Genomic DNA, 57,671 nt, shown 5'->3' on the forward strand with positions numbered 1-57,671 from the left:
GGTGCTGAAAGACGACTGCCGTGCCTTCATGTCGATGTTTCCGGGCAAGACCGCCTATGCGGTGAAGACCAACGGCGAAAGAATGGTGCTGAAGGCGCTTTCGGAGGCGGGCGTAACCGCTTTCGACGTCGCGTCACCCGCCGAGATCGCCGATGTGCGGGCGATCGCACCGGATGCGGAGATGCTCTACATGCATCCGATCAAGGCACAGTCGCACATCAGGCTGGCGCTGGAGGAATACGGCATCCGGGTCATCTCGATCGACCACGAGGACGAAATCGTCAAGCTGACGCGCGTGGTCAAGGCGCTGGACATCGATCCCGCCAGCATTACCGTCTTCGTGCGCATCCAGACCAAGGGCAGCGCGGCGTACGAATTGTCCAAGAAGTTTGGCGCGGGCCCGGCGGCCGCTGTCGAATTGATCGATCGGCTGGCGCGCGGCGGCTACAAGGTTGGCATCTGTTTCCACGTTGGCAGCCAGATCGAGGACCCCGATACCTACGAGCGGGCGCTCGCGTCGGCTGACTGGGTGCGAAACCGCATTTCCGTGCCGATCGCGGCGCTGGACGTGGGCGGCGGCTTTCCGGCCGAGTATGGTCACGATCCCAACCGCAAGAAACCGGAAATGCCTTCGCTCGGCCAGATCATGTCGCGGCTGCGAAACGACATCGGCGAATGGGGATTCGCCGATACGCCGCTGGTCGCCGAGCCGGGGCGGGTCATCGTCGCCCGCGCATTCTCGCTGATCGTGCGCGTTCTTCTGCGCAAGGGCAGGCGGCTCTACATTAATGACGGCATCTGGGCGTCGCTGTCGGATTCCTGGACGGGCAAGATTACGTTGCCGGCGCGGTTCATCCCCGATCCGGCGATACGAAACCGCAACGGCAACAAGGGTAACATCGTGCCGTTCAAGGTCTGCGGCGCGACATGCGATTCCGTCGACATCCTGTCACGCCCGTTCTGGCTGCCAGAGACGGTCGACACCGGGGACTGGATCGAGATCGGCCATATCGGCGCCTATTCGCTGTCGCTGCGGACCCGCTTCAACGGCTTCTATCCGGACACCTATGTCGAGGTGACGACGCCGTTCGACGAAGGCGGCATGCCGGAAGGCTTCGCCAGTCTCGAGACGATGGCGGATTGAAACAGGGGCAGCCCATGCAGGTAAAGCGGATCGTCGCCAATCTCGCAACCCAGGACGTTGCCAAAGCGCGGGCTTTCTATGGTGACATACTCGGGCTCGACCTGCGCATGGACATGGGCTGGATCGCGACTTACGGCAGCGACGAGGAAATGACCGTCCAGCTCAGCGTGATGTCTCAGGGCGGTTCGGGCACGCCGGTGCCGGTCCTGTCGATCGAGGTCGACAACCTCGAAGAAGCGCTGGCCCGCTTCGAGGCAGCCGGTATTGCGATCGAATATGGCCCGACCGAGGAGCCGTGGGGCGTGCGCCGTTTCTTCGTACGCGACCCCTACGGCAACCTCGTCAACGTACTGACGCACGCATAGCGTGTCCTACAGGTTTGACAGAAGGGCAGGGGTCGGCCAACCGTCGACCGGCAAGCCCAGCCGGATCTGTTCCTGGCGCACTGCCTCGCGGGTCATCATGCCGAGAATGCCGTCGACGCCGCCGACGTCGTGCCCACGCGATTGCAGCTTCTCCTGCAGCAGTCTCATGGCGTCGCCGGTCAGTCCTTCCTCGGGCGTGCGGGAATCGAAACGAGGCGCGCCGGCGAGCCGCGTCGCGAGATTTGCGGCGGTGAGCGTGTAGGTGAAGGACTGGTTCCATTCGAGGTAGATGTCGAAGTTCGGGTAAAGCAGGAAAGCCGCACCCCTGTGCCCCATGGGCAAGGCGAGGCCCGCATCCGGCGCATTGGCATCGAGCGGACTGCCGTCGCGCTTCGTCACGCCCCAGGCCGTCCACTGAGAGATTGGCAGGCGGTTGCTTCGCCCCGTCTCCTCCCAGGGCATCTGTTCCGGGATGCGTACCTCCTGCATCCACGGTTCACCGGCGCGCCAGCCGCGCGACTGGATTTTCCGCGCCGTGGTCAGGATCACGTCGGGCACGCTGCGGCGCATGTCCACCACGCCGTCCCCGTCCCCGTCGACCCCGAGCTTGAGGATGTCGGACGGCAGCATCTGCGTCTGGCCGATTTCGCCCGCCCAAGCGCCTTGTGTATCCGCCGGCAGATCACCGTGGTCGATCAGCGTCAGCATCGGGACCAGTTGCGGGCGGAAGAGCTCCGGGCGGCGGCAGTCATGCGCCAGCGTCACCAGTGCATTGAGGGTGTTGAAGTCGCCCTGGACAGCGCCGAAGTCGGTCTCCAGCGCCCAGAATGCCGCGATCACTGGCCCCGGGACGCCATAGTCACGCTCGGCCCTGGCAAACAGGTCGGCGTGGCGTCGCAGAAGCGCCTGTCCCTGTTCCAGCCGATAGCTGCTGATCATGCGTCCGGCAAATTCGGTGAAAGTCTGCGAAAATACTCCCTGCGCACGATCGCGCTGCAGCACGCGCGGGTCGACCTGGGCGTTCTGAAGCGCCGACAGGCCACGCTGGCCTATACCCGCGGCCTGCGCTTCCTGCGCGACACCCTGTTTCCAGGTGGCGAAATCGCTTCCGCATTGCTGTGCCAGCGCGGGAGATGCTGCAAGGGTCAGGACGATTGTGGCGATCGTCTTTTTCATCGGGGGCTCTCCATCTGTTTTGGCGCTTGGTTGTCCTAGGACCCGGCAAAGCGGGCGAAAGTTCGGCGTCAGCTCGACTGTCCGTCCAGCCAGGCCCGCCATTGGGCAGCGGAGCCGTTGAAGACGTTGATGTCGGCGTCTCCACGAATGCCCGGGACTTCGCCCGTCCCGGTGTATTGCCAGAACAGGAAGCGCTCATTGTCGTAGATATTGTCGGGGTGGTTGGCGACGGAGCGCAGCCACCAGTCGTAGCCGTCGAATTCATGCAGCCGATTGTCGCGGTAGAAGTCGATCGATGTGTAGATGATCGGTCGCCGGCCATAGTGCCGCTCGATCATGGTCAGGAATATCCGCATTTCCCGTTGCACGGTCGCTGCGGGTGGACGCAGGCGGCAACTCGGCGACAGATGGTTCCACTCCATGTCGAGCACATGTGGGATGGAGCCGGCCTCCTTCGGCACGTTGCGGATGAACCATTCGGCCTGCTCGCGGGCGGGCCTGCAGAAATAGTAGAAGTGATAGGCCGAATGGGGAATGCCGGCCGCCCGCGCCCCGCGCCAGTGCTGATGAAACCGGTCATCCAGCCTGTCTCCGCCTTCGGTCGCCTTGATGAACACAAAGGAGATACCGGCATCGCGAGCCGTCGCCCAGTCGACGGCGCCCTGATATTTGGAAACATCGGTCCCGTGGATCGGGTAGCTCCAGGGCGTGCGCCCATCCCACGGATGCGGATCGCGGTCGCCGAAACGAGGATTTGTGACCGACACCTTGCCTTCGGCGACATGCGGCGCTGAAGGCGACAGGTCGCCGAAATCGTAGCCGACGCTCGTGCAGGCCGTCAGCAGCGCGCACGCAGCAAGCAGTAGCGTTCGAAGCATGTGGTCCTTCCCGCCTGGTGGCAATCGCGGTTGGCGAATCACTCACCGCACCCCAGCAATAATCGAACCGCCGCCAAACGTCATCGACCCTCAAGGCCCATGTCGCCGCCGCGTTTGCGGAAGTTCGTTGATTTTCAGGGGCCTTCCGCCCAAGAGTTCACAGCAAAGTCATCGGCTGCGATGGCCGAGGGATACCCACACGAAGGGGAAAGCGGGATGCGACTTGCCGGAACGATACTGAAATGGATGGCGGCGACACTGGTGGGGTTGATCCTGGGCGTATCCATCTGGCTCTACGCGACGCCGCCCGCGCTAATTCGGGTCGGAACCGGCTACTCGGCCAAGATCGTTTGCTCCAGCCATTTCGTTTCAGGCCGCGATGCCGGCGAGGCACTGGCCGTAGACGTACAGGCCCCGGGTCATCCACTGCTCGGCTATATTGACGTAGACGTCGACGCGGATACGGGAATGGTGTCCGCGAGCCTGCTCGGCCTGTTCGGCGAAAATCGCGCCGTCTATCGCGAAGGCGCGGGCTGCACGTCTCTGCCTGCTGGAGGCGAACCGTCGGTGCTACCCGCCGCAGCGTCCGTTGCGACCAGTAACGCCGACGAGTCCTGGCCCGCCGGTGAGCGCGTAGACCCATCGCGCGATGCCGCGCTCACGGCCATCCTGGACGATGCCGAGTTGACCGGGCCGGGTATGCGCGCGGTCGTGGTGGTGAAGGATGGCCGCATCATCGGCGAGCGCTATGGCGACGGCTTTTCGGCCGATACGCCGCTACTCGGCTGGTCGATGACCAAGACCGTGACGGCGGCGATCATCGGCACCCTTGTCCGGGATGGCCGCCTCTCCGTTGACCAGGACGAACTGTTCGAGGACTGGCTGGCCGACGGGCGCGCCGAAATCACCATCGCCGACCTGATGGCGATGTCGAGCGGGCTCGAATTCAACGAGGACTACGGCGACGTCACCGATGTAACCCGCATGCTCTATCTGGAGCCGGACATGGCCGGTTTCGCGGCCGACAAGCCGCTCGTCGGCGCCGTGGGCGAGCGTTTCAGTTATTCCAGCGGAACGACGCTGCTGCTGTCGCGCATCTGGCAGAACGCATTCTCCGCGCCTGCGGACGCATATTCCTACCCACGCGAAGCGATCTTTACGCCGCTTGGCATGACAAGCGCTGTCATGGAGACGGACGCGGCGGGGACGTTCACGGGATCGTCGTATCTCTATGCGACGGCCCGCGACTGGGCTCGCTTCGGCGAGTTCCTGCGCAATGATGGCGTGTGGGATGGCCGCCAGATCCTGCCGGACGGATATGTGGACTGGATGCGCGAAGCCGCGCCGGCTTCCGATGGCGCTTACGGCCGGGGCCAGCTCTGGTTGCAGCAGACAGGGACCGGGAACGACAGCCGCGTACCCGCCGACACGTTCTGGCTCAGGGGTCATGACGGGCAATCGGTCGCTGTCGTTCCGTCACAAGGGCTGGTCGTCGTCCGGATGGGGCTCACGCCTTCCAAACTTGCCTATTCATCGCAGCCGCTCATTGGGGCGCTCGCCGAAGCCCTTCGCTGAGGGCGTTCCTTTCGAAACGTTTGCTCTGCCGACATCGTGGACTGCACCTGTCGCAGCCAGCGGCGCGTGGCATGCCCACAATCGACCTCGCTCACCCGAGCCCGCTCCCTGATCCGGTGCAGGCGAGGCAGAATTAGACTTGACATAACACTTCGGTTATATAACAACCTTGTTATTGAAAGGAGCGCCTAATGCGCGATCTCGACGCAGCCTTTTCCGCTCTCGCTGATCCGACCCGCAGGGCGATCCTTGCCCGGTTGGCTCTCGGCGAAGCGACCGTGATGGAACTGGCGGAGCCGTTCGAGATGTCGCAGCCCGCCGTCTCTAGGCACCTAAAGGTGCTCGAAGGCGCTGGGCTCATTTCGAGGCGCGTCGAGGGCACGAAACGTCCATGTCGACTGGAGCCGAATGCGATCGAAGAGATCGACCGCTGGCTTGATCGACTGCGCGATGCACTGGAGAAAAACTTTAACCGGCTGGACGGTGTCCTGGCCGAACTTGAGGCCAAGGAAGGAAAAGAAGCCCAATGAGCAAGCTCTCCCTGAAGACGGAAGGCGATACCCATGTCGTCGTCACGCGCCATTTCGCCGCGCGCCCCGAACTCGTCTATCGCGCCCATACCGAGCCGGCGCTGATCCAGAAATGGCTGCTGGGACCGGACGGCTGGACCATGCCAGTGTGCATCAGCGAGCCGAGGCCGGGCGGCAAAATCCGCTACGAATGGTCCGACGGCGCCGGCAATGGTTTCCATCTCACTGGCGAATACCAGGAGCTCGAGCCGTTCAGCCGCCTTGTGCATGTGGAGCGGATGCACCTGCCAGACCCGACGCCCGACAACCATGTGGAAACGCGCTTCGAGCCGGATGGAGAGGGAACACTGATGACCATGCGCATGACGCTGCCCGACAGCGAGACGCGTGCCGCAATGCTTGCCACCGGGATGGACGAAGGCATGGAGGCGAGCTACGCCCGGATGGAGGAAATGTTCGCTTCCGGCAAGCTTGCAACGTAGGCCTCGAAGGAGTTCGGCGGGAGCGTTAACCTCCCGCCGTGCCGTATCGTAGCGAGCGCCTCAAGCGCGCCCGAAGCCGCCGGCCGTCGGGGTCGTGACGATCACGGCCTCGCCGGCATCGAGCACCGTCTGGTCGCATGCCTTGAGCGTCTCGACCGTGCCGTCGTTCCGGCGCACCTGGGTGGATCCCACCTGGCCGTCGCCGCCACCATCGACGCCGCGCGGCGGAGCGCCCCGGTGCGAAGACAGGATCGCGCATTCCATCCGTTCGAGGAATCGTATCGTGCGACGCGTTCCGTCGCCGGCGTTCCACTTGCCCTTTCCGCCCGAACCCTCGCGGATGTGGAAGTCTTCCAGCAATACCGGGAAGCGCAGTTCGAGGATTTCCGGATCGGTCAGGCGCGAGTTGGTCATGTGGGTGTGGACGCCAGACGTGCCGTCGAAGCCGCGTCTGTTGTTCATCTGCCCTGCCGGAGACCCCGAACAGATCGTCTCGTAATACTGGTACGTCTTGTTGCCGTAGGTAAGGTTGTTCATCGTGCCCTGCGCGTTTGCAAGGGCGCCCATGGCACCGAACATTGCATTGGTGACATGCTGCGACGTCTCCACGTTGCCGGCCACGACGGCAGCGGGGTAGGAGGGCCGCAGCATGCAGCCATCGGGGATGATGATGTTGATCGGCCGCAGGCAGCCGGCATTCATCGGGATGTTGTTTTCCACCATCACGCGGAAGGCGTAGAGCACAGCAGCGCGCGCGACCGGTTCCGGCGCATTGAAGTTGTTTTTCATCACCGGCGACGTCCCGGTGAAGTCGACCGTCGCCTCGCGTCTTTCGCGATCGACCGTGATCTTCACCTTGATGACCTGGCCGGTATCGGTCGGATATTCGTATTCCGAGCTGTCCGGCAAGCGCTCCAGCACGCGCCGCACACTTTCGGCGGCATTGTCCTGCACGTGGCCCATATAGGCTTCCACGACGTCGAGCCCGAAATGGGTGACCATCTTGCGCAGTTCCGCGACACCCTTCTCGTTGGCGGCGATCTGCGCCTTGAGGTCGGCGATGTTCTGGTGCGGATTTCGGGCCGGATAGGCGTGATCGGTCAGGAGATCGTGCAGTTCCTTCTCGCGGAACCGGCCGCGCTCGACGATGCGGAAATTGTCGAACAGCACGCCTTCCTCGTCGACTGTCGTCGCCAGTGGCGTCATCGAACCCGGCGCGGTGCCGCCGACGTCGGCATGGTGGCCGCGCGAAGCTGAATAGAACAGGATCTCCTTGCCATCGTCGTCGAAGACCGGCGTGACGACGGTGATGTCGGGCAGGTGCGTGCCGCCATTGTAGGGCGCGTTCAGCGCGAAGACGTCGCCCGGATGGATGTCGCCCTCGTTCAAGCGGATGATCGTCTCCACTGAACGATCCATGGACCCGAGATGCACCGGCATGTGCGGGGCATTGGCGACGAGAGCGCCGCTGCGGTCGAAGACGGCGCAGGAAAAGTCGAGGCGTTCCTTGATGTTGACCGAATAGGCGGTGTTCTGCAGCGTGACGCCCATCTGCTCGGCGATCGACATGAAGAGGTTGTTGAACACCTCCAGCATCACCGGATCGGCCTCGGTGCCCAGGGCCGCCTGGCGGCGCTTGCGCTCCACGCGGCGCAGGAGCACGTGGTTCTTGGCGGTGATCTGCGCCTGCCAGCCCGGTTCGAGGACGATCGTCTGGTGGCTTTCGATCAGGAGCGCCGGGCCATTGATCAGATGTCCCGGCGCGAGATCTTCGCGGCGGTGAACAGCGGTCTCATGCCATTCGCCTTCGAAGAACACGGATCGCGTCTCGTCAGCGGGTGCTGCCGCTTCGTTCATGTCGGCGTCGGTCTCGTCACGCCCGCTGGTGCGCGTATCAACACCTTCGAGGCTGATCGACTCGACCACGATTGGCTTGTTCTCGTAGACGAACCCGAACTGCGACTTGTGCGCGGCCTCGAAATCGCTGCGCGCGCCGCCGATGCCGCCATCGCCGAAATTGACCGGCAGTGCCGTGTCGGTGCCGTCGTAGCGGATCTGCAGGACGGGCTTCCATGCGATTGACTCGGCGGGCACGCCCTGCTGGGCGAGTTCCCGCGCAACCGCACCGCTAAGCTGTTCGATCGTCGCTTCGATGTCGCCAAGCGCGGAATCGGCAAGTGGCGCCAGTAACGCCTGCTGTCGCGAGGCGAAGATCGCCGAAAGGCCGATGCCGTAGGCCGAAAGCAGGCCTGAGAACGGATGGATGAGCACCGCTTCCATGCCCAGCGCGTCGGCGACGAGGCAGGCATGCTGGCCGCCCGCGCCACCGAAGCAATTCAGCAGATATTCTGTCACGTCGTAGCCGCGCTGCACGGATATCTTCTTGATGGCGTTCGCCATGTTTTCAACGGCGATGGTGATGAACCCTTCGGCGACCGCCTCGGGGGTGCGGCCATCTCCGATGCTCGCTGACATTTCGGCGAATTTTTCCTTCACCACAGCGGTGTCCAGCCGCACATTCTGGTCAGGGCCGAAAATCGCCGGGAAGAAATCGGGCTGGAGCTTGCCGAGCATCACATTGGCGTCGGTGACAGCCAGTGGTCCGCCACGCCGATAGCAGGCGGGGCCGGGGTTGGCGCCGGCCGAGTCCGGGCCAGCCTGGAAGCGCCCGGCTTCGTAGTGCAGGATCGATCCGCCGCCGGCTGCAACTGTGTGAATGCGCATCATCGGCGCGCGGACGCGAACGCCTGCGACTTCGGTATCGAATGCGCGTTCATAGTCGCCGTCATAGTGAGCGACATCGGTCGACGTGCCGCCCATGTCGAAGCCGATGACATGGTCGAAGCCCGCAAGGCGCGCGGTTTCCACCATTCCGACCACGCCGCCGGCCGGGCCGGACAGGAGGGCATCCTTGCCCTGGAACATGTCGGCGGCCGTCAGTCCTCCAGACGACATCATGAACATGAGGCGCGGATAGGTGTCGCCGGCGGAGGCCTCCGAGGCGCTGAGGCCAAGCTCTCCGGCGACCTGGCGCACGTAGCGCGACAGGATCGGAGACAGATAGGCGTCGACCACCGTGGTGTCGCCGCGTCCGACAAGCTTGACGAGCGGAGACACGCGATTGGAAACGGAGAGCTGCGAGAAACCGGATTCCTCGCAAAGCCTTGCGGCCATCTCTTCATGCGCCGGATGCTTCCAGGCATGCATGAAAACGATCGCCACCGCATCGATGCCGTCCGCTTTTGCCGCGGCAAGCTGGTCGCGGATGGTCTCAGAATCGAAAGCCGCTTCGACAGTGCCATCTGCGCGAACGCGCTCGTCCACTTCGACGACGCGCTCGTAAAGCTGCTCGGGAAGGATGATTTCCTTGGCGAAGATGTCGGGGCGGGCCTGATAGGCGATCTTCAGCGCATCGCGAAAACCCTTGGTGATCAAGAGTAGCACCCGGTCGCCCTTGCGTTCGAGCAGCGCGTTGGTGGCGACCGTCGTGCCCATCTTGATGTCGCCGATGCGCTCGGCTGGCACGTCCGCGCCCGACGCAACGCCGAGCAACTGGCGGATGCCCTCGATGGCGGCGTCGCGATAGGCTTCCGGATTTTCCGACAGCAGCTTCAGCGGATGAAGGTCACCGGCGGGGTCGCGGCCGATGATGTCCGTGAAAGTGCCGCCGCGATCGATCCAGAAATCCCACCTGCCGCTCATGATCGTCTCCATCGTGCCGAGATTGGACAGAAAACGCCATGCGGTGCATAGTGGTCTTCTGAATTTGTCGATATTTTATCGATAAAATGTCAGTGAAGGAAGATGCACTTGCCGAAAAAATCCGATGCTTCCATTGGTCCCGTCGTATCCGCCGCGCATCTCGCCGAAGGTGCCATGCCTGCGTTGTCGGAGCTGGAGTTTGCGCTGACTGTCCTAGGCAACGCGTTCCAGCGCTGGATCGTACGCTGCATGGCGAGTGCAGGCTACCCGGGCCTCGGACATGTCGACGTACTCGTGCTCCATGCGGTCAACCATCGCGGTCGCGACAAGACCCTTTCCGACCTCTGCATGATGTTCAATATCGAGGATACTCATGTGGTCGCCTACGCCCTCAAGAAGCTGGAAGGGCTGGGTCTCGTCGAGACCGGCCGACGCGGCAAGGAGAAGACGGTGCGCGTGACGGCCATCGGCGCCGACGCCTGCGAACGCTATCGCGAGGTGAGGGAGGCGTTGCTCGTGTCGAGCGTGGGCGCATTACACATTGATGCGGAAGCGGTCAGCCGCGTTGCATCGACGATGCATGCCCTTTCCGGGCAATACGACCAAGCGGCGCGGGCGGCGGCCTCACTGTAGCGTCTCCGACCCTTACACCGAGTCACACAACGTTATGAAACGGAGTCGATGGCACGCTCATTTATCTCTCGAACGCCCGCTGCGGTGGGTGGTCCACTAGAAGGAGACTGGAAATGAAAAAGCTGATCCTCGCTTCCGTATCCGGCATTGCTCTGATGGGTCTTGCCGCTTGCAGCGACACCGACGAGACAACCACGCAGTCCGTTCCGAGCGAACAGGAAGCGCCGATGGCGCAGCCGGAGCCTTCCGCTGAGCCGACCACGCCAGCGGCACCGGTGGACTGATACAGCGCTTTGGTCGATGAAATCGACCACCAGCGCTTACGGAACAGGCCGGGATTTCCCGGCCTTTTTCGTGTTGCTGTCACTGGCGGGAAATTTGTTCTCTCGCCACAACCGGCGATTCATCTTATTAAGCCCCGATGTCGATCTGGGCCCGAATAAGCGAATTTCTGACGACGGTTCCCGCCGGCGCTCTCTCGAACCTTATCGAAGCGATCCGAACGGTCTTTGAGGGTGATCCCGAGTTGCGCAGGCGTGTGGCCTTCTCGATCGCGATGATCGCGCTGTCCGCCAAGATGGCGAAGGCCGATGGCATCGTCACCCAGAATGAGATTCGCGCGTTCCAGCAAATCTTCATCGTTCCCAATGAGGAGCAGCGAAACGTCGCGCGCCTGTTTGATCTTGCAAAGCAGGATGTCGCGGGATTCGAAGTCTATGCCGAGCGTATGGCAAGCCTCTGCGGTTCCGGGCGGCCGAACTGCGTCATGCTCGAAGACATACTCGACGGGCTCTTCCATATCGCCAAGGCAGACGGGTTCGTGCACGAACGCGAACTGGCCTTTCTGCGCCGCGTGGCTGAGATATTCGAGATCGACGACACCCATTTCGAGACGATCCTGTCGCGGCACGCCATCCTTGGGGAAAATGACCCCTGGCGCGTGCTTGGTCTGGATCGCGGCACGCCGTTTGCAGATGTGCGCAGCCGCTATCGGCGCATGGTTGCCGACAACCATCCGGACAAGCTGATAGCCCGCGGCGTGCCGGAGGAATTCCTCGCCATCGCCAACAGCCGGCTGGCGGCGATCAACTCCGCCTACGAAACGATCGAACGGAGCCTGCGACCGGCATGAGCGGGTTCGCCGCCGAGCACAGGGGCGCGGAAGTACGGTTGTCGCCCAATTTCGGCCCGCGCCGCAACGCCATGACGCCTGACTGCCTGATCCTGCACTACACCGGCATGGAGACGGGGCTGGCGGCAGAGAATTGGCTGTGCGCGCCAGAGAGCGAAGTGTCGTCGCATTATCTCGTTCATGAAGATGGACGCATCGTGCAGATGGTGCGGGAATCCGACCGGGCATGGCATGCCGGCAAGGGTTCCTGGAAGGATGTTCCGGACGTGAATTCCTTCTCGATCGGTATCGAGATCGTCAATTGTGGCCCGATTGCCGGTTTTCCGCCTTTCCCTGACGTGCAAATTGAGGCGGTTGTGGCGCTTTCGCGGGACATCTGCGATCGGTGGTCCATCGCTCCCGAGCGCGTTCTGGCCCATTCCGATGTCGCACCCGGAAGAAAGATTGATCCGGGCGAGCGGTTCCCGTGGGCGGTCCTGGCCGCGAACGGGGTCGGCCATTTCGTCGAGCCGGCTGCGGTGCGCGGAGGCCGCTTTCTGGCAATGGGTGAGCGCGGCCAGCCGGTCGAGGCGCTGCAATCGATGCTATCGCTCTACGGCTACGGCTTGGAAATCAATGGGTTTTTCGACCAGACGACGCGGGATGTGGTCGAGGCCTTCCAGCGCCACTTCCGGCCTGCGCTGGTTGACGGGGTGGCGGATCAATCCACCATCGAGACGCTCCATCGCCTGCTGAGCGCACTGGTCAGCGCGGATTCCTGACGCAAGGTAAATTAGCATCGCCTGTTACAGCCTGTCATGCAAAGTGACTGGTTTGGCCTTTTTTGACGCCAACTCGGCAGTCTATTGCCCCTTCCTGCGCGTGGCCGGCACCGGAGTGCTCGGTCGCAGAAGCCAAACCGCCGCCAACACCGTCGCGGCATAAGAAGAACGGAAACGCATGAACAAGCCAACTCTTGTTGCGGCAGCGCTTGCTGCCGGCCTGACCTCTTTTGTCCCTCACGTCGTAGCCAATCCACTTACTGATGGCTCCTCCACGATGTCGGCGTATCTTCAGGAGAAGTTCCCGACACGCGACTTCGGGAAAGAGGAGGTCGACAAGACGACTACCTCGTCGATAACGAAAGCCAAGTCCGTCTCAGTCGGCTCGGCATACGACAAGATCATCGCCCGTCACGCGGCCGAAAATGGCATACCCGTCGCTCTGGCCCACGCTGTCGTGCGCGTCGAGAGCAACTACCGTGCGAATGCACGCGGGAGCGCTGGAGAGATCGGGTTGATGCAGATCAAGCCGGCAACGGCGCGCATGATGGGCTATTCCGGCAGCGCCAAGGGCCTGTACGACCCGGACACAAACATCCGCTTCGGCATGAAGTATCTCGCCAAGGCACACCAGCTTGGTGGCGGCGACACCTGTGGGACGATCCTGCGCTACAATGCCGGCCATGCCGCCAAGCGCATGAACCGCATCTCGGCCGCCTATTGCGCAAAGGTGAAGCGCCACTTGGGCGGAGCCTGATCGGGACCTTCGTCTCGCCGTCTGCCGTTTCCGGTTGCTTTTCACGGCTCGAACCCTTTTATACGCCCTGCCAGTTGGCCGGGCGACCGCACCAGCAGGGACCGAAAGGTCGCTGGTGAGGAAAGTCCGGGCTCCAGGAAACACGGTGCCGGCTAACGGCCGGCGGGGGCGACCCTAGGGAAAGTGCCACAGAGAGCAGACCGCCTCGCCATCTGGCGAGGCAAGGGTGAAAGGGTGGAGTAAGAGCCCACCGCGCGACTGGCAACAGGAGCGGCATGGTAAACCCCACCGGGAGCAAGACCGAATAGGGGCGGCGCGAAGGGCAACCTTCGGGGCAGTTTCCGGCCCAGTCGTCCGGGTAGGTTGCGTGAGGCGGGCGGCAACGTCCGCCCAAGAAGAATGGTCGCCGCGCCATGCCGCTCACAAGGGGGCATGGCCATACAGAACCCGGCTTACAGGCCAACTGGCAGTTCTATTTCAATGACTTGCTGAGATCAGGCAAGAAATTGATTCATCTATCCCGAAGCCTGCGTCAGCGCTTCGTCGAGCGCAGTCCACAGTTCGTCTGCCGGCTCGCATCCGATCGACAGGCGTATGAAACCCGGATCGACCGAGTCTCCCCAGCGCGCCCGCCGCTCGGCCGAGGTGTGCACACCGCCAAACGACGTTGCCGGCTGTATCAGCGCGCAGCCGTCGATGAACCGTTCCGCTGTCTCGGCCGAACCAAGCGTGAGTCCCATCAGGAACCCGAAGCGCTCCATCTGGGCGCGTGCGAGATTGTGCGAAGGGTCGTCGGGAAGCCCGGGGTAGCGGACGCGTGCGACGAGCTTGTGCTGGGCGAACTTGGCGGCGATCATCTCCGCGGTGTCGCACATGCGCTCGAAGCGCACATGCAGCGTTTCCAGTCCGCGATGCAGCAGCCAGGCCTCGAAGGGGCCGGGGATGCCGCCGGCCAGCTTGCGCCAGTCGGATATGGCCTGCATCACCCCTTTGTCGCGGCTTGCGACATGGCCGAACAGGATGTCGGAATGGCCGTTCGGCGCCTTGGTATCCGCAGCAACGACGATGTCCGCGCCGAGGTCGAGCGGACGTTGGCCGAACGGCGTCATCGTCGTGTTGTCGGCGACGACCATGGCGCCTGCCGCATGCGCCTGCCGGCAAACCTCCGCGATGTCGCAGATGTCCAGGCTCGGATTGGCAGGCGTTTCGAGAAACACGAGCCGATAGCCCTCAAACCCGCCGTCGAGAAAGCTGGCAGTCGGGCGGATGTCGTAGCTGATGCCGTAGGAGGTGAGAAAGCGGTCGGCCAGGACGCGCGTCGTGTAATAGCCGTCGGAAGGCAACAGCACGCGGTCCCCCGCTTTCAGCGTGCCGAAGAACACCGCGGCGATGGCCGCCATGCCTGAGGGAAAACCGAGGGCGGGTGCGCCTTCGAGGTGTCCGAGCATCTCTTCGACCGCTTCCCAGGTCGGATTTGAGAACCGTCCGTATTGCGCGTATCCGGCAGGGTCTCCCGGCAGGTGGAACATGCTGGACAGGGTCAGGGGCAGGGCGACGGGGTCTCCCTTGCGCAGTTTTTCTCCGCGCAGGTGCGCGAGGCGTGCGGCGCGTGCGGCGGAAGTCTCTGTCATGAAAGGGATCCTGTTGCAGATGTGAACGGGCTGGACGCTAGTCGCGGTGCCGCAGTTGCGCAAGCGCGCCGGTGCGACGCGGCGGGTTCCTAACCGTTCATTAAGGCTAACGGAGCATAAACTCGGATTCGCGCCTGCATGGCCGGTTCATGCTCCACAAGGCTGCTTGTGCAGGTGGTTCCCGTTGACGCCCATATAGGCCCATGTTATCCCTTGAACGCAATCACGACTTCGGTTCTGTACAGCGTGAAGAGTCCCCTGGAAGGGCTGCCAATGTGGCGCGCCAGGGCGGTTTCGCTATGTCGCACTCCTGCGGCCTCGCGCGGTCAGGGAAGGCAATCTTGCGCATGCACGAGGGGAGTCCGGCAGGCGCGGCGACAGAGGCGGCAAAATCGGGTCATGGACCGTTTTCTTTCCAGTGCCGTGAACAGGATAGACGCCAAGGGCCGGGTATCCGTGCCGGCGCATTTCCGCTCGGTGGTGCAGAAGCGGGGATACCAGGAACTCTATGCGCTCAAGGCCTTGGACAGGCCGGCTCTGGATGTGGGCGGCCTCGATCTTCTCGATCGCTACGAGCAGCGGATCGCGATGGAGGATCCTTTCCTGCAGACAGCGGACGACATGTCATATTTCGTGCATGGCGACAGCGACTTTCTCAAGCTAGACCAGGACGGGCGGATAACCGTTACCGATTTTGTCCGGTCCCATACGGGTATCTCCACCGAGGTCGCGTTCGTTGGACGTGGAACCTTCTTTCAGATGTGGGAGCCGTCGCGCCTGGCGGATTATGGCGCGCAGGTTCGCGAGCGACTGCTGAGATTGCGTCAGGCTGGTCCAGCCGACGCTGTGGGTGGGGGCCCGGAATGATGGCGGGTCACGGCGACGATATCGCCGGTGGCGGACCGGCCCGCCACATTCCGGTCATGCTGCAGGAAGTACTGGCGGCGCTCCAGCCGCAGGCGGGTACGTGCATCGTGGACGGTACGTTCGGCGCTGGCGGCTATAGCCGCGCGATCCTGGATGCCGGGGCGGACGTGCTCGCGATCGACCGCGATCCCGATGCCATTGCGGCCGGGAGGGCGCTGGAACAGGCGTCTGCCGGTCGCCTCAGGCTCGTGCAGGGGCGCTTCTCCGACCTCGATGGTCTCGCAGAGACGCAGGTGGACGGGGTCGTACTCGACATCGGCGTGTCCTCGATGCAACTCGACCAGGCGGAGCGTGGATTTTCTTTCCGCGCCGACGGTCCGCTCGACATGCGGATGGGCCGCGAAGGACCGAGCGCTGCCGACATCGTCAATCGCTTCAAGGCCGGCGACCTGGCCCGCATCTTCGGCATGCTGGGCGAGGAGCGACATGCCGGCCGTATCGCGCGAATGATCGAACGCCGACGTGCGACGCGCCCGTTCGAGCGCACCCGCGATCTGGCCGAGGCGATCGAAGGCGTGGTCGGCAACAATCCCAAGGACAAGATCCATCCCGCCACCCGCGCCTTCCAAGGGCTGCGCATCTTCGTCAACGACGAACTCGGACAACTCGCAGAGGCCCTGTTTGCAGCCGAGCGTGCCCTGAAACCCGGTGGGCGGCTGGTCGTGGTGACGTTTCATTCGCTGGAAGACCGGATCGTGAAGAAATTCATTGCCGATCGCTCGGGCAAGGCGTCGGGGTCACGCCATCTTCCGGCGGTGGAAGACAAACCGGCGACGTTCGAAAAGATCGGCGGCGTCGTCGCCGCGGCGGAAGACGAGGCGCGGGTGAACCCACGCGCTCGCTCCGCCAAGCTTCGTGCCGCGCGACGCACCGACGCTGCCCCGCGCGCGGCCGATATTTCCATTTTCGCGCTTCCGGCGCTGCCCGCCACGGGCGAAGTGAAGGAAAGGTGAGCCCAAGGTGTTCAGAACCACCGATATCGTCCTGATTGCCGCGATGGTTGCGGCCGCAGGCTTCACCTACATGACCAAGCACGGCGCGGAGGCGGAGTTGTCGAAGCTGCGCCGCCTGCAGTCGGACATCCGCCTGGAAGAAGAGGCGATCGATGTGCTGAAGGCCGACTGGAGCCTGCTGACCCAGCCGTCGCGCCTGCAGAGGCTCGCCGAAATCTATCATTCGGAGCTGCAGCTTGCCCCGGTCGAATCGCATCAGTTCGCCGATATCAGCGAATTGCCGGAGCGGCCGCTCGAGATCGAGGATTTCCTCAACGACGAGTTGGACGGCATCGTCGACAGCGGCATCGATGCAACCACCACCAGCGGAGTTTCGGAATGATCGGACGCTGGCGCAAGAAGCAGGCGGTAACAGAGGCGGCCGCCCAACCCATCGTCGTTGAGGGTTTCGCAAAGTCGACCGGCGCGCGCGGACGTACCCGCATCGTCATGACGATGATGGTGTTCCTTTCCATCTACGCCGTGATTGCGGGCAGGCTGGCCTGGTTCGGCATGCAGGAACTGGAGCAGGGCGGTCCTGGCCCGTCCCGCGTGACGGCCTCGCGTCCGGACATCGTCGACCGCAACGGCAAGGTGCTGGCCACCGACATCAATACGGCATCGCTGTTTGCCGAACCGCGCCGCATCGTCGATGCGGACGAGGCACTGGAGAAGCTGTTGACCGTCCTGCCCGATCTCAACATCGAGCAGACCTATAACCGCCTCCAGAGCAACGCCGGCTTCATCTGGCTGCGCCGCCAATTGTCCCCGCGCCAGCAGCAGGCGATCCTGCAACTCGGCATTCCCGGCATCGGCTTCAGGACTGAAAAGCTGCGCTTCTATCCGGGTGGGCCAACGGCCGCCCACATTCTCGGACTCGTCAATGTCGACAACAAGGGCATTGCCGGCATGGAGAAATATATCGACGACCAGGGCCTGAGCGACCTGCAGGAAACGGGATTGGCGATCGCGAAGGATCTGGAGCCCGTGCGGCTGTCGATCGACCTGCGCGTCCAGCACATCGTCCGCGACGAGCTTGAGCAAGCGATGGAGCGCTACAGGGCAATCGCCGCCGGTGCGGTGGTGCTCAACGTGCGCACCGGCGAGGTCCTCGCGATGGCATCCCTGCCGGACTACGATCCCAACAATCCCTTCAATGCCCACGAGAAGGACCGGCTCAATCGTATGTCGGCCGGCGTCTACGAGATGGGCTCGACTATCAAGAGCTTCACGACGGCCATGGCGCTGGATTCGGGGCTGATGGACATGAACAGCACGTTCGATGCCCGGCGCCCGATCACCATCGGCCACCAGACGATCCGTGACTTTCACGGAAAGGGCCGCGTTCTGGCGTTGCCGGAAGTCTTCATTTACTCGTCCAACATCGGTTCTGCACGGCAAGTCGACGTGGTCGGCATCGAAGGCCACCGCGAGTTTCTCAAGCGCGTCGGCCTGCTCGACCGGATGAATACGGAGCTTCCCGAGGTGGCGACGCCCAGCGAGCCCAAGGTCTGGAAGAAGATCAACTCCATCACGATCGCCTTCGGTCACGGCATGGCCACGACCCCCTTGCAGACAGCGGTTGGCGCGGCAGCCCTCGTCAATGGCGGCAAGCTTCTGGAGCCGACCTTCCTGACACGCGGCGAGGCCGAGGCGGACAGCCACGCCAAGCAGGTCGTCTCGCCGCAAACGAGCGCGAACATGCGCTACCTCTACAACATGAACGCAACGGTGCCCGGCGGTTCGGGCAGCCGGGCGACCGTTCCGGGATATCGGGTCGGCGGCAAGACCGGTACGGCGGAAAAGGTCGTCAACGGACGCTATGCCAATGACGTGCGCTTCAACGCCTTCGTGGCCGCGTTTCCGATGGACGATCCCGAATATGTGGTCCTGACCATCATCGACGAACCCAAGCCGGAAAAGCCGGGCATTGGCGCAACCGCCGGCCTCAACGCCGCGCCGATGGTCAGCAACATCATTCGCCGGTCTGCGGCTCTGCTTGGCGTGAAGCCCGATTTCGGCCATGAAAGTAAGGCCCTTCTCGTCTCTTCTCAGTGATTCTTGAGGGTGAGAGGCGTCCACACATGCGGACCAATGGATTTTGATGAAGCTCAGCCAATTTTCCGGTTTTCTTCCCAGTGCCGGGTCGGGCAGTGACACGGAGGTGACAGGCGTCACCTCGGACTCGCGCAAGGTTGCGCCGGGTCACCTCTTTGCCGCGCTCAAGGGGACGAAAGCGGACGGCGCCGGGTTCGTTGAAGACGCAGTGGCGCGCGGGGCCGTTGCGGTCATCGCGGCGAAGGGTAGCGTGCCTTCCGATCCCGGTGTGCCGCTGATCGAGGTGGACGACCCACGCCGGGCGCTCGCCTTGGCGGCGGCGGCCTTCTATGGCGCGCAGCCGGGAACGATGGTCGCGGTCACCGGCACAAGCGGCAAGACGTCGGTGGCATCCTTTGCCCGCCAGGTCTGGGAGCAGACCGGGCACGCAGCCGCGTCGATCGGCACCACGGGGGTCGTGGCCCCCGGCCGGGAGGACTATGGCTCGTTGACGACGCCCGATCCCGTTGCGCTGCACGCGCTGCTTGCCGAGCTTGCCCAATCGGGCGTGACCCACGCAGCGATGGAAGCGTCGAGCCACGGGCTGGACCAGCGCCGACTGGACGGCGTTCGGCTTTCCGCCGGCGGCTTTACCAATCTCGGCCGCGATCACATGGACTACCACGCGACCATCGAGGAGTATCACACAGCCAAGATGCGGCTATTCACGGCGCTGCTGCCGAAGGGCGCGCCGGCGGTCGTCTTCGCGGACGACGCATGGTCGCAGCCCACCATCGACGCGGCGACATCAGCGGGGCTGGAAGTCCTCACCGTGGGGCGCAAGGGTGCCTTCCTGCAAATGAAGCGGGTCGAGCACGAGCGCTTTCGTCAGCGCGCCGAGATCGCACATGGTGGCGCTCTCCACGAGATCGACCTGCCGCTCGCCGGCGACTTCCAGATCGCCAACGCGCTCGTCGCCGCGGGGCTGGCCATCGCGACGGGGGTCGAGGCGTCAATGGCGCTCTCGGCGCTCGAGCATCTCAAGGGCGCGTCCGGGCGCCTGGAACTGGTGGGCACCACAGGCGCCGGCGCTCCCGTCTATGTCGACTACGCGCACAAACCTGAAGCGCTCGAGAACGTGCTGAAGGCCGTGCGGCCATTCACCACCGGACGCGTGCTGGTGGTGTTCGGATGTGGCGGAGACAGGGATCGCGGCAAGCGCCCGATCATGGGCGAGATCGCGACCCGACTGGCCGACGTGGTGATCGTTACCGACGACAATCCCCGCTCCGAAGAACCGGCGTCCATCCGTGCGGCAATCATGGCGGCGGCGCCGCAAGGGATCGAGATCGGCGATCGCCGCCTTGCGATCCGCGAAGCCGTCTCGATGCTTGGGGCTGGCGACACGCTGATCGTGGCCGGCAAGGGCCACGAGGAAGGCCAGACCGTCGGCGACGCAACGCTGCCCTTCTCGGATCACCAGGAAGTGCGCGCGGCGCTGCGGGAGCTCGCCGCATGAGCCCGTTGTGGACAGCCGAAGCCCTCGCCGTGGCGATGGGCGGCAGGCCGGTCGGCGCGCAGCCGGCGCGCATCGGCGGCATCTCCATCGACAGCCGTACGCTGCAGCCCGGCGACGCGTTTTTTGCCATCAAGGGCGAGACGTTCGACGGACACGACTTCGCCACAGCGGCGATCAAGGCGGGGGCCAGCCTGCTGGTCGTTGCCGAGGGCAAATTGCCGGCGCTGGGCCGCATCGGCGCGCCGATGATCGTGGTGCCGGATGTTCTGGCCGCGCTCGAGGCGGCGGGGATAGCAGCCCGCGCGCGTACCAGAGCCAAGGTGATCGGTGTCACCGGCTCGGTCGGCAAGACAACGGCCAAGGAAGCGCTGCGCAAGGCACTGGGCGCTTGTGGCAGCGTCCACGCCTCCGACAAGTCGTTCAACAACCACTGGGGCGTTCCCCTGACGCTGGCGCGGATGCCGGAGGATTGCGATTACGCCATCTTCGAGATCGGCATGAACCATCCAGGTGAAATCCGCCAGCTCGTCTCGTTCGTGCGGCCGCACGTCGCCATCATCACCGCCATCGCCGCGGCCCATCTGGGGTATTTCTCCAGTCTTGAAGAGATCGCCCGCGCCAAGGCGGAGATATTCGAGGGCGTGGTGCCGGGCGGGCACGCGCTTCTCAATCGCGACGACAAGCAATGGAAACTTCTCGACAAGGCGGCTCGAGACGCGGGCATCGAGCACGTCTGGAGTTTCGGCGAGAACGGCCGCTCGACGTTCCGTCTTGCTTCGTTCGAGGCGGACGGCGATGCGTCGAACGTGGTCATGAAGATGGCAGGGCAGGAGATCACCTTCACTATAGGTGCCCCCGGACGCCACATCGTTCAAAACGCGCTCGCGGTGATGGGTGCCGTCTACCTATCCGGCGCCGATATTCACAAGGCGTCGTCTGCACTCGCAGAATTCCGGGCCGAGCGCGGGCGTGGCCAGCGAACCTCCTTGAAGCATCCGTCGGGTGGCGAAATCGTCGTCATCGACGAAAGCTACAATGCCAATCCGACGTCGATGAAGGCCGCGCTTTCGCTCCTGGCCGCGGCTGCCGTTCCTGCCGGGGGGCGGCGCATTGCCGTGCTTGGTGACATGCTCGAACTCGGAAACCATTCGCGCAAGCTGCACGAGGCGCTGGCTGGGCCAGTGGCGCAGTCGCAGGCCGACATCGTGCTGACGGCGGGCAAGGAAATCAAGGCGCTGGCCGATATGCTTCCCGAGAACGTCGTCTCGCAGCATGTCGAGGGCGTCGACGCGCTGAAGCCGCTTCTGCTGGACATGGTGCGTCCGGGCGACGTTGTGATGATCAAGTCATCCAACAGCATGGGCTTCTCGCGGCTCGTCGAAGCGCTGAAACAGATTTTCGCGGCGACCGGGGATGGCGCTGCATACTCGAACACACACGTCTGAACGGCGGGGGACCCTAGTCTATGCTGATGCTGCTTGTGGAACTCGCCGACCAGGTTTCGGCCTTCAACGTGTTCCGCTACATCACCTTTCGAACCGGCGGCGCGCTGATCACCTCGGCGTTGATCGTTTTCATGTTCGGACCCGCGATTATCGATTCCCTGCGAATCCGCCAGGGTAGGGGCCAGCCGATCCGTGCCGATGGACCGCAGACGCATTTCAAGAAGGCCGGAACGCCAACGATGGGCGGACTGATGATGCTCACCGGCATCATCGGCTCGGTGCTTCTCTGGGGCAATCTTTCCAGCACTCTCGTCTGGGTCGTGATGATCGTCACGCTGGGCTTCGGTGCAATCGGGTTCTACGACGACTATCTGAAGGTCACCAAGCAATCGCATCTGGGATTTTCGGGCAAGGCGCGCCTGGCCGTCGAGTTCCTGATCGCCGGTATCGCCGCATGGGTCATCATGCAGTCGGGCAGCGCGCCTTTCTCGTCGTCGCTGACCTTTCCGTTCGTGAAGGATTTTGTCCTCAATCTCGGCTTTTTCTTCATTCCGTTTGCTGCCTTCGTGATGGTCGGCGCGGGCAATGCCGTCAACATGACGGACGGTCTCGATGGCCTGGCAATCGTTCCGGTGATGGTGGCGGCTGCATCGTTCGGCGTCATCGCCTATCTGGCCGGTAACGCGGTCTTCGCCGAGTACCTGCAGATTCACTACACCGCCGGTACTGGCGAATTGTCGATCGTGCTTGGCGCGGTGATAGGCGCGGGGCTCGGCTTCCTCTGGTTCAACGCGCCACCAGCCGCGATCTTCATGGGCGACACCGGTTCCCTGGCGCTCGGTGGCCTGATCGGTGCCGTCGCAGTGGCCGCCAAGCACGAGATCGTGCTCGCCATTATCGGCGGGCTGTTCGTCATCGAGATCTTGTCGGTGATCATCCAGGTCGGTTGGTTCAAGCTGACCGGCAGGCGGGTGTTCCTGATGGCGCCGATTCACCATCACTTCGAAAAGCTTGGCTGGACGGAGAGCCAGGTCGTCATCCGGTTCTGGATCATCGCGGTCATCCTTGCGCTGATCGGCCTGTCCACGCTGAAGCTGAGGTAGGCCATGGTCCCAGCTTCCACTTTCAGGGGACGCAAGGTCGCGCTGTTCGGGCTCGGCGGCTCCGGCATCGCGACTGCCCATGCGCTGACGCTGGGCGGCGCCGAGGTGACAGCTTGGGACGACAATCCCGACAGCGTCGCCCGGGCGCGCGGCGAGGGTGTCGCGGTGGCAGATCTTTCAGCGGCGGACTGGTCGTCCTTCTCGGCATTCGTGCTGTCGCCCGGCGTACCGCTGACCCATCCTAAGCCACACTGGACCGTCGAGCGTGCCCGTGGCGCGGGTGTGGAAATCCTCGGCGATGTCGAGCTCTTCGCGCGGGAACGGTCTGCCACGGCCAGCAATTCGCCGCTGATCGCGATCACCGGCACCAACGGCAAGTCGACGACGACGGCGCTGATCTCCCACATCATCGCGGCGTCCGGACGCGACGCGCAGATGGGTGGCAATATCGGGCGGGCGATCATGACGCTCGATCCGCCGGCAGCCGACCGCTACCATGTCATAGAGTGCTCGTCCTACCAGATCGACCTCGCACCGTCGCTCAATCCCTCCGCGGGCATCCTGCTCAACCTGTCGCCGGATCACCTCGACAGGCACGGGACCATGCAGCGCTATGCGGAGATCAAGGAAAGGCTGGTGGCCGGCAGCGAGACGGCCATCATCGGCGTCGACGATTCATACTGCATGCAGATCGCCGACAGGTTGGAGCGCGGCGGCAAGGAAGTCGTCCGGCTGTCCAAGCGACTCCCACTCACGGATGGCTACTTCGCCGATGGCACCGATCTGATGGAAGCGGTGCACGGCCAGTACAGCCGCATCGGTTTTCTGGAAGGCATCGGATCGCTTCGCGGGGCGCACAACGCGCAGAACGCCCTTGCCGCGGTTGCTGCCTGCCTGAAAGTCGGTCTGGATCTCGGGGAAATCCAGTCGGGACTGGAGAGCTTTCCTGGACTTGCCCACCGCATGGAACAGGTCGGTCGCCGTGGCCGTGTGCTGTTCGTCAACGATTCCAAGGCCACGAATGCCGACGCAGCGGCACCCGCGCTGTCGAGTTTCAGCCGCATCTACTGGATTGCCGGCGGGCTCGCCAAGGAGGGGGGCATAGAGTCATTGCGCTCATTCTTCCCGCGCATCGCCAAGGCCTACCTGATCGGCGAGGCCGCGCCGGCGTTCTCCGCGACGCTGGGCGGCGCGGCGCCATACGAGATATCGGGCGGGCTCCAGGCGGCGCTCGAGCATGCGGCCGAAGATGCCGCGCGCGACGTCGCAGGCGAGGAGGCGGTGGTGCTGCTTTCTCCAGCCTGCGCGAGTTTCGACCAGTTCAGGAATTTCGAGGTACGGGGCGACGCATTCCGCGACGCGGTGCTCGGCCTGTCGGATATCGAGCCAATCGGAGGGAAACGCTGATGGTCAGTCGCATCGACCGGAGACCGGTTGCGAATTGGTGGTGGACGATCGACCGTTGGTTTTTCGCCGCGTTCCTGCTGCTGATGGGGCTGGGCATCGTCTTGTCCTTCGCCGCTTCGCCGGCGGTGGCCGAACGCATCGGGCTCGACAGCTACCACTTCGTCACCAGGCAGATGGTGTTCATGATACCGGCACTGGTCATCATGATCGCGGTATCGTTCTTCGATGCCCGCCATGTCCGCAGGCTGGCGTTGCTGATGCTGGCAGGCTCGATCTTCCTGATGGTCGTAGCGCTCTATTTCGGCGTCGAGATCAAGGGTTCGCGCCGCTGGGTTCATCTGGCGGGCATCTCGGTGCAGCCCTCCGAATACATGAAGCCCGCCTTCGTGGTCATCTGCGCGTGGCTGTTCGCGGAACATTCCCGGCGCCCCGATATTCCGGGCAATCTCTTCGCCATCATCCTCCTCGGACTGGTGCTCGCGCTGCTGATTGCGCAGCCCGATCTCGGCCAGACCTTGCTGGTCCTGGCGACGTGGGGCGTGATGTTCTTCATGGCGGGCATGCCATGGCTGTGGATTGCCGTTCTTGGCGGCACGGCCATCGGCATCGGGCTGGTGGCCTACACGTCCTTTCCGCACGTGGCCGAGCGCATCGACAGGTTCCTCACCGGTGAAGGCGACACGTTCCAGGTCGACATGGGGCGCGAGGCGCTCATCCGCGGCGGCTGGCTCGGGCAAGGTCCCGGCGAAGGCACGGTCAAGCGCATCCTGCCCGACAGCCACACGGACTTCGTGTTCGCGGTTGCAGGTGAAGAGTTCGGCATCGTCGTGTGCCTGCTGATCGCGGGCCTCTTCGCCTTCGTGGTGCTGCGCGGACTGAGCAAGTCGCTCAACGAACGAGATGACTTCTCGCGCTATGCGGTGGGAGGACTGGTGACCTTGTTCGGGTTGCAGTCGATCATCAACATGGGCGTCAACCTGCAACTTCTGCCGGCCAAGGGCATGACTCTTCCCTTCGTTTCGTATGGCGGCTCGTCCCTCGTTGCGATGGCGATCTCGATGGGCATGGTGCTGGCACTCACCCGCAAGGACCCGCAGAAACGGATGCGCATCGGTCAGTCTCGCGTGCCGCGCTTCATGCAGCCGGCTGAATAGCATGGCAAGGGGCGTGATCATGCTGTCCGCCGGAGGCACCGGTGGGCATCTCTTTCCAGCCGAAGCTCTGGCTCACGAACTGCTCGCGCGCGACTGGTCCATCCATCTCGCGACGGACGGCAGGGCTGAACGCTTTGCAGGTTCCTTTCCGGCCGAAACGATCCACGCGATCTCATCGGCCACGATCGGCTCGAGAAATCCGGTGGCACTCGTTCGCGCCTTCTGGACGATCTGGCGTGGGGCACGCGAGGCGGGGCGCATCATCGACGAGATCCGCCCGAAGGCGGTCGTCGGTTTTGGCGGCTATCCGACACTGCCGCCCCTATGGGCAGCCACCCGACGGGGCGTGCCGAGCATCATCCATGAGCAGAATGCGGTGATGGGGCGCGCCAACAGGGCGCTTGCGGGCAGGGTTACGGCCATCGCAGGCGGCTTCCTGCGGGCTGAAGGGTCCCATGCGGACCGGATCATCGAGGTGGGCAATCCGGTGCGGCCGGCGGTGCTCGATGCGTCCGCGACGCTATATGCGCCTGCAGGGGATGCCGGCCCGTTCCGGCTCCTGGTGTTTGGCGGCAGCCAGGGCGCGCAATTTTTCTCCGACGCAATTCCGGCCGCGGTGGCGCTGCTTTCGTCGGATCAGCGCAGCCGACTGGAGATCGTACAGCAGGCCCGCAAGGAAGATGAGGCCAAGGTGAGGGCTGCCTATTCCGAACTGGGCGTGCGGGCGGAGATTTCTCCCTTCTTCACCGACATGGCGAAACGCATCGCCGACGCGCATCTCGTCATGTCGCGATCCGGCGCGTCGACGGTGTCGGAGATTGCAGCCATTGGAAGACCGGCTTTGCTGGTGCCTTATCCCTATGCGCTCGACCATGATCAGGCGGCGAACGCTGCGGCCCTTGCGGCTGCGGGCGGTGCGCAGGTTCATCCGCAATCATCGCTGACGCCCGAGCGTATTGCCGAACTGATCGGGAGGCTCATGTCGGACCCTCGAACGCTTTCCAGCATGGCCGCGGCGGCGAAGTCATCAGGCAGGCCCGATGCCACCCGGTTGCTTGCGGACCTCGTGGAGGCTATTGCCTCGGGCGAATCCGTTTCGCAGGTCAAGGGGAGGCAGCGCGCATGAAGATGCCGCAGACAATCGGCGTGGTGCATTTCATCGGCATCGGCGGCATCGGCATGAGCGGCATCGCAGAGGTGCTGCACAATCTCGGCTATCGCGTCCAGGGATCGGACCAGGCCGACAGCGCCAACGTGCAGCGGCTGCGCGACAAGGGCATCACCTGCTTCGTCGGGCATGCCGCCGACAACCTCGGCGAGGCCGAGGTCATCGTGGTGTCGACGGCGGTGAAGAAGAACAACCCCGAGCTCGTCGCCGCGCGCGAGCGGCTGCTGCCGATCGTGCGGCGGGCCGAGATGCTGGCCGAGCTGATGCGATTCCGCAATGCCATCGCCATCGGCGGAACGCACGGAAAGACGACGACCACCTCGATGGTCGCAACGCTTCTGGATGCAGGCGGGCTCGATCCGACAGTGGTCAATGGCGGTATCATCAATGCCTATGGCACAAATGCGCGCATGGGCGATGGCGAATGGATGGTCGTTGAGGCCGACGAGAGTGACGGCACGTTCCTGAAGCTGCCAGCGGACATTGCCGTGATCACCAACATCGATCCGGAGCATCTCGATCATTACGGCTCGTTCGACAAGGTGCGCGAGGCCTTCCGCCAGTTCGTCGAGAACGTGCCGTTCTACGGCTTCGGCGTCATGTGCATCGATCACCCGGAAGTGCAGGCACTGGTCTCGCGCATCGAAGATCGCCGCGTCGTCACCTATGGCGAGAACAAGCAGGCCGATGTGCGCTTCTCCAACATCCGCATGGATGGGGCGACGTCGATCTTCGACGTGACGATTCGCGATCGCAAGAGCGGAGCTGAAACCCAGGTCGACGGCCTGCGCCTGCCGATGCCCGGCCGCCACAACATCTCCAACGCGACGGCGGCGATCGCCGTCGCGCACGAACTCGGACTGACACCGGATGACATCCGCAAGGGCCTGTCCTCCTTCGGCGGCGTCAAGCGGCGGTTCACCCATACCGGAAGCTGGAACGGCGTCGACATCTTCGACGACTACGGCCACCACCCGGTTGAGATCAAGGCGGTGCTGCGTGCTGCGCGTGAAGCCTGCAAGGGCCGCGTCATAGCCGTCGCGCAGCCACACCGTTTCACTCGCCTGCGCGATCTCTTCGATGACTTCGCCGCATGCTTCAACGACGCCGATACGGTGATGATCGCGCCCGTCTATGCCGCCGGTGAGGACGCGATCGATGGGATCAACTCGGCGACGCTGGTTTCGCGCATTCGTGCCGGCGGCCATCGCGATGCCCGCGAGATCGACGGGCCCGATGCGATAGCCCCGATCGTGCGCGCTCTGGCGGGCCCTGGCGACTTCGTCGTGCTTCTGGGCGCGGGCAACATCACGCAATGGGCCTATGCCCTGCCGAGGGAGCTGGAGGCGACCGCATGACCGGCGGCGATGCTCTCCTGAAGCGTCTCGGCGACGTCGCGTCCATGGTCCGTGGACGGCTGACGCCTGATGCGCCGATGGAGACGATAACCTGGTTTCGTGCCGGCGGTGCGGTCGACCTGCTCTTTCAGCCGGCCGACGAGGACGACCTTCGCGCCTTTCTGCGGCATGTCCCGGATGACGTGCCAGTGATGGTGGTCGGGATCGGTTCCAACCTCCTGGTGCGCGAATGCGGCATTCGCGGTGTCGTGATCCGGCTGTCTGCAAAAGGGTTCGCCGGCGTCGAGGCTGGCGAGGGAACGCGTCTCGTGGTTGGGGCCGCCACACCCGATAAGCGTGTCGCGGCGGCCGCGCTCGAAGCGGGCATAGGCGGCTTTCACTTCTACCATGGCATTCCCGGCGCCATCGGTGGCGCGCTGCGCATGAATGCGGGCGCCAACGGCGTCGAGACGCGGGAGCGCGTCGTATCCGTCCGGGCGCTTGACCGCGGCGGTGATGTTCACGTCCTGACCAATGCGCAGATGGGCTATGCCTATCGGCACTCGGCGGCCGCGAAGGACCTGATCTTCGTTTCAGCCGAGCTCGAAGGATACGCCGAGGACCGCGAGGCGATCCGGATCGCGATGGACGCGGTGCAGACACACCGCGAGACCGTGCAGCCGATTCGCGAGAAGACGGGTGGATCGACCTTCAAGAACCCCGAGGGCACTTCGGCGTGGAAGGAGATCGACAAGGCGGGTTGCCGCGGGCTGATGATCGGTGGCGCGCAAATGTCGCCGATGCACTGCAACTTCATGATCAACACCGGAGCGGCGACGGGCTACGATCTCGAGCATCTCGGTGAGACGGTGCGAGCGCGCGTTCTGGAGAATTCGGGCATTCGGCTCGAATGGGAGATCAAGCGAATCGGCGATTTCCGGCCCGGTCGCCAGGTCCAGGAATTCCTCGGACAACTGCTTTAGACGGGCAACGCCTCGCTGCTTGTCTCAAAAAGTGAATCGCCGCGAGTCCCAAACCCTTGCCACGGAATCCAACCTCTGATTCCTTGAGGTGAAATCGTTCTCCGATTTGAGTCGAGTGCGCGGACGCTGGCGAAACCGATCGCCGGAAGACTCCGACTCAACCCCGGCGAACAGAATGCGGCCCGAGCGACGAGGGGAAATCCGGGCATGGCGGCAAAGCACGTTGCTGTTCTGATGGGCGGATTCTCCGCCGAGCGGCCGGTCTCGGTTTCATCTGGCAATGCCTGCGCGGATGCACTGGAGGATGTCGGATACCGGGTCACGCGCGTCGACGTCGAACGTGACGTTGCCCGCGTCCTCGATGATTTGAGGCCGGATGTCGCCTTCAACGCGCTTCACGGCCCCTATGGCGAGGATGGAACGATCCAGGGAATTCTCGAATATCTGCAGATTCCCTACACCCATTCAGGCGTGCTCGCTTCGGCTCTGGCGATGGACAAGGAGCAGGCGAAGAAGGTTGCCAAGGCTGCCGGCATTCCGGTTGCCGAGGCACGGGTGATGAGCCGATTCGACATTGGCGCCGCACACCCGATGAAGCCGCCCTACGTGGTGAAGCCGGTGCGCGAGGGATCGAGCTTCGGGGTCGTGATCGTCAAGGAAGACCAGTCCCATCCACCCCAGGTCATCACCTCGTCGGAATGGCGCTACGGGGACACGATCATGGTCGAGCGATTCGTCCACGGACGCGAATTGACCTGCGCTGTCATGGGTGGCGTGGCGCTTGGCGTGACCGAAATCGTGCCAGTCGGCCACGCCTTCTACGATTACGACTCAAAATATGTTGCCGGCGGCTCAAAACACGAATGCCCGGCAAAAGTTTCATCCTTTATTTACCAAAAAGTACAGACACTGGCGCTACGGGCACATCAAGCGATCGGCTGTCGCGGGGTCTCCCGGTCAGACTTTCGCTACGATGACCGATTTTCGGAGAATGGCGAGTTGATCTGGCTGGAAGTGAACACCCAGCCGGGGATGACTCCCACGTCGCTCGTGCCGGAAATCGCCGCGGAAGCGGGACACAGTTTTGGTGAATTGCTGAGTTGGATGGTGGAGGACGCTTCTTGTTCGCGTTGACGTCAGGACAAAGTCTGGGTTCCAGTGCGCAGCGGCGCAGGAGCTGGGCTATTGCGCCCGGCGGTCTTGTCGTCCCGCGCTGGCTGCGCAGGCCGGCCCGTTTCGCCAGTCGCGTCTGGTCGGGAGAAGTCGTCGCGCCGCCTTTCGCGGGCGGCGCGCTTTCAGCGCTGGTGATCGGTTCGTTCGTCGTCTACGGCACCGTCGTCGGCGGCCACATGTCTTCGGTTGTGCAGGGCGTTACCGCGCGCACCGGTTTTGCGATCAACGAGATTCGCGTCAGCGGCAACAAGGAAACCTCGGAGATCGACATCTTCGATCGCGTCGGGCTGGATGGATGGACCTCGCTGGTCGGGTTCGACGCCGAGGACGCGCGGGCGCGCATCGTCAGCCTGCCGTGGGTGGAGAGTGCCGCCGTTCGCAAGATTTATCCCTCGACGCTTGAGGTGAAGGTCGTCGAGAAGGTGCCGTTCGCCATCTGGCAGCAGGGTAGCCTGTTGTCGCTGATCGAAGAGAATGGCGACGTCATCGCGCCGCTCGTCGGTTCCGATCATCTCACCTTGCCGCTGGTCGTCGGATCGGGAGGCGCCAAGTCCGCCTCGTCCTTCGTGGCCAAGGTCGCCTCGCATCCCGATCTTGCATCTCGTGTGCGGGGCTATGTGCGGATTTCGGATCGACGCTGGGACCTGAAGCTCAATAACGGGCTTACGGTCAAGCTGCCCGAACAGGAGCAGGATGAGGCGCTGGTCGATCTCGTCGGTCTCGATGCGCGCTACGGTTTGCTGTCGCGCGACATCGAATCCGTCGACATGCGCTTTGGCGACCGGCTGGTCGTCAAGCTTTCGCCCGACGCCGCAAAAGCGCGCGAAGCCAGGCTCAAGGAGCTGCTGGGCAAGAAATACCGGCCGGCGGAGCGCAGCATATGAGTTGGCTCGGTTCAAACATGGACAAGTCGGCAGGCCGGTCCGGGGTCGTCACCGTCCTCGATATCGGCTCGACCAAGGTCTGCTGCGTCATCGGCAAGCTCAAGCCCTGCGAGGAGAGCGAGCACCTGCCGGGACGCACGCACCAGATCAAGGTGATCGGCATCGGCCACCAGAAGTCCCAGGGCATCAAGTCCGGCACGATCGTCGATCTCGACCGGGCCGAGCAGGCGATCCGGCTGGCGGTGGATTCTGCCGAGCGCATGGCCGGACTGACGGTCGAGTCACTGTTCGTCAACGTTTCGGCGGGGCGCATGAAGAGCGCCGTCCTGTCTTCGTCGATCAATCTTGGCGGGCACGAAGCCGGCGACGGGGACATCAAGCGTGTGCTGGCGGCGGGCGCAAAGCAGACATTGCGTGCCGAGCGCGAGGTTGTCCATTCGCTGCCGATCAGCTTCTCGCTGGATTCTGAACGCGGTGTGCGCGACCCGCGCGGGATGATCGGTGAGCAACTCGGCGTCGACATGCACGTGCTGACCGCCGATGCCGCGCCACTGCGCAATCTGGAACTCTGCGTCAATCGCTCTCACCTGTCGGTCGAGCGCATGGTGGCCACGCCCTATGCGAGCGGGCTGGCGGCACTAGTAGATGACGAGGCCGAAATGGGGGCCGCCTGCATCGACATGGGCGGCGGCACGACGACCATCTCGATCTTCGCCGAGGGCAAGTTCATCTATGCCGACGTGCTGCCCATCGGCGGCAGTCACGTCACGATGGATCTGGCACGCGGCCTGTCGACGCGGCGCGAGCATGCCGAGCGGCTCAAGGTGATGCAGGGCTCCGTGCTGCCGGTCGTCGACGATGACCGCGACATGGTGACCATCCAGCCGATGGGTCCCGACGATGGCGAGGTGCCGCAGCACGCGCCTCGCGCGGTGATGAACAAGATCATTCGAGCCCGCGTCGAGGAGACGCTGGAGCTCGTGCGCGACCGGCTCAACAAGTCAGGCTTCGGCTCGGTGGTGGGCAAGCGCGTGGTGCTTACGGGGGGCGCCAGCCAGTTGACCGGCATGCCGGAGACGGCCCGGCGTATCCTTGCCCGCAACGTGCGGCTCGGGCGGCCGCTCGGCGTAACGGGTTTGCCGGAGGCGGCCAAGGGGCCTGCCTTCGCAACAACGGTCGGCCTGCTGATCTATCCGCAGGTTGCCAATTTCGAAAGCCGGTATGGAAAGGGCGGTGGCCTGCGTTTCAGGGCAACCGGTACCGGTGGTCGCTTTCAACGTGTCAGTCAGTGGTTGAAAGACAGTTTTTAAATCGACGGGGACAGCCCCACGCAGCCGCGGCGGCGAAGCGGCGGGAAAGGCCAAAAGGACGAACGCAATGACCATCAATCTGCAGAAGCCGGACATCACCGAGCTCAAGCCGCGCATCACCGTTTTCGGTGTCGGCGGTGGCGGCGGCAATGCTGTCAACAACATGATCACCGCCGGCCTGCGTGGCGTCGACTTCGTCGTCGCCAATACCGATGCGCAGGCGTTGACCATGTCGAAGTCCGAACGCCTGATCCAGCTCGGCGCCCATGTCACCGAAGGTCTCGGTGCGGGGTCGCAGCCTGAAGTCGGTCGCGCGGCGGCAGAGGAATGCATCGACGAGATCGTCGATCACCTGTCGAATACGCATATGTGCTTCGTTACCGCGGGCATGGGCGGCGGCACGGGCACCGGCGCTGCTCCGGTCGTGGCGCGTGCGGCGCGCGAGAAGGGTATTCTCACCGTCGGCGTCGTCACCAAGCCGTTCCACTTCGAGGGCCAGCGCCGGATGAAGACGGCCGACATGGGCATCGAGGAACTGCAGAAGAGCGTCGACACGCTGATCGTCATTCCCAACCAGAACCTCTTCCGCATTGCCAACGACAAGACCACCTTCGCCGATGCCTTCGCAATGGCCGACCAGGTGCTCTATTCCGGCGTCGCCTGCATCACCGACCTGATGGTGAAGGAAGGTCTCATCAACCTCGACTTCGCCGACGTCCGCTCCGTCATGCGCGAGATGGGCAAGGCTATGATGGGCACCGGCGAGGCTTCGGGTGAGGGCAGGGCAATGGCCGCGGCAGAAGCCGCTATTGCCAATCCGCTGCTCGACGAGACCACCATGAAGGGCGCGCGCGGCCTGTTGATCTCCATCACCGGCGGTCGTGACCTGACGCTGTTCGAAGTCGATGAGGCTGCGACACGTATTCGCGAAGAAGTCGATCAGGAAGCCAACATCATCCTTGGTGCGACCTTCGACGAGGAACTGGAAGGTGTTATCCGCGTGTCCGTCGTGGCAACCGGTATCGACAAGGTCGCTGCGGACATCAACACGCCGCCGATCACCATCCGCGCGCCACAGAAGCCGGTCCAGCAGCCTGTTCAACAGCAGCGCCCGGCAGAGCCGCGCGTCACTGCGCCGGTACAGCCGGAGGCACCCCGTGTGGCCGACCCGGTCGCCGAAGCGATCCGCAACGCGGAAATGAACCACGAAATGGCGGCTGGTCAGCGCCCCGTCCAAGGCGAGGGCGATTTCCGTCCGCAGAGCCGGTTGTTCGCTCAGCCCGCTGCAGAGCAGCCTGCACCGGTCGCGCACTTCCAGCCCGAGCCGGTGAGGACCGCACCGTCGGCGCCCGCGCCGATGATGGAAGCGGCACCACAGGTGCCTGCGGCGGCCCAGCCGCGCATGCCGCGCATCGAGGACTTCCCGCCTGTTGTGCGTGCCGAGATGGACGCACCGCATGGCGAGGATCACGAAGAGCGTGGCCCGATGGGCCTGCTCAAGCGGCTGACGCAGGGGTTGTCGCGACGCGAAGAGGAGACGGCACGTCTTCAGCCGGCCCAGCCGCGCGAGCCGCGCATGCGCCCTGCCGAAACCACGCGCCGGGCTCCTTCGCCCGAAGCACAGCTCTACGCGCCCAAGCGCGGGCAGCTCGACGATCAGGGCCGGATGTCGGTTCAGCCCCGTGCCGTGCAGGAAGACGATCAACTGGAAATTCCGGCGTTCCTGCGCCGCCAGGCAAACTGATCGCGGGAGATCACGAAGCGTAACGCAATGTAACGGGCGGGTGTCGAAGCACTCGCCCGTTTCGTCAAATTATGCTTGAAAGACAACAGGTTATGCAGCGCGCTTTTCGGCATCTTTTGCGTAACACAGGGTAAGAAACCGTGATTTGGAGTCTTTTGCCTGTAACATTATCTTCGCGGCCAACAATCAAGCGGCTGCGGATTCGTGGGGATGAGAATTCGCTGGTCGAGAGTGAAACCGCGACCGGGCAACCTGTTGAGCGGGCGTAATCGGGACGGGCTTATGGGGATCGACTTGCACGACTACCAGACGACGCTCAAGTCACGCGTATCGTTGTCCGGCATCGGCGTTCACAGTGGAAACCCGGTTTCCATCCATTTTGTTCCCGCCGATCCAGATACCGGAATCATCTTTTCAAAGACCGATGCTAACGGAGATTGTGTCGAGCTTCGGGCGTTGTCGTCAGAAGTTGGCGGGACCGACCTGTGCACCATTCTCGGCGACGTCTCCGGCGCCCATGTGGCAACGGTTGAGCACCTGATGGCGGCCCTGTCGTCACTCGGCATCGACAACGTCGTCGTGGAGACCGAAGGCAACGAAGTGCCGATCCTCGACGGAAGTGCGTCGATGTTCGTCGAGGCTTTCGATCAGGCCGGTCTGAAGGTTCAGGCGGTCAAGCGCCGCTACATCCGCATCGTCAAGCCAGTCCGTATCGAGAATGGCGCCTCGTGGGCCGAGTTCAGGCCTTATGCTGGAACGCGTTACGAGGTCGAGATCGACTTCGAGAGCCCGGCGATCGGCAGGCAGTTTTTTGCCGCTGACATCACGCCGGAGGTTTTCCGCCGCGATATTTCGCGTGCACGGACTTTCGGCTTCATGAAGGACGTCGAGCGCTTGTGGGCCGCCGGCTACGCGCTCGGTTCGTCGCTGGAGAATTCCGTGGTGATCGGCGACGACGACCGCGTCATCAACATGGAAGGCCTGCGTTACTCCAACGAATTCGTGCGTCATAAGATGCTCGACGCCATGGGTGACCTCGCGCTGGCCGGCGCACGCTTCATCGGCTGCTTCCGCTCCTTCCGGGGCGGGCACAAGCTGAACGCGCAGGCGCTGCGCAGGCTGCTGTCCGATCGTTCGGCATTCGAGATCGTTGAGACCGGACGGCGCGAGCGCGGCCGCGGAGCCGAGATGATCGCCGTCAATGCGCCGGTCTATGCGCCTTGGATGAGCTGACCAGGCTCGTCGCGTTCCGTCTGCTGCCACAAAAAAGCACCATTGCGCGGCGACAACGTTGCCGAGGGGCGACAGTTCTAATATGACTGCCGCGACGTTTGGCGCACCGGCCGCGAATGGCTGCTATTATTCAATGGACCGGTGCCTGAAGTGTATCGAACGCCAAAGGGGCGACAATCCGCCATGAATGACAACCGCATCGCCGTTTCCCGCGCGCCGGGCCGTGCCCTAGGGATCGTGGCGCTCTCCGTCGCGCTACCGCTTTTCGTGTCGGCATGCGCCAGCGATCGCGATGTCGATCTCGCCTCGTATGTCGAGACGATCGAGCCGGCCGATGCGTTGTACAATCAGGCGCTGGCAAATCTCGAATCGGGCCGGCTCACCGAGGCGGCCAAGAAATTCGAATCGGTGGACCGCCAGCATCCCTATACGGACCATGCGCGCCGTTCGCTGGTGATGGGTGCATTCACCAACTATCGCCTCGGCAATTATGACGACGCCATCAGCCAGTCGCAGCGCTACATCGCGCTCTATCCGACGTCGGACGATGCCGCCTATGCCCAGTACATCATCGGGCTGAGCAATTTTCGCCAGATCCAGGACGTGACGCGAGACCAGAAGGAATCGCGGCTCGTGGTGCAGGCGATGCAGGAGCTCGTCGATCGCTGGCCGGAGTCCGAATATGTCGCCGATGCGCGGGTGAAGATCCGCTTTGCCCGCGACCAGCTCGCCGGCAAGGAAATGCAGATCGGACGCTATTATCTGGAACGGCGCGAATATATCGCTGCCGTGCGACGCTTCCGTAACGTGGTGGAGACCTATTCGGACACAAACCACGTCGAGGAATCGCTGGCGCGCCTCACCGAGGCATATTACGCGATGGGACTGGCCTCGGAGGCACAGACGGCTGCCGCCGTGCTCGGCCACAACTATCCTGAAAGCCAGTGGTACAAGGACTCCTACGCCCTGCTTCAGTCGGGCGGCCTTCAGCCGCGCGAGAACAAGGGATCGTGGCTCAGTCAGGTCGGTACACTGATTACCGGAAGCTGATTTCCCACCCGATGCTCACGCACCTGTCGATCCGCGATATCGTACTGATCGAACGGCTCGACATCGACTTTCTAAAGGGCCTGTCGGTGCTGACCGGCGAAACAGGCGCGGGCAAGTCTATCCTGCTGGACTCGCTTTCTCTGGCCCTCGGTGCGCGTGGCGACGCGTCGCTCGTCAGGCATGGCATCACCCAGGGGGCCGTCACTGCCGTCTTCGATGTGCCCGGGAATCATGCGGCACGCGAACTGCTTCGTGAGAACGGCCTTGACGATGAAGGCGACGTCATCTTGCGGCGCCTGCAATCCGCCGACGGGCGCAGCCGCGTTTTCATCAATGACCAGCCCGCCAGCGTCACATTGCTGCGCGAGGTCGGCAAGGCGCTGGTCGAGATCCATGGCCAGCATGACGAACGCGCGCTGGTGGACCCCGCTGTGCATCGCGATCTTCTGGATGCGTTCGGAGGGCATGTGGGCGCCGCAAAGGCAGTCGCGCGGGCCTGGCGGTCATGGCGCGAAGGCGAACAGGCGCTGTCGCGCCACCGGGCAAAGGTCGAGGCAGCAGCGCGCGAGGCCGACTATCTGCGGGCGTCCGTCGAAGAGCTGTCAAAGCTGGAGCCGCAGCCCGGCGAGGAGACGGAGCTTGCCGACCGCCGCGCGGCGATGATGCGCGCCGAAAAGATCGCCACCGACATCACCGACGCGCAGGACGTGCTTTCCGGACCGAGTGCTGCCGTGCCACCGATCGCGAGCCTGTTGCGACGGCTGCAACGCAAGGCCGCCGATGCGCCCGGATTGCTCGACGAAATCATCAAGGCGCTCGATGAAGCCCTCATTTCTCTCGATGCCGCGCAGGTTGCCGTGGATGAAGCGTTGCGGGCCGCCGAGTTCGATCCACGGGTCCTTGAACAGGCGGAGGAGCGGCTGTTCGCGCTGCGTGCCCTTGCGCGCAAGCATTCCGTTGCGGTCGACGACCTTGCCGCCTTGCGTGATACGATGGTCGCCGACCTTGCCGATCTCGACGCTGGCGAGGAGCGTTTGGGCGCATTGGAGGCGGCGGCCGAAGCCGCGCGCCTTGCCTATGACGAGCAGGCCGCGCATTTGTCCGAACTGCGCAAGGGCACCGCATCTGCGCTGGCTGCGTCGGTGATGAAGGAACTGCCCGAGCTCAAGCTGGAGCGCGCCGAGTTCATCGTCGAGGTTTCCAGCGAAGCCGAGGATCGCGCCGAAAGCGGCATCGATCAGGTCGAGTTCCGCGTGCGCACCAATCCGGGCACGCGTCCCGGTCCGATGATGAAGGTCGCGTCTGGCGGCGAGCTCTCGCGCTTCCTGCTGGCGTTGAAGGTGGCGCTTGCCGATCGCGGTTCGGCGCCGACACTGGTCTTCGACGAGATCGACACGGGCGTTGGCGGCGCCGTTGCCGACGCGATCGGACAGCGTCTCGCGCGTCTTGCGGGCCGCATCCAGGTTCTGTCTGTCACCCACGCGCCGCAGGTCGCGGCCCGCGCCGACACGCACTACCTGATTTCAAAGTCGGGCGGTGCGGACCGTGTCGCTACCGCAGTTTCGGCCCTTGAGCGCGACGCACGGCAAGAGGAGATCGCCCGCATGCTCGCCGGTGCGACGATCACGCATGAAGCGCGGGCCGCCGCCGAGCGGCTGCTTCGGGAGAATGCCGCCGTCTCCTGACATATGCTACTTGAGCGCGCGGCGGGCGGCGCTAATTTAGCCCACCTGCCGTAGCCGGATTCGCATCATGTCCAGAACCACCAAGGCCGTCGAAGAACTCACGCCGCAAGAGGCCGCAGAGGAACTCGCCGCATTGGCGGGCGAGATCGCCGAGCATGATCGACGCTACCATGGCGAAGATGCGCCAACCATCTCGGACGCCGAATATGACGCGCTTCGACTGCGCAACGCCGCCATCGAAGCAGCTTTCCCGGAACTGTTGCGCGCCGACTCGCCCTCGCAGGCGGTGGGGGCGGCCCCTTCCGGCGTCTTTGCCCAGGTCAGGCACGCCAAGCCGATGCTGTCGCTCGACAACGTCTTCAGCGACGACGACGTGCGTGATTTCGTGGCTTCCGTTCGCCGCTTTCTCGCTTGGCCGAGTGAGCAGGAGCTTGCGTTTACGGCTGAGCCCAAGATCGACGGGCTTTCAATGTCGCTGCGATACGAGCAGCGCCGGCTGACGACGGCCGCGACGCGCGGCGACGGCACGACAGGCGAGAACGTCACGGCCAACATCCGCACCATCGCAGAGATCCCCGACGAACTGCCCAAGGACGCCCCGGACATCGTCGAAGTGCGCGGCGAGGTCTATATGCGCCGCGACGATTTCCTGGCGCTGAACGAGCGGATGGCGGTCGAGATAGGTCGCGTCTTCGCCAATCCGCGCAACTTTGCCGCTGGCAGCCTGCGTCAGAAGGACCCGGAGGCGACGCGCGCGCGGCCGCTCAGGTTTTTCGCTTATGCCTGGGGCGAGACGAGTGAAGCCCTGGCCGAGACTCAATACGAGGCGGTGCAGCGTCTTGGCCGCTGGGGCTTCCGCATCAATGATCACATGGCGATCTGCGGATCGGTCGACGAGATGGTGGAGCGCTACCGCGCGATCGAAGCGGAACGTGCGAGCCTGCCCTACGACATCGACGGCGTCGTCTACAAGGTCGACCGGCTCGACCTGCAGGAGAGGCTCGGCTTTCGCTCGCGCAGTCCGCGCTGGGCGACGGCACACAAGTTCGCGGCGGAAAAGGCAACGACGATTCTGCGCGGCATCGACATCCAGGTTGGGCGCACAGGGGCGCTGACGCCGGTGGCGCGGCTGGAGCCGGTGACGGTCGGCGGCGTGGTGGTGACCAACGCCACGCTTCACAATGAAGACTACATCAGGGGCATCGGGAATGATGGCCAGCCGATACGCGAGGGCAGGGACATCCGTGTCGGCGACACGGTGATCGTGCAGCGCGCCGGTGACGTCATTCCGCAGATCCTCGACATCGATCCGGAAAAGCGTCCGGCGGGCGCCGAGGCCTATGTCTTCCCGGACCGTTGCCCTGCCTGCGGCAGCCATGCCGTTCGCGAGGAGGGGGAAGCCGTCCGGCGCTGCACCGGCGGGCTCATCTGCCCGGCGCAGGCGGTGGAACGCATTCGTCACTTCGTCTCGCGCAATGCGATGGATATCGAAGGGCTTGGCGAAAAGCAGATCGAGTTCTTCTTCAACCACGAAGACCCGGCCCTGCAGATACGGTCCCCTGCCGACATCTTCACGCTGAAGGATCGTCAGGGTAGTTCGCTCACCAAGCTCGAAAACGTTGACGGTTTCGGCGCGGTCTCGGTCAGGAAGCTGTTCGCCGCGATCGACGACCGCCGCAGCGTGCCACTTTCCCGCTTCCTCTTTGCGCTCGGCATCCGCCACATCGGCGAGACAAACGCCAAGCGTATCGCAAGGCATTATCTGTCGTTCGACGCCCTGCGCGCGGGCGCCAGCGAAGCAATGATGCCGCAAGGCAAGGGCGATCCCGGCAATGCCCAATGGCAGGAACTCGTCGGCATCAACGGCATCGGCAGCGTGGTGGCAGAGGCACTGGTCGAGTTTTTCGCCGAAGAGCACAACCGGCAAGCCGTCGACGCCTTGTTGAAGGAAGTCACGCCCAGTGACGAGGAGCCCGTGGGTGACGTTTCATCGCCGGTCGCGGGAAAGACGGTGGTGTTCACCGGAGGCTTGGAGCGAATGTCGCGCGACGAGGCCAAGGCGATGGCGGAACGGCTCGGCGCCAAGGTCGCGGGCTCCGTTTCCAAGAAGACTGATCTGGTGGTAGCCGGCCCGGGGGCGGGCTCCAAGCTCAAGCAGGCGACCGATCTGGGCATAGAAGTGATCGACGAAGACGCATGGTTCGAGCGCGTCGGGCAGTAGCCGCATTGATCACTGGGTCAATCGAATTGATGTGACATGGCAGCAATGCTGACCTACACAGGCCGCATTCGACGGAGGTCACAATGTCGGCTGCTGAAATGGTTGAACCCGATGCCGGTGGCTCCGGCGAGTTTTTCGACGGGATGCGCAGGGGGCTGCCTGTCGTGCTCGCCTCGGCGCCGTTCGGACTGCTCTTCGGTGCCCTTGCCGTCCAGAACGGCATGACGATCGGCGAGGCGATACTCATGAGCGCGACCGTGTTTGCCGGCGCGAGCCAGATGGTCGGCCTCGAACTCTTCGGCCAGACCATTGCGCCATGGCTGATCATCCTGTCGATCTTCGCCGTCAATTTTCGCCATGTGCTCTATTCGGCCGCACTGGGCCGGCGGACGGAACATTGGTCGCCGGCGCAGCGCGCGTTCGGGTTCTTCTTCCTGACAGACCCACAATACGCTCTTGCCGAGCGCCGCGGCGAGACCGGCAAGCGCGTCGGTTTTGCCTGGTACATGGGCATGGCGACGCCGATCTACCTGTGCTGGGTGGCCGAAGGCGGCATTGGTGCCGCGTTCGGAAACCTCGTGCCGGACCCGCATGCGCTCGGCCTCGATTTTCTCCTGCCGATCTACTTCCTCGGCCTCGTCATGGACTTCCGCAAGCGGCCGCTGTGGCTGCCCGTCGTGATGATCAGCGCCGTCGTTTCGGTGTTTGCCTATTACTTCGTCGGTTCGCCGTGGCATGTCTCGATCGGTGCCGCTGCCGGGGTGGCCCTGGCCGCCATTCTCACGCCGAGCGATGCGGGGAGGGCGCAGCCATGAGCCTGACAGCCTGGATCATTCTCGGTGGCGCGCTGGCGACCTATCTGTCGCGTATTGGTGGCCATCTCGTCCTGTCACGTTTCGAGCGCATCCATCCGCGCGTCGAGGCGGGCCTCAACGCGGTGCCTGCGGCGGTGCTGACGACGCTGGTGGCTCCAGCGGCGACCACAGGCGGCCCAGCCGAGTGGGCAGCGCTGGTGGTCGCTGGACTGGTGGCATTGCGCGGCGGCCTGTCGGCGATGTTCATCGCCGGAGCCGTGGTTCTGATCCTGCTGCGCAATACTCTATAGCGGCGCCGTCGCTGCCTTCAGCCAGTCGAGAACCTCGCCCTCGACCATCGGGCCTATCTCTTCGCGTACGCGTGCGTGATAGGCGTCGAGCCATAGGCGTTCCTGGTTCGAGAGCAGGTCCACCTGGATCAGGCGCCTGTCGAACGGCGCCAGGGTCAGCGTCTCGAAACCATGCATTTCGATGTCGCCGCCCGGAATAGGTTCTGGCGCGCGCACTACGATCAGGTTCTCGAGCCGTATCCCGTAACTGCCTTCCTTGTAGTAGCCGGGCTCGTTTGACAGGATCATCCCGGTCAGCAGCTTCTCGCTTCCGGTCTTGGCGATGCGTTGCGGGCCCTCATGCACCGACAGGAATGCGCCGACGCCATGGCCGGTGCCGTGGGCGTAGTCGATGCCGGCCATCCAGTGCGCCTGCCGGGCGACCGGGTCTATGTCCATTCCCCGCGTTCCAGGCGGAAATCGCAGCATCGAAACTGCGATCATCCCCTTCAGCACGATCGTATAGCGCTCGCACATCTCGTTCGTCGGCTTGCCGATGGCGACGGTGCGCGTGATGTCGGTGGTGCCGTCCTGATATTGTGCGCCGGAATCGACCAGATAGAGTTCGCTTGCCTGCAGCGAGCGGTTGGTTGCGGTGGTGACGCGATAGTGGATGACGGCGCCGTTGGGACCGGCGCCCGATATGGTGTCGAACGAAATGTCGCGCAGCGGCATCTGGGTCTCTTCGCCGGTCGTGCGGCGAAAGCCTTCGAGTGCCCGGACAGCTCCGATTTCATCGATCGACCCCGGAGACTGCAAGTCGAGCCAATGCAGGAAGCGCGTGACCGCTGCTCCGTCGCGACGGTGGGCGGAGCGGCTGCCGGCCAGTTCGGCCTTGTTCTTCACCGCGCGGGGCAGGCGTGCAGGGTCGGGCAGCGCGAGCACTGTTCCGCCCTGTTCTTCAACAAGCAGGCGCAGCTTCTCCGCGGCAAGCGCGGGATCGAGCGCAACGCGCGCGCCTTGGCTGCACAGGTGTGACAGTTCCGTTTCCATCGCGTCAGGCGAGTACAGATCCGCGAGTTGGGTCAGATAGGCGCGTGTCTCGATTGTCAGCTTTTCCGGCGCCAGGAAGAGCTTCGGAAGCCCGCTCGCGGCAAGGATCGCGAAGCCCAGCGCGAGCGGCGTATGGGGCACGTCATGGCCGCGGATGTTGAAGGTCCATGCCAGGGATGCTGGATCGGTAAGAACCGCATGGGTAGCGCCGTCCGATCGAAGCGCTTCTGCAAGGCGCGTGATCTTGTCGGAGGCGAGCTCGCCGGCAAATCCGATCGGTTGTATCTCGACCTGTTCAGCCGGGGGGGCGGGCCGGTCATGCCAGATCGCGTCGACGAGATTGGATGGCACTGCAACGAGCTTTGCGCCGGCCTTTTCCAGCGCCTTGCGCAACGCCGCAGCCTCGGAGACGGTGTGCAGCCACGGGTCGAAACCAATCACCATATCGGCGACGGCATTTGTGCCCAGCCACCTCGCCGGAGGGTTCTCCACGAGGCTTTCGATTTCGAAAGTGTCCGGATCTACCTGGGCTCGCGCCTGAAGCGTGTAGCGCCCGTCGACGAAGACCAGAGCGCGCTCGCGAAGGATGAGCGCGGCGCCGGCCGATCCTGTGAACCCGGTCAGCCATTGCAGGCGTTCCGAGCAAGCGGCGACATATTCGCCCTGATGCTCATCTGCGCGGGGGACGAGAAACCCGTCGAGGCCCTGCAGGACGAGTTGCTGCCGCAACTCTGCGACGCGAGCAACGCCCTGCCGTGGATCGGTTCGCGCTTCAAACGACTGGAACATCGGTATCCTCTTGGCTGCCCTTGCCCTGACTGAATATCGGGGTGATGGCAGCCTTGCAATCGGGGCATCGCGGAGCGGTCGTTTGCTGCGTTGCACCATTTCATTTCGCATATGCAAAAACGCATGGTCGCCATGCGGAAACGGCACTGGTAGATTAGGGCAGCATTGCTTACCTTTCTCGTCGTGGAGGAACGAAACAGACTCTACAGGAGACGTGAAAATGGGACACACCTCTGCCAAGCGCGGTTTTTTCCGGAATGCGGTCGACGCCCTGATGGCGGCCCGCGAGCGCCAGGCCCAGCGTTATGTTGCGGGCGCGCTGCTCATGCTGGACGACGAGACCCTGAAGCTTAACGGCTACAGCCGTGCGGAGCTCCAGCGTAAGGGTGGTGCGAGCCACCTGTTCTGATCTGCGCGGGGCGGCGCAGCCAGAAGCAAAAAGCGGTCCCTTCGGGGGCCGCTTTTTTTTCGACCACGGCGATCATCGTTTCAGATGAAGCGTCACCCAGCCTTCGCGATGCAACGTGTGGACGTGCCGGAACCGTTGGCCCACATAGGCGGCGATGACCGCGTCACGCTGGCGATCGAGAATTCCCGAAAGGATGAGCGAACCGCCCGGCGCCAGGTGCGTCGCCATATGAGGCGCCATTCTCATCAGGGGGCGGGCGAGGATGTTGGCGACGATGAGGTCGAATGGACCGGTTTGCGCGAACACCGGGTTTGAAAACCCCGCCGCAGTCGCAGTCTTTACATAGGCGCCCACCGCATTCAGCCGGACATTCTGGCGCGCGACCGAGGTGGCGACGGGGTCGATGTCGGTCGCGAGAACGCGGATGCGGGCGAGGCGGGCGAGGGCGATGGCCAGTACCGCGCTGCCTGTGCCGAGATCGAGGGCGCTTCGTGGAGCCTCGCGCCGCACTACCGACGCCAGCATGTCCAGGCAACCCGAGGTCGTGCCGTGATGGCCAGTGCCGAATGCCAGCCCCGCCTCGATCTCGATGGCGATGTCGCCGACGCGTCTCTTGTCGCGATCATGCGCGCCATGGACGAGAAAGCGGCCGGAACGCACCGGCTTCAGCCCTTCGAGCGATTTCGTGACCCAGTCGATGTCTTCAAGCGCCTCGCGCGCGATGACCGTGTCGCCAGCGCCGGCAGCGCCACGCATGCGCAGTTCGATTTCATCCGCCTGATCGGTTTCAGCGTAAACTGAAATCTCCTCCGTGCCGGCGTCTTCATCAATCTCGACGATGGCGATCGCCAGCCCGTCATCGTCGAATTCGCGCTCGAGTGCCGCGAACATCGCCGTCGAGGCGGGCTTGATCGCGATGAAATGGAGCCTGGTTTGGGTCAAGGAAAGGGTTCCGAGCGGGGTTCAGCCCGCAGCAAGGCGTTTCAGCTTGGCTATCGCGTTTTCGGGATTCTCGCCATAGGCGATGGTTCCCGCGAAGTCGCCGGCGCGATCGAGCAGCAAGACAGAGGCGGTGTGGTCCATCGTGTAGTCGTCACCTTCGAGTTCGACCTTCTTCCAGTAGATGCCAAAGGAACGAGCCATCTCGTGCACCTTGTCTGGTTCACCGCTGACGCCGACAATGCGATCGGACATGTTGCCGACATATGTACCGATGATTTCCGGCGTGTCGCGCTCCGGGTCTACCGTGACGAAATAGGCGTTGATGTCGGCGCCCTCATCGCCCAGTTGCTCCAGCCAGCCATCGAGCTCGAAAAGCGTGGTCGGACACACTTCAGGGCAATGGGTGAAGCCAAAGAACACCGCGCTGGGCGATCCCTTGAAAGCTGCCTCGGTGAATGGCTCACCCCGATCGTCGACCAGCGAGAACGGCGCCCCGAAAGCGCGTGCCGTATTCTGGTCTCGGTACCAGTCGAACGTCAGCGCGCCGACGCCGGCGGCCATGACCACGACTATACCGATGAGGATCGCTCGCATCATGATGGATTGATTTCCCGTGTTTCGGATTTTCGGCGGCTTCGCCTCAGAAGCACCACGCCATGCCCTGCTCGACCATGGTCACGAATATGCCGGGGGAATGCTCGACCCAGCCGGCAAATGCCAGGCCCGTCGCGCCCGAAAGCACGAGTGCTCCGAGCACAATTGAAAGCGGACGCAAGATGGGGCGCAGCGAAGCGAACATCCTTGTTAGATAGCGCCTCGCGCGCGCTGGCGAAAGATGTCATCTTGCCGCGAAACCAAGCACACGCAACTGTGACGGGGAACGGCGAAAAGCGGCGCCGAATTCCTCCGGGCGGGATTGAGCGGAATCCCACGCCGCGATAGAGGGCTGCGATGTCCGCCACTAATTCCGATCCTAAGATCCACTCGACAGCCGAGCTGAAATCATGCCGGCTCGGCCGTTATGTCGTGATCGGTGAAAGGGTGATCCTGCGCGAGGTGACCGTCGGCGACTACTCCTACTTCGAGCGCCACGGCGAAGGCATCTATACAACGATCGGCAAATTCTGCTCCATCGCCGCGAATGTGCGCATCAACGCGCTCGAACATCCCATGGAGCGCGTGACGACGCACAAGATCACCTACAGGCCGAACGAGTATTTCAAGTTTCATGGTGTCGACCAGGATTTTCGCGAACGACGCCGCAACCGCCCGGTATCGATCGGAAACGACGTCTGGATCGGCCATGGTGCCGTGATCATGCCGGGCGTGCGCATCGGCGATGGCGCGGTCATCGGCGCCAATGCGGTCGCGACGAAGGATGTCGGCGCCTACGAGATCGTCGCCGGAGTGCCGGCTCGGCCCATCAGGCGGCGGTTTCCTGTTGCCATCGCCGAGCGGCTCAGTGCGATGGCGTGGTGGGACTGGTCCACCGAAAAACTGGCGGAGGCTCTGCCGGACATGCAGGCCATGGAAACCAGCCAGTTTATCGACAAATGGAGCGAATAGCATGATAGTTAAAAGTCGATATAAGTTCTAGGTATTAGCCTCAATAGTTATCCCTAACAGTAGTGGAATAAGCGCAATTAACGAAATACTACAAATGGAGGTTGCATTTTTCCCGCCATAGTAGTTATTTCGTCCTTGAGATTACCACTGATAGCGGAGGGACTTCATCACCAAGGGAGAAGTCTCATGAAGAAGTTCGCAGCTCTACTCGCACTGGCCACGGCCGTTTCGTTCACGACCGTGTCCGCCCAGGCAGATGGCTGGGGCAAGGGCGGTCACCGCCAGTCCTCCGGCGGATTGCTCAACGTGTCGCCCTCGATCCAGACCGGCAACCTCAAACTGCTGAGCGGCATCGGCGTGCTCAACAACTCGTCGATCCTGAGCGGCAACGTGCTGTCCGGCATCGTCAAGGGCAACAACAACAATGTCGGGCATGGCAATGTGAGCGGCCGTCAGAACGCCGTCGGCAACGGCTTCATCGGCGGTGGCTCGTTCGGCAATTCGAAGTCGTACAGCTCGAAGCGCTTCGGCAAGCGCTGGTAGCCACGCGTTAGGCGGCCACGCGACAGCGCCCCCGCCATCGCGCTGGCCGCCGCGGCCGAAGGGAGGCTTTCGTCCCACATCCTCCGCCTCCCTTCGGTTGCGCATCATCCTGACGGGCGCGGGTCAAAGCTTGGCGTTCAATGCCAGGTGAATGTCCACCGCCTTGCGCTCGGGGCCCATGGGTTCGAGCCTCTTGCGCGATGCGTCGACGCGAAACGTCAGGCTCATGTCCTCGCGCGCCTGCCACACCGCCTCGGTATAGACACCCCTCGCGCTTTCGTTGGTTTCGAGGCCGATATTCTCGCGCTCTTCCAGATAGAGCCCGAGGCCGAAACTTACCGGCAATCCGGGCTTGTATCCGGCCTCCACTTCCAGCCGCCGCGCCCATGTGGCGACGGGATCGTCGTTGGACTTGGCATCGTATCCAGCGCTGACTATCCCACGCAGGGAAAAGCCCGCCGGCAGCGGCGTCTCGGCCGCAATTTCGTACGAGGCGCGCAGTTCGCCGATCTCGCTGTCGAGAAGGCGTAGGCCATGCATGCCCACGGATGCGGCAACACGGGCGCCGTTCTCGAACGTGACGCCGCCCTGAAGCGCGAGCTTGTAGTCAAGCACCATGAGTTCCGGCAACAACCCGAGCGGATCCGAACGCATCAATCCCGACGCGCCGAGAACCCCGTAGGTGAACCTGCCGCTGGTCTGCGTCAGCGCGGCGCCGATGCGCAGACGATCGCGAACGGGATCGAGGCGTGTCGGCGCAATCACATCCTGCTCGAAGCGCGTTTTTCCCGGCAATTCGCGTGAGAGCGCGCCTTCCAACGCGAGGATCGTATCCGGTGAAAGCCGAAATCCGCCCTGAAGACCAGCAGCGAAGATCGTCTTGCGTGTGCGTATGCCCAGAAGCACATCTCCAAGGTCCAGCTCGTCGCCTTCGTCAACCACATTGAGCGAGAAAGTTCCGCGCAGTTCGACCCTTTCGGAGATCGCCATCGTCGTTTCCGCCCCGATGCCGGCAGCGACGTCGTTTTCGATGTCATAGGTATCGTATCGCAGAAACTGTCCATCGGCCGTGATCGTGGTCGTGCCGATCTCGTGGGAGAGGCTCGTTTCGACGCTGCCGCGCAACGTGGTGTACCAGTCCTCCAGCGCCAGCGGCGCATCCAGCGCGTTGGTGGTGTGGTGGCGCGAAAGGGTGATCGACGTCGTGGTGTCTTCCGCCGCCTGCGCCAACGCGGCGCCCGCCGACAGAAGGAGTGCGAACAGCGTGAGCGGAAGAACGTGCAAGACCAACCTCCCGTGCCTTTGGGAAAGAGGCTCCGATGCCCCTTCCGCCGCGGGGGGTGGTGGACGGAAGGGGCCCGGAGATTACCGCCCGAAAGCGGAAGGCACAGGCACCATCGCCTGCAGGTTGAAACCTACAGCAATGCACGCAAAAATTGAATAAAATGCGATGACAAGTCCTGGTTGTACAGGGTGGCGCGGCGATTTTGACAATGCGATGGCGCCGTTAGGCGGCGCTGACGAAGCCGTCCAGTACCCGCTTCTGCCCAGCCTTGTCGAAGTCGATCGTCAGCTTGTTGCCCTCGATCGAAGACACGTTGCCGTTTCCGAACTTCTGGTGGAAGACGCGGTCGCCTATGTTGAACGGGGAGGGCAGGTCCGACACGCTCTTTGCGACGAGTTCGCCGTCGATGGTGCGGCCCTTGACGCTGGTGCGGCCGGCGCCGTAGCCGGAATCGACTTCCCCGTAGCCGATCCGTTCAACCGCGTGCCCCGATCTGGACCCCCAGTTGCGGTCTGTGGCCTCGGTTCGGTTCGCCTGGGCGCGCTGCCAGCCGGGCGTGGCGTAGGTATTGGAAAATGAGCCGCCCGCGCTTGCCGCATTGTCGAAGCGCGATTCGCCGTATGGGTTCTGCCGGCCGCCGTGGCGCTCGCTAAATCCCGAGCCATAGCCGCCGTAGGAATTGCCCGCTTCGGCAACCTCGATGTGGGCCTCGGGAAGTTCTTCGAGGAAACGCGATGGGATGGTCGACTGCCAAAGGCCGTGGATGCGCCTGTTGGATGCGAACCAGAGGTGTAGATTGCGCTTGGCGCGAGTGAGGCCGACATAAGCCAGCCGACGCTCTTCCTCCAGGCCGGAGCGTCCCCCCTCGTCGAGCGCTCGCTGGTGGGGGAACAGTCCTTCTTCCCAGCCGGGCAGGAATACCGTGTCGAACTCAAGGCCCTTGGCGGAGTGAAGCGTCATGATGTTGACGGCGTCGAGGTTCTCGTTCTGCTCGGTGTCCATGACCAGCGCGACATGCTCGAGGAAGCCGCGCAGCGACTCGTATTCCTCCATGGAGCGGATCAGCTCTTTGAGGTTGTCGAGCCGGCCGGGGGCCTCCGCGGAGCGGTCGTTCTTCCACATGTCTGTATAGCCGGATTCCTCGAGAATGATCTCGGCCAGTTCGGTATGCGGCGTGTTGTCGAGAAGCTCCTGCCAGCGCGCGAAATTGGCCGCGACCTGCCGCAACGCCGCTCTCGGCTTGGGTTTCATCTCGTCGCTCTCGGCGAGCTTTGCGGCCGCCTCCAGCATCGGTATGCGCAGTGCGCGCGAGGCATCGTGGACCTGCCTTACGGCAGCCTCGCCCAAGCCGCGCTTGGGTGTATTGACGATGCGCTCGAAGGCCAGGTCATCCGCCGGCTGGGCCACCACCCTGAAATACGCCATCGCGTCTCGGATTTCCAAGCGTTCGTAGAAACGTGGGCCGCCGACGACGCGATAGTTCAGGCCCAGCGTGACGAAACGATCCTCGAATTCGCGCATCTGGAACGAGGCGCGCACCAGGATCGCCATGTCGTTGAGATTGTGCCGGTCACGCTGGAGCGTCTCGATCTCGTCGCCGACACCGCGAGCTTCCTCTTCCGAATCCCAGGAGGCATGAACCTTCACCTTGGGGTCTTCGGGATCGGGCTTTTCGGTGAACAGCGTCTTTCCCAGCCGCCCCTCATTGTGCGCGATGAGATGGGATGCGGCGCCAAGGATGTGCGCGGTGGAGCGGTAGTTGCGCTCCAGCCGAATGACGGTTGCGCCGGGAAAATCCTTCTCGAAGCGCAGGATGTTGTCGACTTCCGCGCCACGCCAGCCATAGATCGACTGGTCGTCGTCACCGACGCAACAGATGTTGATCTGTTGCCTCTCCGTTTCGCTCGCCGTCCGCCCCGATGTCTCGGGCCGCTGGGCCAAAAGCCTCAGCCACATATATTGGGCGGTGTTGGTGTCCTGATATTCGTCGACCAGAATGTATCGGAACTTCCGGTGGTACTCCTTCAGCACGTCGGGATGCTTGCGGAAGATGCGGATCGGATGGCACAGCAAGTCGCCGAAATCGCAGGCGTTGAGCGTCGTCAGACGATCCTGATAGGCGCGATACAGCTCGCGGCCCTTGCCATTGGCGAAGGCGCGCGCATCGCCTTCGGCGATCTCTTCCGGGCCAAGGCCCTTGTTCTTCCAGCCGTCGATCATCTGCGCGAACTGGCGCGCGGGCCAGCGCTTGTCGTCCAGCCCCTCGGCCTGAATCAGCTGCTTGATGAGCCGGATGACGTCGTCGGTGTCGAGGATGCTGAAATCCGAACGGATGCCGGCAAGTTCGGCATGACGGCGCAGCAGTTTCACTCCGATGGAGTGGAACGTGCCCAGCCACGGCATGCCCTCGACGGCTTCGCCAACGAGTACCCCGATGCGCTGCTTCATTTCGCGCGCCGCCTTGTTGGTGAAGGTGACGGCGAGGATTTGCGAGGGGTAGGCACGACCGGTGGCGAGGATATGGGCGATGCGGGTTGTCAGTACCCGTGTCTTGCCGGTGCCGGCGCCCGCCAGTACGAGGACAGGCCCTTCGGTGGTCTCGACGGCAAGACGCTGCTCCGGGTTCAGCCCGGCCAAATAGTCCGCGGCACGGTTGGCGCTTCGTGCAGCCATCGCACGCGCGGCAATGCCGCCGCCGGCTGGCGGTGGCGCTGCCTGACCAGCGGGACGTGGCGCATCGTCCTCGTCGAAGAACGGGATATCGTCGGGAGATCCGGACATTTCAACGGAATGTAGTGATTCGGGTCCGAAAGACCAGCTTTGCAGCGCACATCAAGTGCGATACTCTTGCCATCGAGCCCGGAGGTGGCCTGCAGTCCGCGCCCTTTGGCATGGCGAACACCTTCCACGATCTTCTCAACCGGTTATCCGATCGGCGGAAGCGTCAGCAATGCGGACACTGATGATTGGCCGCCGTCTGGAGACCGCAACCATGCGAACCTATCGCGATGCAAAGGCGATGGCGAAAGCCATGCGCGACGCATTGGCCGAGCACAAGATCGAACTCAGCCACAGCCAGGCGCTCGAAGTCGTGGCTAGGCAGTTCGGACTTGCCACCTGGAACATATTGTCGGCGCGGATCGATGCCGGCGCGAACCCTGGGCAAGGAATCGCATTCGAGCAGGCGATCCCGATCATCCGCATTTTCGACGTGGCCAAAGCGCACGAGTTCTATCTTGGCTTTCTCGGCTTCACCGTCGACTGGGAGCACCGGTTCGGCGAGAACTTCCCGCTCTACACGCAAGTGTCCAGGGGCGAGCTGAGGTTTCACCTGTCCGAGCACGCGGGCGACGCCACGCCCGGTTGCAACATGGTGGTCTACATGGAGGGCGTCCGGGCCTTAAACAGGGAACTGCTCGACAAGAAGTACCGCTACATGCGGCCGGGACTTTCCGAAGAAGAATGGGGCTTGGAGATGCAGGTCACCGATCCGTTCAACAACCGCATCAGGTTCATGGAGCGGCGCGAATAGCCGTTCAGGCCGCCGGCTTGCGCTTGATGCCGATCGAGCGCCCGGCGCGTTCCGGCTTCGGCAGCACGGCGTGTTCCGCCGCCATCTTCTCCATCCTGGCGAGGATGTCGGGGGGAAACGGACAGACCTTCGGACCCGACATGTCGACATGCAGCGTCATGACCTCGCAGGTAGAGGCAAGCCAGCCGTCGACATGGCGCAGTTCCTGGAAAGCGTGGAAGCGCTTTTCGTCATGGTCGAGGAGTTGGAACGACGCCGTCACCTTGTGACCGAGGTGAAGTTCCTGGACGTAGCAGACGTGGATTTCCGCCGTATAGGTGGTCAGCTTTCGTTCTTCGGCATATTTCGGTCCCATGCCAAGCAGTTCGAAGGCCTCGTCGGCACCGCGATCGAACAGCACGTTGTAGTAGGCCATGTTGAGGTGGCCGTTGTAGTCGATCCAGTTATTCTCGATTTCGAGGATGCGGGAGACGAAGGGAGACGCGACGGGCATTGGCGAGATTCCATGATCGTGAATATAAGGCGGCGTGCTGGACAACGAGCCAGCCATTTGCAGACTGCGGATAGAAGACCATAGGGCGGGTCAGCACAAGCGCGTGATCCCGCCAATCCACGGAGGAACACCATGGCACTGGCCGATCTTCAGGCGGTGGCAAGAAACGATGCGGGCATCGCCGCGGTGCTGGGCATACTGAAGCAGAGGTTCGGTGACCGCTTCCAGACGGGGGCTGCGATTCGTGGCCAGCATGCGCACACCACGACCTACATCCCCTCGCAACTTCCTGACGGTGTCGCCTTCGTGCAATCCACGGAGGAGGTGCAGGAGGTTGTCCGCATATGCGGCGACTACCACGTTCCCGTGATCCCGTTCGGCACCGGGACCTCGCTCGAAGGTCACGTTAACGCGCCTGGCGGCGGTATCTCGATCGACCTGATGGGCATGAACCGCATCCTAAGCGTCAACGCGGAAGACCTCGACTGCACTATCGAGCCGGGGGTGACACGCGAGGATCTCAACACGCATCTGCGCGATACCGGGCTGTTCTTCCCGATCGATCCGGGAGCGAATGCCAGCCTCGGCGGCATGGCGTCGACACGCGCTTCGGGAACCAACGCGGTTCGCTATGGTACCATGCGCGAGAACGTACTTTCCCTGACGGCCGTGACCGCCGACGGCAAGGCGGTCACGACGGCGCGACGGGCGCGCAAGTCGTCCGCGGGCTACGACCTGACCCGGCTGTTCGTGGGGTCGGAAGGCACGCTCGGCGTGATCACCTCGCTGACCTTGAAGCTCTACGGCATCCCGCAGGCGATTTCGGGCGGCGTATGCCCTTTTCCGAGCGTCGAGGCGGCCTGCCAGGCCGTCATCGCGACGATCCAGATGGGCATTCCGGTTGCGCGCATCGAACTCGTCAACGCCCTGACTATGCGCTCGCTCAACGAGTATTCAAAGCTCGGCTATCCCGAATCACCCTGCCTGTTCGTCGAGTTCCACGGCAGCGAGAGTGGCGTGAAGGAGCAGGCAGAGACGTTTGGCGAGATTGTCGGAGAGTTCGGCGGCGGTCCCTTTCAGTGGACCAACGTTGCCGAGGAGCGCACCAAACTGTGGAAAGCCCGGCATGACGCCTACTGGGCGGGGCTTGCCATGCGTCCGGGATGCAAGGGGCTATCGACCGACGTTTGCGTGCCGATTTCGCGGCTTGCCGAGTGCATCAACGAAACCGAGGACGACATCGCCGCATGCGGCCTGATCGCGCCCATCGTCGGTCATGTCGGCGACGGAAACTTCCATGTTCTTGTCCTGATGGATCCCGACGACCCGAAGGAGATCGAAACGACGGAGGCTTTCGTTGCGCGCCTCAACATGCGCGCCATCGCCATGGAAGGCACATGCACGGGCGAGCATGGCGTCGGTCAGGGCAAGATCGCGTTCCTGCCGCACGAACTCGGCGCCGGCGTCGACGTCATGCGCGCTATCAAGCACGCTCTCGACCCGCACAACATCATGAACCCGGGCAAGGTGCTGCCGATCTCGGCACCATAGGACCATTTGCCTCTTTATCGACACGCTATTCCGGCTAATCTGCCGGCGGCCTTGAATCATCGGCGGGAGAACGAGACTGGCACGACTATTTGTCGCCATCGGCGGACTGATCGTGCTGGCGCTGACCGTGGCGCTGGTAGCGCCATACTTTGTCGACTGGACATCCTACCGGGCCGACTTCGAGCGCGAAGCGGGCCGCATTCTCGGGCGCGAGGTGCGGGTCGAAGGCACGGCGACCGCTCGACTGCTGCCGTTTCCTTCCGTCACCTTCACAGATGTCGTCGTGGCCGGCACGCAGCCGGGCCAGCCCTCGATGACCGTCGAGACGTTTTCGATGGACGCGGAACTCGCGCCCTTCATGCAGGGCGAACTGCACATATTCGACATGCGTCTCGTGCGTCCGTCGGTCATGGTCGAGATGGCCGCCGACGGAACGCTCGACTGGGCGGTGAGGCCCTCGGTGCCGGTGCAGGCCAGCCATATCTCGCTCGAAAAGCTCACCGTGACCGAGGGCAGCGTGGCGGTCCGCCATGCCGCCAGCGGCCGGACACATGAGCTGACGGAGATCAACGCAAATATCTCGGCACGGTCGTTGACCGGGCCATGGCGCATGGATGGTTCGCTGCGCCTCGACGGGATGCGAACGGCGCTGGTGGCTTCCACGGGTGCCGTCGATGACGGACGGATGCGTGTGCGGGTCGATGCGCGGCCGGAACTCTATCCGTTCGTGCTGGAGACGGATGGCGACGCACGGATCGAGGACGGCCGAATGCGCTATGCCGGCCAGTTTCGTCTCGATGCTCTGACGACGAGCGACCGCCTGCGTGTCAGCGGCGGTGGCACGATTGCGGTTGGAGAGACCGAGTCCGAGGAAGAAGGCCCGCCGGCATACCGGATCGGCGGCATGTTCGCCCTGGATCACGAAGCATTGGACATCGAGGAGTTCCGGTTCGAGACCGGACCGCTGGACGATCCCTATACGGCCGATGGCTCGGCGCGGTTCGGACTCGGGCAGGCGCCCGACTTTTTCGTGCGCGCGGATGGAGCACAGATACGTATCGCCGATGCTGTCGCGGACGCATCCGGTGCGGCCAGCTTCGACCAGCGCCTGATCGCGCTGCGCGAGTTCATTCTCGACATGCCGCGTCCCGCCATTCCCGGAAGCGTCGAACTGGCACTGCCGGCAATCGTCGCCGGCGATACGACGATCCGCGACGTGCGGCTTCGGGCCAGCCCATCCGAGGGTGGCTGGGCAGTGGAATCGCTTGCCGCCACCATGCCGGGACGCGCCACGCTGGAAGCGCGGGGCGATCTCTCGATCGGCATGGACGATCTCGGCTTTGCAGGTTCGTTGCTGCTTGCCGTGGGGCAGCCATCGGGTTTTGCCGCCTGGCTGTCGCGCGACATCGATGAAGCGATAAGGCGACTGCCGGCAGCAGGGTTTAGCGCCACCGTCGAGCTGAACGAGGAACGGCAGATCTTCCGCGACCTGGAACTGGTGCTCGGCGCGGCGCGCTTCAATGGCGAGATCGATAGCCGCACCCCGTCGGGCGAGCGGCCATCCATGGCGCTTCGTCTGGATGGCGATGCTCTCGACGTCGAGGGTCTCGCGGCCTTTGCGTCGATCTTCATCAACGATAGCGGCGAGACGCGCTTCGGCAATCGCGACCTTGCGTTCGACATCGCCGCCGGTCCGGTGACAGTTGGCGGCATGACCGCCGAGACGCTGGATACCGCTCTACGCCTGAACGACGGCCGGCTGGAGATCGACCGCCTGTCGATTGGCGGGCTGGCGGGGGCGAACATCAGCGCCACTGGCACCGTTCGCAATCTGGCGACCGAGCCAAGCGGCAGCATCGATGCGAACGTGATAGCGACGGACCTCGCTCCCTTGGCTGATACGCTGGCCGCGCGATTCCCCGAAAGCCGCATCGCCGCCGAGATTTCTCGCCGCGCCGCGAACTATCCGGGTCTTCTGGAAGATGCCTCCATCCAGCTGGTTGCCAGCGCTGCCGCCGGCGAAGCAGGTTCCACGGGGCTTGCCCTGAACGCCTCCGGCGAGGCCGGCGGAACATCGTTCACGCTGACGGCATCGACCCCCGAGGCGAGCACCGCCCCGGCCGGTCGTCCCCTGAAACTGCAACTCGACGCGAGCAATGGCGAGGCGGCGGCGCTGTATGCCGCTTTGGGGCTGCCCGCCCTGCCGCTAGGGCTGGCCGACGGCGCAGAGGTGACGCTCGCCTTCGACGGCATCCCCGACAGCGGCGGCCAAACTCGCCTGGCGTTTTCGGGCGAAGGGCTCGCACTCGAGTTCAATGGCCAGACCTCGATCACGCCGGACGGTTGGTCCGCCAACGGAATGTCCAGCATACGGGCCGACGACCTGGAGCCATGGCTTGCCGTCGGCGGGGTTTCGCTCCCTGGATACGGCTACGGGCTGCCGCTTTCGGCACAGGCGCAACTCGACGTCGATGGCGGCCTTTTCGTCCTGTCCGGCATTCAGGGAGAGGTGGCGCAGGAGCCTGTGAGCGGAGACCTCAACGTCCAGATCGTTGACAGCCTGCCGCATGTGACCGGCGCGCTCGCGCTGCGTTACGTCGACCTTGGCGCCGTGGCCGAGATGGCAGTGGGATCGGAAGCGCTGGTCAACGGCGAAAGATGGCCGACAGCGCCATTCGCCCAGAACGTTTCGACCCCGGTCTCCACCGACCTGGAGCTGACGGCGCAGCAACTCGGCCTTGGCACGTTTGCGGACGCCACCACTGCAAGGCTGAGATTGCGGCTCGGCACACAGGGCGTGTCGGTCTCGGAGGCCAGCATATCGGTGTATGGCGGGACGCTCACCGGCCTGATGGACTTCCGCAACGACGCGGGCACGGGCCTGCTCTCGACTCAATTCACGCTGGAAGGCGCGCGTGCGAGCAACATTCTGGGCGATATCGGCGTCGAGGGGACAGTCGACCTGACGGCGGCGTTGACGGGCAGCGGCAAGTCGGTCGACGGGCTAATGGCGTCACTGGCAGGGTCCGGTACCGCCAGCGTCGAGGATGTCGTGGTTCGTGGCGTCGATCCTTTGGCGTTTCCAGCGCTGTTGTCGGAGGCTGACGCCGTCGGGCCCGAAATCGATGCAGAGGCAACGGCACGTTTTGCGCCGCCACTCGTGCGCAGCAACCAGATGCGCGCGAGCGCCGTCGACTTCGCGTTCACCGTTGCCAACGGGACGGCGCGTGTTCCGCCGATCCTGCTGCAGACACCGGAGGCGTCGCTGTCGGCCGAACTTCGCGCCGACATCGGTGCAGGGACCGTGGGCGCCGACGCGCTTCTGACATATGACCCCGGCCTCGAAGCGTTGGTGGGCTCGGAGCCGGCCGTGCGCCTTTCGGCCTCTGGCCCGCTGGATGAAATCCGCATTGACGCCGACACACAGCCTCTCGCGCAGTTCCTGACACAGCGCGCGCTGGAACTGGAACAGCAGCGGGTCGAAGCGATGCAGGCGGCACTGATCGAGCAGCAACGGTTGCGGCGCGAGGCCCGCTACTATGCGGCTCGTGTCGAGGAGCGCGAGCGCGCCGCCGAAGAGGCCCGCAACGCACTTGAGCAGTCGGAACGGCTGCGGCGCGAAATCCAGCAGCAGCAGGATGAGGCGGAACGGCGGGCTGCGGAGGAAGAGCGTCTCCGGCGTGACGAAGAAGCCGAGAGTCGCCGCATCGAGGAAGAAACCCGACGCATCGAGCAGGATGCGGAGCGTGAGCGTCTGGCCGAAGACGAGCGTGCCGCGGCTGAACGCCAGCGCGCAGCCGATGAGGTGTTCAGAGCAGAGGTCGAAGCGCTGTTGCGTTCGCGGGCTGAGACGACGGCAGCGCGGCAGGGGGAACAAGACGAGACGGTTTCGCCCCCGGCGCTCGAAGTGACCCCGTCACCGAGGCCTTCGGCCCCGCCCGAGCCTTTCTTGAGCTTACCCGACAACACCACATCGCCAGCGGCGGGATCGTCCGATGACGGTTTCATGCGGCTGATTTTCGGCGATGACTGATCCGGATCGAGTCGCTGGTCGCGATCAGCTGCTACTTCGATGTTGAGCGCGATACCAGTCGAGCACATGCAGACGCAGTGCCGAAGACAGGTTTGTTTGCCTGTCGCGTGTTTCGTCGATCTCGCCGACCAGTTGCGCCAGCGGCATCTTACGGATGCCGGCGATCCGCAGAAGTTCTTCGTGAAATGGCTGTTCCAGCGAAAAGCTCGTCCGATGCCCGCGGATTGAAACCGAGCGCTTGAAGATGGCACTC

General features: G+C 63.6%; 51 protein-coding genes and 1 other RNA gene (3 of these 52 cut by a window edge). 39 read left to right on the top strand and 13 right to left on the bottom strand.

Going from position 1 to position 57,671, the window contains the following annotated elements:
- Positions 1–1,144 carry the 3' portion of an alanine racemase gene (locus AAFN84_RS04300; RefSeq protein WP_347513268.1) on the top strand. The gene continues 77 nt to the left of window position 1, outside the view, so the window shows 1,144 of its 1,221 coding nt (coding positions 78–1,221); its start codon lies off the left edge, out of view; its stop codon occupies positions 1,142–1,144.
- Positions 1,145–1,158: 14 nt separating this feature from the next.
- The gene (locus AAFN84_RS04305; protein ID WP_347513269.1) at positions 1,159–1,509 is read left to right on the top strand and encodes a VOC family protein; all 351 of its coding nucleotides are present in this window, start codon (positions 1,159–1,161) and stop codon (positions 1,507–1,509) included.
- Positions 1,510–1,515: 6 nt separating this feature from the next.
- Here AAFN84_RS04305 and AAFN84_RS04310 read toward each other — a convergent pair whose 3' ends face one another.
- Entirely contained in the window at positions 1,516–2,685 is a 1,170-nt protein-coding gene (locus AAFN84_RS04310) for a lytic murein transglycosylase (RefSeq protein ID WP_347513270.1), read from the bottom strand.
- A gap of 68 nt (positions 2,686–2,753) precedes the next feature.
- Positions 2,754–3,563, bottom strand: coding sequence for a GH25 family lysozyme (locus AAFN84_RS04315; RefSeq protein ID WP_347513271.1), 810 nt, complete (start codon positions 3,561–3,563; stop codon positions 2,754–2,756).
- Between the two features lie 216 nt (positions 3,564–3,779).
- On the opposite strand from AAFN84_RS04315, the gene AAFN84_RS04320 reads away from it, so the two are divergent.
- The 3 genes from AAFN84_RS04320 to AAFN84_RS04330 all read left to right on the top strand — a co-directional run bounded on the left by AAFN84_RS04320 (position 3,780) and on the right by AAFN84_RS04330 (position 6,150).
- Complete coding sequence (locus tag AAFN84_RS04320) at positions 3,780–5,138, top strand: serine hydrolase (RefSeq protein ID WP_347513272.1); 1,359 nt, start codon at positions 3,780–3,782, stop codon at positions 5,136–5,138.
- 191 nt (positions 5,139–5,329) lie between these two features.
- A complete protein-coding gene (locus AAFN84_RS04325; RefSeq protein ID WP_347513273.1) occupies positions 5,330–5,668 on the top strand; it encodes a metalloregulator ArsR/SmtB family transcription factor in 339 nt (112 codons plus the stop codon).
- Positions 5,665–6,150 (top strand): SRPBCC domain-containing protein, encoded by a 486-nt coding sequence (locus AAFN84_RS04330; RefSeq protein WP_347513274.1) that lies wholly within the window; start codon positions 5,665–5,667, stop codon positions 6,148–6,150. Before AAFN84_RS04325 ends, AAFN84_RS04330 begins: the two co-directional genes overlap by 4 nt.
- 60 nt (positions 6,151–6,210) lie before the next feature.
- Here AAFN84_RS04330 and AAFN84_RS04335 read toward each other — a convergent pair whose 3' ends face one another.
- Complete coding sequence (locus tag AAFN84_RS04335) at positions 6,211–9,852, bottom strand: hydantoinase B/oxoprolinase family protein (protein ID WP_347513275.1); 3,642 nt, start codon at positions 9,850–9,852, stop codon at positions 6,211–6,213.
- Between the two features lie 102 nt (positions 9,853–9,954).
- Here AAFN84_RS04335 and AAFN84_RS04340 point away from each other — a divergent pair, with 102 nt between their 5' ends.
- From AAFN84_RS04340 to rnpB, 6 genes are all read left to right on the top strand, one after another.
- The gene (locus AAFN84_RS04340) at positions 9,955–10,485 is read left to right on the top strand and encodes a winged helix DNA-binding protein (RefSeq protein ID WP_347513276.1); all 531 of its coding nucleotides are present in this window, start codon (positions 9,955–9,957) and stop codon (positions 10,483–10,485) included.
- Between the two features lie 113 nt (positions 10,486–10,598).
- Positions 10,599–10,769 (top strand): hypothetical protein, encoded by a 171-nt coding sequence (locus AAFN84_RS04345; protein ID WP_347513277.1) that lies wholly within the window; start codon positions 10,599–10,601, stop codon positions 10,767–10,769.
- Positions 10,770–10,906: 137 nt separating this feature from the next.
- A complete protein-coding gene (locus AAFN84_RS04350; protein ID WP_347513278.1) occupies positions 10,907–11,617 on the top strand; it encodes a DnaJ family molecular chaperone in 711 nt (236 codons plus the stop codon).
- Complete coding sequence (locus AAFN84_RS04355) at positions 11,614–12,378, top strand: N-acetylmuramoyl-L-alanine amidase (RefSeq protein WP_347513279.1); 765 nt, start codon at positions 11,614–11,616, stop codon at positions 12,376–12,378. The genes AAFN84_RS04350 and AAFN84_RS04355 overlap by 4 nt, the downstream gene beginning before the upstream one ends.
- A 178-nt stretch (positions 12,379–12,556) precedes the next feature.
- Positions 12,557–13,135 (top strand): lytic transglycosylase domain-containing protein, encoded by a 579-nt coding sequence (locus tag AAFN84_RS04360; protein ID WP_347513280.1) that lies wholly within the window; start codon positions 12,557–12,559, stop codon positions 13,133–13,135.
- 70 nt (positions 13,136–13,205) lie between these two features.
- Positions 13,206–13,606: RNase P RNA component class A (rnpB, locus tag AAFN84_RS04365), an RNA gene on the top strand.
- Positions 13,607–13,650: 44 nt separating this feature from the next.
- On the opposite strand, the gene AAFN84_RS04370 is transcribed toward rnpB, so the two are convergent.
- Positions 13,651–14,766, bottom strand: coding sequence for a cystathionine gamma-lyase (locus tag AAFN84_RS04370; RefSeq protein WP_347513281.1), 1,116 nt, complete (start codon positions 14,764–14,766; stop codon positions 13,651–13,653).
- Between the two features lie 399 nt (positions 14,767–15,165).
- Between AAFN84_RS04370 and mraZ the strand changes: the two genes are divergently transcribed.
- The 22 genes from mraZ (at position 15,166) to AAFN84_RS04480 (ending at position 41,243) form a co-directional block, all read left to right on the top strand.
- Entirely contained in the window at positions 15,166–15,633 is a 468-nt protein-coding gene (gene mraZ / locus AAFN84_RS04375) for a division/cell wall cluster transcriptional repressor MraZ (protein ID WP_347513282.1), read from the top strand.
- Positions 15,630–16,646: a 16S rRNA (cytosine(1402)-N(4))-methyltransferase RsmH gene (rsmH, locus tag AAFN84_RS04380; RefSeq protein ID WP_347513283.1), complete on the top strand. Its 1,017-nt coding sequence runs from the start codon at positions 15,630–15,632 to the stop codon at positions 16,644–16,646. Before mraZ ends, rsmH begins: the two co-directional genes overlap by 4 nt.
- 7 nt (positions 16,647–16,653) lie before the next feature.
- Entirely contained in the window at positions 16,654–17,028 is a 375-nt protein-coding gene (locus AAFN84_RS04385; protein ID WP_347513284.1) for a hypothetical protein, read from the top strand.
- On the top strand, positions 17,025–18,743 hold the full coding sequence (locus tag AAFN84_RS04390; RefSeq protein WP_347513285.1) for a penicillin-binding protein 2: 1,719 nt from the start codon (positions 17,025–17,027) through the stop codon (positions 18,741–18,743). Before AAFN84_RS04385 ends, AAFN84_RS04390 begins: the two co-directional genes overlap by 4 nt.
- Before the next feature lie 46 nt (positions 18,744–18,789).
- On the top strand, positions 18,790–20,241 hold the full coding sequence (locus tag AAFN84_RS04395; RefSeq protein ID WP_347513286.1) for a UDP-N-acetylmuramoyl-L-alanyl-D-glutamate--2,6-diaminopimelate ligase: 1,452 nt from the start codon (positions 18,790–18,792) through the stop codon (positions 20,239–20,241).
- Positions 20,238–21,686 (top strand): UDP-N-acetylmuramoylalanyl-D-glutamyl-2,6-diaminopimelate--D-alanyl-D-alanine ligase, encoded by a 1,449-nt coding sequence (locus tag AAFN84_RS04400; protein WP_347513287.1) that lies wholly within the window; start codon positions 20,238–20,240, stop codon positions 21,684–21,686. Before AAFN84_RS04395 ends, AAFN84_RS04400 begins: the two co-directional genes overlap by 4 nt.
- Before the next feature lie 20 nt (positions 21,687–21,706).
- Positions 21,707–22,789: a phospho-N-acetylmuramoyl-pentapeptide-transferase gene (mraY, locus tag AAFN84_RS04405; RefSeq protein ID WP_347513288.1), complete on the top strand. Its 1,083-nt coding sequence runs from the start codon at positions 21,707–21,709 to the stop codon at positions 22,787–22,789.
- Between the two features lie 3 nt (positions 22,790–22,792).
- Positions 22,793–24,196, top strand: a complete 1,404-nt coding sequence (murD, locus tag AAFN84_RS04410) for a UDP-N-acetylmuramoyl-L-alanine--D-glutamate ligase (protein ID WP_347513289.1) — start codon at positions 22,793–22,795, stop codon at positions 24,194–24,196.
- A complete protein-coding gene (ftsW, locus tag AAFN84_RS04415) occupies positions 24,196–25,350 on the top strand; it encodes a putative lipid II flippase FtsW (protein ID WP_347513290.1) in 1,155 nt (384 codons plus the stop codon). Before murD ends, ftsW begins: the two co-directional genes overlap by 1 nt.
- A 1-nt stretch (position 25,351) precedes the next feature.
- Positions 25,352–26,476, top strand: a complete 1,125-nt coding sequence (murG, locus tag AAFN84_RS04420; RefSeq protein WP_347513291.1) for an undecaprenyldiphospho-muramoylpentapeptide beta-N-acetylglucosaminyltransferase — start codon at positions 25,352–25,354, stop codon at positions 26,474–26,476.
- On the top strand, positions 26,473–27,876 hold the full coding sequence (murC, locus tag AAFN84_RS04425) for a UDP-N-acetylmuramate--L-alanine ligase (protein WP_347513292.1): 1,404 nt from the start codon (positions 26,473–26,475) through the stop codon (positions 27,874–27,876). The genes murG and murC overlap by 4 nt, the downstream gene beginning before the upstream one ends.
- Positions 27,873–28,838, top strand: a complete 966-nt coding sequence (gene murB / locus AAFN84_RS04430) for a UDP-N-acetylmuramate dehydrogenase (RefSeq protein WP_347513293.1) — start codon at positions 27,873–27,875, stop codon at positions 28,836–28,838. The genes murC and murB overlap by 4 nt, the downstream gene beginning before the upstream one ends.
- A 207-nt stretch (positions 28,839–29,045) precedes the next feature.
- A complete protein-coding gene (locus tag AAFN84_RS04435) occupies positions 29,046–29,972 on the top strand; it encodes a D-alanine--D-alanine ligase (RefSeq protein WP_347513294.1) in 927 nt (308 codons plus the stop codon).
- Entirely contained in the window at positions 29,960–30,895 is a 936-nt protein-coding gene (locus AAFN84_RS04440; protein ID WP_347513295.1) for a cell division protein FtsQ/DivIB, read from the top strand. Before AAFN84_RS04435 ends, AAFN84_RS04440 begins: the two co-directional genes overlap by 13 nt.
- Positions 30,892–32,205: a cell division protein FtsA gene (gene ftsA, locus AAFN84_RS04445; protein WP_347513296.1), complete on the top strand. Its 1,314-nt coding sequence runs from the start codon at positions 30,892–30,894 to the stop codon at positions 32,203–32,205. Before AAFN84_RS04440 ends, ftsA begins: the two co-directional genes overlap by 4 nt.
- 67 nt (positions 32,206–32,272) lie before the next feature.
- Positions 32,273–33,949 (top strand): cell division protein FtsZ, encoded by a 1,677-nt coding sequence (ftsZ, locus tag AAFN84_RS04450; protein ID WP_347513297.1) that lies wholly within the window; start codon positions 32,273–32,275, stop codon positions 33,947–33,949.
- Between the two features lie 282 nt (positions 33,950–34,231).
- Entirely contained in the window at positions 34,232–35,182 is a 951-nt protein-coding gene (lpxC, locus tag AAFN84_RS04455) for a UDP-3-O-acyl-N-acetylglucosamine deacetylase (protein WP_347513298.1), read from the top strand.
- A 183-nt stretch (positions 35,183–35,365) separates the two neighbouring features.
- Positions 35,366–36,232, top strand: a complete 867-nt coding sequence (locus tag AAFN84_RS04460; RefSeq protein ID WP_347513299.1) for an outer membrane protein assembly factor BamD — start codon at positions 35,366–35,368, stop codon at positions 36,230–36,232.
- 11 nt (positions 36,233–36,243) lie between these two features.
- A complete protein-coding gene (gene recN, locus AAFN84_RS04465; RefSeq protein ID WP_347513300.1) occupies positions 36,244–37,917 on the top strand; it encodes a DNA repair protein RecN in 1,674 nt (557 codons plus the stop codon).
- 67 nt (positions 37,918–37,984) lie between these two features.
- Positions 37,985–40,138 (top strand): NAD-dependent DNA ligase LigA, encoded by a 2,154-nt coding sequence (gene ligA, locus AAFN84_RS04470; RefSeq protein WP_347513301.1) that lies wholly within the window; start codon positions 37,985–37,987, stop codon positions 40,136–40,138.
- A gap of 83 nt (positions 40,139–40,221) precedes the next feature.
- A complete protein-coding gene (locus AAFN84_RS04475; protein WP_347513302.1) occupies positions 40,222–40,953 on the top strand; it encodes an AzlC family ABC transporter permease in 732 nt (243 codons plus the stop codon).
- Positions 40,950–41,243: an AzlD family protein gene (locus AAFN84_RS04480; RefSeq protein ID WP_347513303.1), complete on the top strand. Its 294-nt coding sequence runs from the start codon at positions 40,950–40,952 to the stop codon at positions 41,241–41,243. Before AAFN84_RS04475 ends, AAFN84_RS04480 begins: the two co-directional genes overlap by 4 nt.
- On the opposite strand, the gene AAFN84_RS04485 is transcribed toward AAFN84_RS04480, so the two are convergent.
- Positions 41,238–43,064 (bottom strand): aminopeptidase P family protein, encoded by a 1,827-nt coding sequence (locus tag AAFN84_RS04485; RefSeq protein WP_347513304.1) that lies wholly within the window; start codon positions 43,062–43,064, stop codon positions 41,238–41,240. The two genes, AAFN84_RS04480 and AAFN84_RS04485, sit on opposite strands and share 6 nt — an antisense overlap.
- A 220-nt stretch (positions 43,065–43,284) precedes the next feature.
- Here AAFN84_RS04485 and AAFN84_RS04490 point away from each other — a divergent pair, with 220 nt between their 5' ends.
- Positions 43,285–43,473 (top strand): hypothetical protein, encoded by a 189-nt coding sequence (locus AAFN84_RS04490; RefSeq protein ID WP_347513305.1) that lies wholly within the window; start codon positions 43,285–43,287, stop codon positions 43,471–43,473.
- A gap of 72 nt (positions 43,474–43,545) precedes the next feature.
- On the opposite strand, the gene AAFN84_RS04495 is transcribed toward AAFN84_RS04490, so the two are convergent.
- From AAFN84_RS04495 to AAFN84_RS04505, 3 genes are read right to left on the bottom strand one after another with little or no spacing between them, the layout of a single operon-like run.
- The gene (locus AAFN84_RS04495) at positions 43,546–44,415 is read right to left on the bottom strand and encodes a 50S ribosomal protein L11 methyltransferase (protein WP_347513306.1); all 870 of its coding nucleotides are present in this window, start codon (positions 44,413–44,415) and stop codon (positions 43,546–43,548) included.
- 21 nt (positions 44,416–44,436) lie between these two features.
- Entirely contained in the window at positions 44,437–45,012 is a 576-nt protein-coding gene (locus tag AAFN84_RS04500; RefSeq protein ID WP_347513307.1) for an SCO family protein, read from the bottom strand.
- Positions 45,013–45,055: 43 nt separating this feature from the next.
- Entirely contained in the window at positions 45,056–45,190 is a 135-nt protein-coding gene (locus AAFN84_RS04505; protein WP_347513308.1) for a hypothetical protein, read from the bottom strand.
- Between the two features lie 176 nt (positions 45,191–45,366).
- Here AAFN84_RS04505 and AAFN84_RS04510 point away from each other — a divergent pair, with 176 nt between their 5' ends.
- Both AAFN84_RS04510 and AAFN84_RS04515 read left to right on the top strand, forming a co-directional pair.
- Positions 45,367–45,981 carry a DapH/DapD/GlmU-related protein gene (locus tag AAFN84_RS04510; protein ID WP_347513309.1) on the top strand — a complete coding sequence of 205 codons (615 nt, stop codon included), beginning with the start codon at positions 45,367–45,369 and terminating at the stop codon, positions 45,979–45,981.
- A 186-nt stretch (positions 45,982–46,167) separates the two neighbouring features.
- Positions 46,168–46,524: a hypothetical protein gene (locus AAFN84_RS04515; protein ID WP_347513310.1), complete on the top strand. Its 357-nt coding sequence runs from the start codon at positions 46,168–46,170 to the stop codon at positions 46,522–46,524.
- Positions 46,525–46,647: 123 nt separating this feature from the next.
- Here the strand turns inward: AAFN84_RS04515 and AAFN84_RS04520 are convergent, their stop codons facing one another.
- Together AAFN84_RS04520 and AAFN84_RS04525 are read right to left on the bottom strand one after the other, a co-directional pair.
- The gene (locus AAFN84_RS04520; protein WP_347513311.1) at positions 46,648–47,808 is read right to left on the bottom strand and encodes a hypothetical protein; all 1,161 of its coding nucleotides are present in this window, start codon (positions 47,806–47,808) and stop codon (positions 46,648–46,650) included.
- A gap of 223 nt (positions 47,809–48,031) precedes the next feature.
- Positions 48,032–50,590: a UvrD-helicase domain-containing protein gene (locus tag AAFN84_RS04525; RefSeq protein WP_347513312.1), complete on the bottom strand. Its 2,559-nt coding sequence runs from the start codon at positions 50,588–50,590 to the stop codon at positions 48,032–48,034.
- 211 nt (positions 50,591–50,801) lie between these two features.
- Here AAFN84_RS04525 and AAFN84_RS04530 point away from each other — a divergent pair, with 211 nt between their 5' ends.
- Positions 50,802–51,341 (top strand): glyoxalase superfamily protein, encoded by a 540-nt coding sequence (locus AAFN84_RS04530; protein WP_347513789.1) that lies wholly within the window; start codon positions 50,802–50,804, stop codon positions 51,339–51,341.
- 4 nt (positions 51,342–51,345) lie between these two features.
- Here AAFN84_RS04530 and AAFN84_RS04535 read toward each other — a convergent pair whose 3' ends face one another.
- Positions 51,346–51,834: a thioesterase family protein gene (locus AAFN84_RS04535; RefSeq protein WP_347513313.1), complete on the bottom strand. Its 489-nt coding sequence runs from the start codon at positions 51,832–51,834 to the stop codon at positions 51,346–51,348.
- Positions 51,835–51,966: 132 nt separating this feature from the next.
- Between AAFN84_RS04535 and AAFN84_RS04540 the strand changes: the two genes are divergently transcribed.
- Entirely contained in the window at positions 51,967–53,385 is a 1,419-nt protein-coding gene (locus tag AAFN84_RS04540) for an FAD-linked oxidase C-terminal domain-containing protein (RefSeq protein ID WP_347513314.1), read from the top strand.
- 112 nt (positions 53,386–53,497) lie between these two features.
- On the top strand, positions 53,498–57,418 hold the full coding sequence (locus tag AAFN84_RS04545) for an AsmA-like C-terminal region-containing protein (RefSeq protein WP_347513315.1): 3,921 nt from the start codon (positions 53,498–53,500) through the stop codon (positions 57,416–57,418).
- A 24-nt stretch (positions 57,419–57,442) separates the two neighbouring features.
- Here AAFN84_RS04545 and AAFN84_RS04550 read toward each other — a convergent pair whose 3' ends face one another.
- Positions 57,443–57,671, bottom strand: the 3' portion of a protein-coding gene (locus AAFN84_RS04550) for a ribbon-helix-helix domain-containing protein (RefSeq protein WP_347513316.1). It continues 2 nt past the right edge of the window; the window shows 229 of its 231 coding nt (coding positions 3–231); only part of the start codon is in view: it crosses the right edge, with 1 base visible at position 57,671; its stop codon occupies positions 57,443–57,445.
- Positions 57,670–57,671 carry a 2-nt sliver of a DUF4169 family protein gene (locus tag AAFN84_RS04555; RefSeq protein WP_347513317.1) on the bottom strand. Its footprint extends 196 nt past the window's final position, so only 2 of the gene's 198 nt are visible here; its start codon lies off the right edge, out of view — the gene reads right to left on this strand; only part of the stop codon is in view: it crosses the right edge, with 2 bases visible at positions 57,670–57,671. Before AAFN84_RS04555 ends, AAFN84_RS04550 begins: the two co-directional genes overlap by 4 nt.

It is taken from the genome of Mesorhizobium sp. CAU 1741, assembly GCF_039839275.1.
GTDB lineage: Bacteria > Pseudomonadota > Alphaproteobacteria > Rhizobiales > Rhizobiaceae > Aerobium.

Bases quoted from the DNA above. Each gene is read 5' to 3' on its own strand.
- AAFN84_RS04305 (WP_347513269.1), top strand. From the start codon at position 1,159: ATGCAGGTAAAGCGGATCGTCGCCAATCTCGCAACCCAGGACGTTGCC.
- AAFN84_RS04310 (WP_347513270.1), bottom strand. From the start codon at position 2,685: ATGAAAAAGACGATCGCCACAATCGTCCTGACCCTTGCAGCATCTCCC.
- AAFN84_RS04315 (WP_347513271.1), bottom strand. From the start codon at position 3,563: ATGCTTCGAACGCTACTGCTTGCTGCGTGCGCGCTGCTGACGGCCTGC.
- AAFN84_RS04320 (WP_347513272.1), top strand. From the start codon at position 3,780: ATGCGACTTGCCGGAACGATACTGAAATGGATGGCGGCGACACTGGTG.
- AAFN84_RS04325 (WP_347513273.1), top strand. From the start codon at position 5,330: ATGCGCGATCTCGACGCAGCCTTTTCCGCTCTCGCTGATCCGACCCGC.
- AAFN84_RS04330 (WP_347513274.1), top strand. From the start codon at position 5,665: ATGAGCAAGCTCTCCCTGAAGACGGAAGGCGATACCCATGTCGTCGTC.
- AAFN84_RS04335 (WP_347513275.1), bottom strand. From the start codon at position 9,852: ATGAGCGGCAGGTGGGATTTCTGGATCGATCGCGGCGGCACTTTCACG.
- AAFN84_RS04340 (WP_347513276.1), top strand. From the start codon at position 9,955: ATGCACTTGCCGAAAAAATCCGATGCTTCCATTGGTCCCGTCGTATCC.
- AAFN84_RS04345 (WP_347513277.1), top strand. From the start codon at position 10,599: ATGAAAAAGCTGATCCTCGCTTCCGTATCCGGCATTGCTCTGATGGGT.
- AAFN84_RS04350 (WP_347513278.1), top strand. From the start codon at position 10,907: ATGTCGATCTGGGCCCGAATAAGCGAATTTCTGACGACGGTTCCCGCC.
- AAFN84_RS04355 (WP_347513279.1), top strand. From the start codon at position 11,614: ATGAGCGGGTTCGCCGCCGAGCACAGGGGCGCGGAAGTACGGTTGTCG.
- AAFN84_RS04360 (WP_347513280.1), top strand. From the start codon at position 12,557: ATGAACAAGCCAACTCTTGTTGCGGCAGCGCTTGCTGCCGGCCTGACC.
- AAFN84_RS04370 (WP_347513281.1), bottom strand. From the start codon at position 14,766: ATGACAGAGACTTCCGCCGCACGCGCCGCACGCCTCGCGCACCTGCGC.
- mraZ (WP_347513282.1), top strand. From the start codon at position 15,166: ATGGACCGTTTTCTTTCCAGTGCCGTGAACAGGATAGACGCCAAGGGC.
- rsmH (WP_347513283.1), top strand. From the start codon at position 15,630: ATGATGGCGGGTCACGGCGACGATATCGCCGGTGGCGGACCGGCCCGC.
- AAFN84_RS04390 (WP_347513285.1), top strand. From the start codon at position 17,025: ATGATCGGACGCTGGCGCAAGAAGCAGGCGGTAACAGAGGCGGCCGCC.
- AAFN84_RS04395 (WP_347513286.1), top strand. From the start codon at position 18,790: ATGAAGCTCAGCCAATTTTCCGGTTTTCTTCCCAGTGCCGGGTCGGGC.
- AAFN84_RS04400 (WP_347513287.1), top strand. From the start codon at position 20,238: ATGAGCCCGTTGTGGACAGCCGAAGCCCTCGCCGTGGCGATGGGCGGC.
- mraY (WP_347513288.1), top strand. From the start codon at position 21,707: ATGCTGATGCTGCTTGTGGAACTCGCCGACCAGGTTTCGGCCTTCAAC.
- murD (WP_347513289.1), top strand. From the start codon at position 22,793: ATGGTCCCAGCTTCCACTTTCAGGGGACGCAAGGTCGCGCTGTTCGGG.
- ftsW (WP_347513290.1), top strand. From the start codon at position 24,196: ATGGTCAGTCGCATCGACCGGAGACCGGTTGCGAATTGGTGGTGGACG.
- murG (WP_347513291.1), top strand. From the start codon at position 25,352: ATGGCAAGGGGCGTGATCATGCTGTCCGCCGGAGGCACCGGTGGGCAT.
- murC (WP_347513292.1), top strand. From the start codon at position 26,473: ATGAAGATGCCGCAGACAATCGGCGTGGTGCATTTCATCGGCATCGGC.
- murB (WP_347513293.1), top strand. From the start codon at position 27,873: ATGACCGGCGGCGATGCTCTCCTGAAGCGTCTCGGCGACGTCGCGTCC.
- AAFN84_RS04435 (WP_347513294.1), top strand. From the start codon at position 29,046: ATGGCGGCAAAGCACGTTGCTGTTCTGATGGGCGGATTCTCCGCCGAG.
- ftsA (WP_347513296.1), top strand. From the start codon at position 30,892: ATGAGTTGGCTCGGTTCAAACATGGACAAGTCGGCAGGCCGGTCCGGG.
- ftsZ (WP_347513297.1), top strand. From the start codon at position 32,273: ATGACCATCAATCTGCAGAAGCCGGACATCACCGAGCTCAAGCCGCGC.
- lpxC (WP_347513298.1), top strand. From the start codon at position 34,232: ATGGGGATCGACTTGCACGACTACCAGACGACGCTCAAGTCACGCGTA.
- AAFN84_RS04460 (WP_347513299.1), top strand. From the start codon at position 35,366: ATGAATGACAACCGCATCGCCGTTTCCCGCGCGCCGGGCCGTGCCCTA.
- recN (WP_347513300.1), top strand. From the start codon at position 36,244: ATGCTCACGCACCTGTCGATCCGCGATATCGTACTGATCGAACGGCTC.
- ligA (WP_347513301.1), top strand. From the start codon at position 37,985: ATGTCCAGAACCACCAAGGCCGTCGAAGAACTCACGCCGCAAGAGGCC.
- AAFN84_RS04475 (WP_347513302.1), top strand. From the start codon at position 40,222: ATGTCGGCTGCTGAAATGGTTGAACCCGATGCCGGTGGCTCCGGCGAG.
- AAFN84_RS04480 (WP_347513303.1), top strand. From the start codon at position 40,950: ATGAGCCTGACAGCCTGGATCATTCTCGGTGGCGCGCTGGCGACCTAT.
- AAFN84_RS04485 (WP_347513304.1), bottom strand. From the start codon at position 43,064: ATGTTCCAGTCGTTTGAAGCGCGAACCGATCCACGGCAGGGCGTTGCT.
- AAFN84_RS04490 (WP_347513305.1), top strand. From the start codon at position 43,285: ATGGGACACACCTCTGCCAAGCGCGGTTTTTTCCGGAATGCGGTCGAC.
- AAFN84_RS04500 (WP_347513307.1), bottom strand. From the start codon at position 45,012: ATGATGCGAGCGATCCTCATCGGTATAGTCGTGGTCATGGCCGCCGGC.
- AAFN84_RS04510 (WP_347513309.1), top strand. From the start codon at position 45,367: ATGTCCGCCACTAATTCCGATCCTAAGATCCACTCGACAGCCGAGCTG.
- AAFN84_RS04515 (WP_347513310.1), top strand. From the start codon at position 46,168: ATGAAGAAGTTCGCAGCTCTACTCGCACTGGCCACGGCCGTTTCGTTC.
- AAFN84_RS04525 (WP_347513312.1), bottom strand. From the start codon at position 50,590: ATGTCCGGATCTCCCGACGATATCCCGTTCTTCGACGAGGACGATGCG.
- AAFN84_RS04530 (WP_347513789.1), top strand. From the start codon at position 50,802: ATGCGAACCTATCGCGATGCAAAGGCGATGGCGAAAGCCATGCGCGAC.
- AAFN84_RS04535 (WP_347513313.1), bottom strand. From the start codon at position 51,834: ATGCCCGTCGCGTCTCCCTTCGTCTCCCGCATCCTCGAAATCGAGAAT.
- AAFN84_RS04540 (WP_347513314.1), top strand. From the start codon at position 51,967: ATGGCACTGGCCGATCTTCAGGCGGTGGCAAGAAACGATGCGGGCATC.